The organism is Streptomyces sp. NPDC044003 (assembly GCF_056435185.1).
In genome coordinates, this window is the sequence record NZ_JBWKFA010000002.1 from 115,344 (window position 1) to 169,443 (window position 54,100).

Consider the following 54,100-nt stretch of genomic DNA (forward strand, 5'->3'; position numbering starts at 1 on the left):
ACGATCACGGTTCAGGTCGGTCCCTCGACCAAGTAATCGGTAAAACCGCAGGTCAGATCATGATCGGCCGTCGCCCTCTAGCGGGCGGCGGCCGATCGTGTTTAGGTGCGTCTGACGCATTTCTTATTGACATCTGATCCACGGGGGAGTGGTTCCGCATGCCCAACGGAGGGTTCTGCAAGCTGCCGGGAGGCAGTGTGGTCGTCGCCATAGGGCTCCCGAGCCCGGCCGGCGACGGTGCCACCGTCCGCTTCCTGGTCCACGCCGCCAACCGCGCCCGCGCCCTGACCCGGCTGCGGAACCTGGGGCTCCGGGCGGTCTACCTCCGCGGCAACGCGGAGCCGCCGACCCCGGACGAGATCACCGCGGTCCTGCACCATCCGGAGGGCCTGCTCTGGAGATCCCACGTCCACGAGCTGTGGCACCCCGTACGGTCCCTGCCGAAGGAGCCGGCGGCGTAGGGCCTGTCCGGCGGATCATGGCCGGGTCCGACCCTGATCCGCCGGACAGGCCCTGGGCGCTACGCCACCACCGGCTTGCCCGTCAGCTCCACGCCCGCCGTCCGGAGCTCCTCCAGGGCCCGGTCCGTGGTCTCCTTGGCCACCCCGGCCGTCAGGTCGAGCAGGACATGGGTCCGGAAGCCCTCCCGGGCCGCGTCCAGGGCCGTGGCCCGGACGCAGTGGTCGGTGGCGATGCCGACCACGTCGACCTCGGTGACGTGCCGCGAGCGCAGCCACTCCGCGAGCGTCATGCCGTTCTCGTCGAACCCCTCGAAGCCGCTGTACGCCGCGGAGTACGCGCCCTTGTCGAAGACGGCGTCGATCGCCCCGCTGGCGACGGCGGGCGCGAAGTTCGGGTGGAAGCCGACGCCCTCCGTCCCGGCCACGCAGTGCACCGGCCAGGAGGACACGTAGTCCGGCTGCTCGCCGGCCGGGGCGAAGTGCTCGCCCGGGTCGACGTGGTGGTCGCGGGTGGCGACGACGTGCCGGTAGGAGGTGCCCGCCGTCTGGCCGACCAGGTCGGTGATGGCGGCGGCGACGTCCGCGCCGCCGGTCACCGCGAGGCTGCCGCCCTCGCAGAAGTCGTTCTGAACGTCCACAACGATCAATGCGCGGTGCATGGCGGGTGTCCTTAGCGCGTCGGAAGGGAGGCTTCGAGCCTAGAGACTTCCCCCTCCGTTCGGGAGGGGGCGGTCCCGAGGACTGCTACGTGTACGGCTACGCGTACTCCGTCGGCAGGACCGGCTCGCCCCGCGACAGCTGGATCGCCGACATCGGCAGCCCCGCGCGGGCCGCGATGTGCCGCGCCCTGGCGGCCTCCAGCGGCTCCCGGGCCACCACGTCGCCGCCCTTGACCAGCTCGACGAGCAGCTGGTGGCCGGCGAGCTCCGGCGGGACCGGGCCGGTGCCCACGACCTCCGCCTCGGCGACCCCGGCCGCGTCGGGCCGACGGGCCGCCCACTTGCGGCCGCCGACCGAGGCCTTGCCGCCGAGCGACTTCTTGGCGACCGGCACCAGGGGCGCCTTCGGGTCGGCCGAGGCGGCCCGGGCGACCAGCTTGTAGACCATGGAGCAGGTCGGGTGGCCGCTGCCGGTGACCAGCTGCGTGCCCACCCCGTACGCGTCGACCGGAGCCGCCGCGAGCGAGGCGATGGCGTACTCGTCGAGGTCCGAGGTCACCACGATCTTCGTGTCCCGGGCGCCCAGCTCGTCGAGCTGCGCCCGCACCCGGTGCGCGACGAGCAGCAGGTCGCCGGAGTCGATCCGGACGGCCCCGAGCTCGGGCCCGGCGACCTCGACGGCGGTACGGACGGCCTCGGCCACGTCGTACGTGTCGACGAGCAGGGTCGTGCCGCGCCCGAGGGTCTCCACCTGGGCCCGGAAGGCGTCCCGCTCGCTGTCGTGGAGCAGGGTGAAGGCGTGGGCGGAGGTGCCGACGGTCGGGATGCCGTAGCGGAAGCCGGCCGCGAGGTCCGAGGTGGCCTCGAAGCCGCCGACGTAGGCGGCGCGGGAGGCGGCGACGGCGGCGAGCTCGTGGGTGCGGCGGGCGCCCATCTCGATGAGGCGCCGCCCGCCGGCCGCGGCCGACATGCGGGAGGCGGCGGCGGCGATGGCCGAGTCGTGGTTGAGGATCGAGAGGATCACGGTCTCCAGGAGCACGCACTCCGCGAAGGAGCCCTCGACGCGCAGCACGGGGGAGCCGGGGAAGTACACCTCGCCCTCGGGGTAGCCCCAGATGTCGCCGGAGAAGCGGTAGCGGGCCAGCCACTCCAGGGTCGGCTCGTCGACGATGGCGCGTTCCCGCAGGAAGCCCAGGACGGCGGGGTCGAAGCGGAAGTTCTCGACGGCGTCCAGGACCCGGCCGATGCCCGCGAGGACGCCGTAGCGCCGCCCCTCGGGCAGTCGCCGGGTGAAGACCTCGAAGACGGAGCGCCGGTCGGCGGTGCCGGCCCGCAGGGCCGCCTGGAGCATGGTCAGCTCGTACTGATCGGTGAAGAGCGCGGTCGACGGCACGTCCACCGGCAGCCCAAGGTCCGCAGCGTTCATGCCAGCGATGCTAGCGCAGAAATCGTCAGAGTGACGAATAGTGGCTCCGCACAGTGGGTCCTTCCGGGTGCCCCGTTTGCGCGACGGGCCCCCAGGGGTGACAACATGGTGTGAGTGAGCGTCGCGCCTATTGAGATCGAACGTACGGAATCGGCCGAGGAGGTCTCCGCGGTCGTCGAACCCGACGTGCCCTGGGTGACCCTTGTGCACAACGATCCGGTCAACCTGATGAGCTATGTGGAGTACGTCTTCCAGTCGTACTTCGGATACTCCAAGGACAAGGCGCACAAGCTGATGCTCGACGTGCACAACAAGGGCCGCGCGGTGGTCTCCAGCGGCACCCGCGAGGAGATGGAACGGGACGTGCAGGCGATGCACGGCTACGGCCTGTGGGCGACCCTCTCCCAGGACCGCTTCTGATGGCCGGCCACTTCGAAGCCCTCTCCGGCGGCGGCGCGGCCGTCGCGCTCGACGACGTCGAGATCTCCATCCTGCGCTCCCTCGCCGTCCAGCTCATGGAGCTGATCGGGCCGGGCGACGAGCCCGCCGCGGACGCGGACCCGCTGGCCGCGCTCTTCGCCGAGGGGCCGAGCGAGCCCCCGTCCGACCCCGCCCTCCGGCGCCTCTTCCCCGACGCGTACGGGGACGACAGCGAGGAGCTGCGGGCGGCCGCCTCCGACTTCCGCCGCTACACCGAGAACGACCTGCGGGCCCGCAAGCGCGAGGACGCCCTCGTGGTCGTCCGCGCCCTGGACTCCCTGTCCGCCGAGGCGGCGGGGGAGGGCGGCGCGGTCCTGAAGCTCACTCCGGAGGACTCCCGGGCCTGGCTCGGCGCGCTCAACGACCTCCGGCTCACCATCGGGACCCGGCTGGAGATCACGGACGACGAGGAGAGCGAGCAGCTGTACCGGCTGCCGGACTCCGATCCGCGCAAGCCGATGGTGATGGCATACCTCTGGCTGGGGGCGCTCCAGGAGTCCCTCGTCGCGACCCTGATGGCCTGACCGGCCGGCCGTTCACGCCCTGTTCGCTCAGCGGACGCTCAAATCCGGATAACGAATGCGTTATCAGAGCGTCCGCTCTGTCATCTTGCACGCCCTTTGTCCGTATTTTTTTGTGGCGTGCGCCACATAAAACTCCGCTGATCACCCCCCACCCCGTGATAAATCTTCACGACCACTCGGGCAACGCCACCCCTGTTCCCGAGGGCGCTTGGGCCGGCTGACCGCCGGTAGCACTCCATCCACATCCGGGGGGATCAGGATCTGATCCGCAGCAGACGCACTCGCAGTCGCGCGGATCAGCATGGAGAAAGGCGCACCACCATGACCTCAGTGCAGGTCGACAAGCAGCACGACGGCAATGAGGCCGCGGACTCCGCCTCCGGCGAGGGTTACCACCGGGCACTCGGCGCCCGGCAGATCCAGATGATCGCGATCGGCGGTGCCATCGGCACCGGGCTCTTCCTCGGCGCGGGCAAGGGCATCTCCATCGCGGGACCGAGCCTGATCCTCGCGTACGCGGTCGCGGGCCTCGTCATCTTCTTCATCATGCGGGCGCTCGGCGAGCTCCTCATGTACCGCCCCGTGTCGGGCTCCTTCTCGGAGTACGCCCGCGAGTTCATCGGCCCGTTCGCGGGCTTCGCGACCGGCTGGACGTACTGGCTCTTCTGGGTCGTCACCGGCATCACCGAGGTCACCGCCGCGGCGACCTATATGACGTACTGGTGGGACATCCCCCAGTGGCTGTCCGCCCTCGTCTTCACCGTGATCCTCTACGCCGCCAACCTGATCTCCGTGAAGCTCTTCGGTGAGCTGGAGTTCTGGTTCTCCATGGTCAAGGTCACCGCGATCGTCGGCATGATCCTGATCTGCGCCGGCATCCTCACCCTCGGCTTCTCCGACGCCGGCGCCACCGCCTCCGTCACCCACCTGTGGGACCTCGGCGGCTTCTTCGCCGGCGACGACGGCATCTTCTCCACCCTGATGACCCTCCAGATGGTCATGTTCGCCTTCCTCGCGGTGGAGCTCGTCGGCGTGACGGCGGGCGAGTCGAAGGACCCGAAGACGGTCCTGCCGAAGGCGATCAACACCGTGCCGTGGCGCATCGCCGTCTTCTACGTCGGCGCGCTGATCATGATCCTGTCGGTCGTCCCGTGGACCGCCTTCAAGCCGGGCGTCAGCCCCTTCGTCGAGGCGTTCGAGCGGATGGGCCTCGGCATCGGCGCCGCCATCGTCAACTTCGTCGTCCTGACGGCGGCCCTGTCCTCCTGCAACTCCGGCATGTACTCCACCGGCCGCATGCTGCGCGACCTCGCGCTCAACGGCCAGGGCCCGAAGGTCTTCACCAAGCTCACCAAGTCCGGCACGCCGCTGGTCGGCACCACGGTCTCGGCCGCGCTGATGATGGTCGGCGTCTGGATCAACTACCAGTGGCCCGGCGAGGCGTTCAACTACGTCGTCTCCTTCGCCACCATCTCCGGCATGTGGGCCTGGATCGTCATCCTCTTCTGCCAGATCCGCTACCGCCTCAAGGCGGACCGCGGCGAGCTGCCGCAGTCGTCCTTCAAGGCCCCGGGCGGCATCTGGTTCAGCGTCTTCTCGCTCGCCTTCATCGGCATGGTGATCGTGACGATGGGCATGGACAAGGACAACCGCGTCGCGCTCTACGGCGCTCCGGTCTGGGGCCTGGTCCTCGCGGTCTCCTACCTGGTCCTCAAGGCCCGCAACCCGCAGGGCGCGGCCTTCGCCAAGCGCTCCTGATCTGCCAGGTCTCACCATTCGGGCCGTTCCGTACCATCCATCGGTACGGAACGGCCCGTCTGCTTATCCTGTCGGCATGCTGACCATCACCCGGGCCCTGTACGACCAGATCGTGGCGCACTCCCGCGCGGACCACCCCGACGAGGCCTGCGGGGTCGTCGCCGGCCCGGTCGGCGAGGGCCGCCCGGAGCGCTTCATCCCGATGCTGAACGCCGCGCGCTCGCCCACCTTCTACGAGTTCGACTCCTCGGACCTGCTGAAGCTCTACCGCGAGATGGACGACCGGGACGAGGAGCCCGTGATCATCTACCACTCGCACACCGCGACCGAGGCCCACCCGTCCCGCACGGACATCTCGTACGCCAACGAGCCGCAGGCGCACTACGTCCTCGTCTCCACCGCCGACACCGACGGCGCCGGCCCCTTCCAGTTCCGCTCCTTCTCGATCGTCGAGGGCGTCGTGACGGAGGAAGAGGTCAAGGTCGTCGAGGCGTACGCGTAGGCCTCACCGGGGGCGACCGTTCCGTTCTCGCGGGACGGTCGCCCGCGACCAGGCGGTCTGCCCGCCGAAGTCCGCCAGTCGGTCAGGAACCATCCGGCATATGAGATCACATTCCGGAACCCGGACCGGGAATCGATACGATGAGCCCATGGTTTCCCACGACGTGAGCGAAGAGACTCCGAGCACCACCATGCTCGTGGCACGCCTGCACGTCGACCTGTGCCGCCTCGCCAGCGCGATCTGTACCTCACGCTGTACCGCACGCGCTGCGCGCTGAGCACCCGGCCGAGCGCCCTCACCGCACGACCCCCTCCGCGCGGGGCCACAGAAGCGCGCCCATCACGCCACTTCCGACAGGAGCCCACGCCATGGCCATCGAGGTCCGCATCCCGACCATCCTCCGCACCTACACCGACGGCGAGAAGGCCGTCGAGGGCAGCGGCGCGACCCTCGCCGAGCTCTTCGCCGACCTGGAGACCCGCCACAACGGGATCGAGGCCCGCATCGTGGACGGCGGCAAGCTCCGCCGCTTCGTCAACGTCTACCTCAACGACGAGGACGTCCGCTTCCTCGACGGCATCGACACCAAGCTCACCGACGGCGACAGCGTCACGATCCTGCCGGCCGTCGCCGGCGGCATGGTCTGATCCACATGCGCTACGACTCCTCGCTGGCCGCCGTCGGCAACACGCCGCTGGTCCGCCTCCCCCGGCTCTCGCCCTCGGACGACGTCCGCATCTGGGCGAAGCTGGAGGACCGCAACCCCACCGGCTCGGTCAAGGACCGCCCTGCGCTCCACATGATCGAGCAGGCGGAGAAGGACGGCCGCCTCACCCCCGGCTGCACCATCCTGGAGCCGACCAGCGGCAACACCGGCATCTCCCTCGCCATGGCCGCCAAGCTCAAGGGCTACCGCATCGTCTGCGTCATGCCCGAGAACACCAGCGAGGAGCGCCGCCAGCTGCTCGCCATGTGGGGCGCCGAGATCATCTCGTCCCCCGCGGCCGGCGGCTCGAACACGGCGGTACGCGTCGCCAAGGAGCTCTCCGCCGAGAACCCCTCCTGGGTGATGCTCTACCAGTACGGCAACCCCGACAACGCCGGTGCGCACTACGCCACCACAGGCCCGGAGATCCTCGCCGACCTCCCCTCCATCACCCACTTCGTGGCCGGCCTCGGCACCACCGGGACCCTGATGGGCGTCGGCCGCTACCTGCGCGAGCACAAGCCCGACGTCAAGATCGTCGCCGCCGAGCCGCGCTACGACGACCTCGTCTACGGCCTGCGCAACCTCGACGAGGGCTTCGTCCCCGAGCTGTACGACGCCTCCGTCCTCACCACCCGCTTCTCCGTCGGCTCCGCCGACGCGGTCACCCGCACCCGCGAACTCCTCCAGCAGGAGGGCATCTTCGCGGGCGTCTCCACCGGCGCCGCGCTCCACGCGGCCATCGGCGTCGGCAACAAGGCCCTCAAGGCGGGCGAGACCGCCGACATCGCCTTCGTCGTGGCCGACGGCGGCTGGAAGTACCTCTCGACGGGCCTCTACACGGCCAAGACGACGGAAGAGGCGATCGCGGCGGTCCAGGGCCAGCTCTGGGCGTAGTAGGTGTGGGCAATCGTCCCGCTGGGGCGATGGGGGTCCCCCCCCGCTCGAGCGAAGCCGAGAGCTTGGGGGAGGGTGGGCACACCGGACGGCGCGTTCAGCCGCGCCCAGGCTCCAGCGCCCGAACCCGCACCGGAAGAGGCCGCACCGAGCTAGCGCGCAAGATGGCGGACCTGGTCCCACACGACCGGGTCCGCCGTCCCCACTCTCCGGCGGAAGTCCCCCACCGGAACCTCCCGCAGCTCGTCCGTCTCCAGGAAGCTCGGCCGCCCCTGCGCGTCACCCACCGCCCCCGGCGGCAGCGCGATCACGCCCGGCCGCTCGTCGTGGTACTTGCTGGTGATCTTGGCGACGAGCGCGCTGTCCCCTCGTACCACGAGCACCAGACAGGGCCGGTCCTTCGACCCGGGCCCGTCCTCGAAGGGCACGTCCGCCCACCAGATCTCGGCCGCTCTCGGCGCCCGGCCGGGTCGAGCCGGAGCCCGCCGGGGCCCGGCGGGGCCGCGCGGCGGCCGAGTCCGCCCCGCAGGCCTCCGCCTCGACCGATTCCCCCCTCCCCCAGACTTCGTCCGGGGGGACCCCCAGGCGACCGCCACCACCAGCGCGATCACCACGACCGCGACCAGCGCGGGCCACCACGACGTGTCCATACCTCAAGAAGGTACCGGTGCGCGCCCCACCCCGCCGCCGCGCCCCGCCATCCATCCGAACCGGTGACAGAGCCCGTGAGTTCGCCCACAACGGGCCACCACGAAGGAGCGTCGGGCCCGGGTGCGCCTTACGCTCGACTGACCGCACAGCCTCCCCTCCCTCAGCGCGTTTCCCGCACCCGTCCACGGAGGTTCACGCTCCATGAAGCTCACCGTCGTCGGCTGCTCGGGGTCGTTCCCGTCCGCGGACTCGGCCTGTTCGAGCTACCTCGTCGAGGCCGACGGCTTCCGGCTGCTCCTCGACATGGGCAACGGCGCCCTGGGCGAGCTGCAGCGACACATCGGTCTGTACGACCTCGACGCGATCTTCCTCAGCCATCTGCACGCGGACCACTGCATCGACATGTGCGGGTACTTCGTCGCCCGTTACTACCGGCACGAGGGCGGACGCTGCGACGCGATCCCCGTGTACGCCCCCGAGGGCGCCGAGCAGCGCCTGACCACGGCCTACGCGGACACGCCCTCGCCGTCCTCGATGAGCGAGGTCTTCGACTTCCGCACGCTGAAGTCCGGCGACAGCTTCGAGATCGGCCCGTTCTCCGTCCGTACGGAGAAGGTGTGCCACCCGGTCGAGGCGTACGGCATCCGCGTCGAGCACGGCGGCCGTTCGCTCACGTACTCCGGGGACACCGGGGTCTGCGACGCGCTGCACGACCTCGCCGGCGGCACCGACCTCTTCCTCTGCGAGGCCTCCTTCACCCACGGCAAGGAGGACGTCCCGGACCTCCACCTCAACGGCCGGGAGGCCGGCGCGCACGCGAGCCGGGCGGAGGTGGGCCGCCTGGTGCTCACCCACATCCCGCCGTGGACGGACGGCGAGCGGAACCTGGCGGACGCGCGCGAGGTGTACAAGGGCCCGTCGGAGCTGGCGCGGCCGGGAGCGGTGTACGAGATCTGAGTTCCCGTACGCGGAACGTCCCGTACGCAGAACGTCTGTACGCAGAACAGGGAAGGCCCCGGAACCTGAAGCCAGGTTCCGGGGCCTTCCCCTTCGTACGGGCGGGGCTCACGCCTTGGTGAGGTCCTCGATCTCCTCCTCGGGCTCGCGGCCCGGGGTGGGGAGGTTGAACTTGGTGATCGCGAAGCGGAAGACCACGTAGTAGATCGCCGCGAAGACCAGACCGATCGGGATGATCAGCCACGGCTTGGTCGAGAGGTTCCAGTTGAGCAGGTAGTCGATGCCGCCCGCGGAGAAGGTGAAGCCCGCGTGGACGCCGAAAGCCCAGGTGACGGCCATGGAGACGGCGGTCAGGACCGCGTGGATCGCGTACAGGACCGGCGCGATGAACATGAAGGTGAACTCGATCGGCTCGGTGATACCCGTGACGAAGGAGGTCAGCGCGAGGGAGACCATCATGCCCATGACGGCCTTGCGGCGCTCGGGGCGGGCGGCGTGGGCGATGGCGATCGCGGCGGCCGGGAGGCCGAACATCATGATCGGGAAGAAGCCCGACATGAAGATTCCGGCGCTCGGGTCACCGGCGAAGAAGCGGTTGAGGTCACCGTGGACGACCTCGCCGGCGGCGTTGGTGAAGTCACCGATCTGGAACCAGGAGACGGTGTTCACGAACTGGTGCATGCCGACCGGGATCAGCGCGCGGTTGATGAGACCGAAGAGACCGGCGCCACCGGCACCCAGGCCGGTCATCCACTCGCCGAAGCTGGAGATGCCCTCACCGATCGGCTCCCAGACCAGGCCGAAGACGACGCCGACGGCGGTGCCGACGAAGGCCATGATGATCGGGACGAGACGGCGGCCGTTGAAGAAGCCGAGCCAGTCGACGAGCTTGGTGCGGTGGAACCGCTGCCACAGGACGGCCGAGAGCAGACCCATCAGGATGCCGCCGAGGACGCCCGGGTTGTTGTACGTCGCGGCGACGTCGACACCCTTGTTGGCGGTCGTGTTGACGACTGCCTCGGTGATGGGGAAGGCCTTCAGCACGTTGCTGTAGACCAGGAAGCCGACGAGCGCGGCCAGGGCGGTGGAGCCGTCCGCCTTCTTGGCGAAGCCGATGGCGACGCCGATGCAGAAGAGCAGGGGCAGGTTGTCGAAGACCGCGCCACCGGCGGTGGCGAAGACCGACGCGACCTTGTCCCAGCCGAGACCGTCCTTGCCGAAGACGTCAGGCTGGCCGAGACGGAGCAAGATACCCGCGGCCGGCAGCACGGCGATCGGCAGCTGCAGGCTGCGACCGACCTTCTGCAGGCCCTGGAACAGGCCGGATCCGCGCTTCTTCGCGGGAGCGGCGGCCTGGGCGGTGGCCGTACTCATCAACTTCCTCCAGTAAGGCAAGGCGCCGCCATGACAGTGAACACGGGGGGAGGCGACGTCTCGTGGAACGCGGTGGTCTGGACCGCGTGGTCTACACCAATGAGTGGTGTAGACCAGTTGTAGCACGTGAGACTTAGATAAGGAACCTGCGAATTTTGTGTACTCAGCCATAGCCGGAGATGCACGACAAAAGACCCCCGGACGGTCAGGTCCAGGGGCCTTTGACGGGCCTTACGAGGGGGTCGAAAGCCCCGAAAGCGGGCGGGCTTCAGCGCGTGATCGCGGGGCTACTTGACGTTGTCGCGCTCGATCTCCTCCTCGATCTCGTCCGGCTCGCGGCCGGGCGTCTGGAGGTTGAACTTGGTGATCGCGAACCGGAAGATCGCGTAGTACACGACCGCGAACCCGAGCCCGATCGGAATGATCAGCCACGGTTTCGTCGCGAGGTTCCAGTTGATCACGTAGTCGATCAGGCCGGCCGAGAAGCTGAATCCGTCCTTCACGCCGAGCGCCCAGGTCAGCGCCATCGAGACGCCGGTCAGGAGTGCGTGGATCACATAGAGCGGCGGCGCGACGAAGAGGAACGAGTACTCGATCGGCTCGGTGATGCCCGTGACGAACGAGGTCAGGGCGACCGAGAGCATCATGCCGCCGACCGCCTTGCGGCGGTTCGGCTTCGCGGTGTGGGTGATCGCGAGCGCCGCGGCCGGCAGCGCGAACATCATGATCGGGAAGAAGCCCGTCAGGAACTGACCGGCGTTCGGGTCGCCCGCGAGGAACATCGGGATGTCGCCGTGGACCACCGTGCCGTCCGGCTTGGTGTACGTGCCGAACTGGAACCAGATGGGCACGTTCAGGAACTGGTGCAGGCCGATGACGAGCAGCGCGCGGTTCGCGAGGCCGAAGATGCCCGAACCCCAGGCGCCCAGCCCGACCAGCCAGTCGCTGAAGTTCTCCAGGCCGTCGCCGATCGGCGGCCAGACCCACAGGCAGATCGAGGCGAACGCGATCGCCACGAACGTCATGATGATCGGCACGAGCCGGCGGCCGTTGAAGAAGCCGAGCCAGTCGACCAGCTTCGTCCGGTGATAGCGCTGCCAGAACCAGGCCGCCATCAGGCCCATGATGATGCCGCCGAAGACGCCGGGGTTCTGGTACGTGTAACCGCTGAAGGCCTCCTCGGGCGAGAGGCAGCCGCCGCTGACGTCCACCGTGCCCGTCGGGCAGTCCTTCGGGAACTGGCGCAGCACGTTGTAGTAGACGAGGAAGCCGACCACGGCCGCCAGCGCGGTCGAGCCGTCCGCCTTCTTCGCCATGCCGATCGCGACGCCGATGCAGAAAAGCAGGGGAAGACCGAGACTGCCGTCGAGCAGCGCACCACCCGCGCCCGCCATCACCTTCGCGACGTTGTCCCAGCCCAGACCTTCGGCACCGAAGACGTCCGGCTGCCCGAGCCGGTTGATGATGCCGGCGGCCGGGAGGACGGCGATGGGGAGCTGGAGACTGCGGCCCATCTTCTGGAGGCCCTGGAAGAGGCCGCCCCAGGACAGGGACTTCTTGGGTTTCGGCGCGGCCGCAGAGCTGTCGGCACTCATCGGCGTCCTCCCTCCCCGGAACAACCCGGGTCCGCATCTCGTTGCACACTGGTGTAGACCAGTTGCGATAGGCTCCCGGGAGCCCGCTGAGGACAGGCCGCCGGTGATCGTCATCATTCGGTAGAACGGCCGCACTTGCTCGCGAAGTTGGGCCAACCGTGGGTTACCGTGACAACGCGGACCGTCGGTACGCAGAACGGACAGGGAGAAACACATGGCCAGCAAGGCTGAGAAGATCGTCGCCGGGCTCGGCGGCATCGACAACATCGAAGAGGTCGAAGGCTGCATCACCCGCCTGCGCACCGAGGTCGTGGACCCCGCTCTCGTCGACGAGGCCGCCCTGAAGGCCGCCGGCGCCCACGGCGTCGTGAAGATGGGCACCGCCATCCAGGTCGTCATCGGTACCGACGCAGACCCGATCGCCGCGGAGATCGAAGACCTGATGTGAGTCACTGACCCACATCGACGAGGGCCCGTTCCGGCAGGGGAACGGGCCCTCCGTCATGTCCGGCTAGGCTCGTCCCATGTCTCGCATCGACGGCCGTACCCCCGAACAGCTCCGCCCCGTCACCATCGAACGCGGCTGGAGCAAGCACGCCGAGGGCTCCGTCCTCATCTCCTTCGGCGACACCAAGGTCTTCTGCACCGCCTCCGTCACCGAAGGCGTCCCGCGCTGGCGCAAGGGCAGCGGCGAGGGCTGGGTCACCGGTGAGTACTCCATGCTCCCCCGCGCCACCAACACCCGCGGCGACCGCGAATCCGTCCGCGGCAAGATCGGCGGCCGCACCCACGAGATCTCCCGCCTGATCGGCCGCTCCCTGCGCGCCGTCATCGACTACAAGGCCCTCGGCGAGAACACCGTCGTCCTCGACTGCGACGTCCTCCAGGCCGACGGCGGCACCCGCACCGCCGCCATCACCGGCGCGTACGTCGCCCTCGCCGACGCCGTGGCCTGGGCCCAGGGCAAGAAGCTGGTCAAGGCCGGCCGCAAGCCCCTCACCGGCACCATCGCGGCGGTGTCGGTGGGCATCGTCGACGGCGTCCCCCTCCTCGACCTCTGCTACGAGGAGGACGTCCGCGCCGACACCGACATGAACGTCGTCTGCACCGGCGACGGCCGCTTCGTCGAGGTCCAGGGCACCGCCGAGGCCGAGCCCTTCGACCGCAAGGAGCTCAACGCCCTCCTCGACCTGGCCTCCGGCGGCTGCGCCGAACTCGCCGAGATCCAGCGCAAGGCCCTCGAAGGAACCCTCTGACGGTCGACTGCGTCCTGACGGGCGGGCCTGCGGATAAGCTCCGTGGGCCCGCCCGTCCGCATGTCCGTCCATACCTGGGGGAGAACCCGCCTTGAAGCGCCGCATAGCACTCACCGTGGCCACGGCCGCCGCGCTCACCACCGTCCTGAGCGGCTGCGGAGCCATCGACACGGCCATGGACTGCGTCAAGACCGCCGACGCGATCGCCACCTCCGTGCAGAACCTCCAGCAGGCGGTCTCCAACGCGTCCAACGACGTCACGCAGATCGAGGAGTCCCTGAACTCGATCTCCACCGAACTCGGCAACCTCAAGAACACCACGGACAACGCCGACCTCTCGAAGGCCGTCGACGACCTCACCAAGGGCGTGGACTCCGTCCGCACCGCGGTCAAGAACGGCGACACCACCCCGGACATCACGCCGATCACCGACGCGGCCGGCGAGGTGGCCAAGGTCTGCACCCCGGGATAATCGGGGGCATGACCCGACAGCGCCTGATCCTCGCCACCCGCAACGCGGGCAAGATCACCGAACTCCACGCGATCCTCGCCGACGCGGGCCTCGACCTCGAACTCGTCGGCGCGGACGCGTACCCGGAGATCCCCGACGTCAAGGAAACGGGCGTGACCTTCGCGGAGAACGCCCTCCTCAAGGCCCACGCCCTCGCCCGGGCCACCGGCCTCCCGGCCGTCGCCGACGACTCGGGCCTCTGCGTCGACGTCCTGAACGGCGCCCCCGGCATCTTCTCCGCCCGCTGGGCGGGAGCCCACGGCGACGACAAGGCCAACCTGAACCTCCTGCTGGCCCAGCTGTCGGACATCGACGACACCCACCGAGGCGCCCACTTCGCCTGCGCGGCGGCCCTGGCCCTCCCGGACGGCACGGAGCGGGTGGTCGAAGGCCGCATGGAGGGCACCCTCCGCCACGCCCCCGTCGGCACGAACGGCTTCGGCTACGACCCGATCCTCCAGCCGGAGGGCCACGAGGTCACCTGCGCGGAACTGACCCCGGCGCAGAAGAACGCGATCAGCCACCGGGGCAAGGCGTTCCGGGCCCTGGTACCGGTGGTGAAGGAGCTGCTGGGCTGACCGCGAAGCGGAGGGGCCCGTCACCTTGAGAATCGGAAGGTGACGGGCCCCTGCGGTGGTACGCCCGGTCGGATTCGAACCGACATACACGACCACCTAAAGATCGTCGCTCACCGGGTGGCGTACGGGCGCACGCTGTGCACGGCCTTACTTTACCCGGCGCCCGCCACGGCACCAGGTGTCAGTGACTGCATGACAGTTGGGGCACAGCAGCCGCAGGTTCTCGCGCCGGTCGTCGCTCCAGTCTCCGTTGATGTGATCGACCTCCAGTGTGATCGATTTCCCGAACCACTCGGGCCCGATGCCGCACTTGCCGCACTCCTCGGGCACACCCACCTCACGGAGCGCCCGCCGGAGCAGGTGGGTCCTAGTCCTGCGTTTCCCGTCGTGCCGGACCAGGAGCTCCACGGCGGGCTTGGTCGCCCCGGGCTTGTCCCGTTGGTGTGCCTGCCCCAGGAAGTGGGAGGTGGTCAGGCCGGCCTCCGCTGTCCATTGCAGGAACAGCGCACGCATCTGTCCGCTGTCCGGCCTGCCCAGAAGGCGCAGGGCGCCGGCGATGGAGAGCGACCCCTCGACCGCGCTCCGCAGGTCTTCCAGCGCCGGGCGCGGTGGCGGTCCGCTGCGCCGCCGCCGGTGAGGAAAGTGCGAGATGTCGATGCCGTAGTGGGCGAAGCGCTTCAGGAGGTAACGGCGGAGCTTGTCGTACGGCTGTACGCGGAAGAAGTCCATGACCTCGTCGATGTCCGCGCACTGGGCCGCCGCCTCGGCAAGGCGCTCGCGTGTGTAGCGGATGCCCTCCCTCACCGGGCGCGTCCCCTTCCTCGTCCCCGGTAGTTGTCCGTCGCGGAGTGACAGTTGGGGCAGAGGAACCGCAGGTTCTCGATGCGGTTGTTCCGCCAGTCACCGTCAATGTGGTCGATCTCCAGCGGGAGCGGGCAGCCGAGCCACATGGCTTCGTTGCCGCACATCGCACATTGCCTCCGCATTCCCGACTCCAACATCGCCCAGGAAAGGCGGTCGCTCGGAATGCGCCGGGCCTGCGGGCCGGTCTGCTCGACGAGCAAGCCCTCAGGTGTCCGGGGGCGTCGGACCTCGCCTCGCCGTGACGGTGCGCGGAAGTGCGAGGTGTCGATGCCGTACGCCTTGATTCGGCGGCTGATGTGCGTGTGCTGCCCGCCCACGATCTCCACCCCCAGCCTGCGCAGCACCTCGCACGTGTTCGTGGAAGCCGCCACCGCCTCCTCCAGAACCTCCCGCGTCCACCGCACCCCCTCCCGCTCGAAGTGTGACGTGTCCACCCCCAGCTTCCGCATGCGGTCGAGAAGGTACCGCCGGGAACCGCTCCTCGGGTCCACCCCCAACCTCTCCAGCGCCTCCGTCAGCGTCCGCGCCCCTCGCGTCGCCGACTCCAGCCGTTCCTTCGTGTACGCGCTCGTCCCCATAGAGCTCCCTCCCCAGTACGGATCTCGTACGGACTAACGAGCCGAATATCGGACGGTCACGTCATAACGCGTACGAATATCGCGTTGGGGGCGGGGTGGGCTCGTCAGTCGGCCCTCAGGACCTCGATCTCGCGCGCCACGAGCTGTTCGATCACCGGGTCGTCCTGGGGCGCGTCCGTGATCAGGCCCGTGATGTCCTCCCAGGGCAGGACCCGGAACCGTGAGGCCGTGCCGATCTTCTCCGAGGAGGCGAGGACGTACGTGTCCGCGGCCCGCGCCGCCAGGGCGCGCTTCATCGCGGCTTCCTCCGCGTCGCCGGTCGTCAGGCCCGCCTCGGGATGCACCCCCGTGACGCCGAGCAGGCACAGGTCGGCGGAGACGTTCTGCGCGGCCTCGACCGCGGCCGCGCCGCAGGCGACCGCCGAGTGCTTGAAGATGCGTCCGCCGAGCAGGAAGACCTCCGCCCGGGGGTGGTCGAGCAGGGCCGCCGCGATCGTCGGGCTGTGCGTGATCACCGTGCAGTCCAGGTCCTGCGGGAGGGCCTGGGCCACGGCCAGCGCGGTGGTGCCGCCGTCGAGGATCACGGCGCCGCCGGGCCGTACGAGTCCGGCGGCCACCGCGGCGACCTTTCGTTTGCCGTCCGGGGCCACGGTCTGCCGGGCCCGGTAGTCGACGACGGCCGGCGACACGGGCAGCGCTCCGCCGTAGACCCGCTGGCACAGTCCCTCGGCCGCGAGGTCGCGCAGGTCGCGCCGCACGCTGTCCTCGGAGATCCCCAACGCCGCGGCGACGTCCTTGGCGACGATCTTGCCCTCGCGGGCGAGCAGATCCAGCAGATGGTCACGCCGTTCGGCAGCCAGCATCCGTACTCTCTCCTGTTCTTGCACGTTTCTGCATGTATCGTAGCGCGCCATGAACGACGACAAGCCGATGCTCATCCTCATCGCCGGGCCCTACCGCTCCGGTACCGGCGGCGCCCCGCAGGCCATGGCCGCCAACCTCGCCCGTCTCGAAGAGGCCGCGTGGCCCGTCTTCGCGGCCGGTCACCTGCCCGTGATCGGTGAGTGGATCGCCCTGCCGGTCCTGCACTCGGCCGGCGCCGGCCCCACCGACCCCCTCGCCGACCAGGTCCTCTACCCGGCCGCCGACCGTCTCCTCGCCCACTGCGACGCCGTGCTGCGCCTGCCCGGCGAGTCCGCCGGAGCCGACCAGGACGTCGCCACCGCCCGCCGTCGCGGCCTGCCGGTCTACAGCGACGTGGCCCAGATCCCGTCCCGTGTCCCGCGGGAGGCCGCGTGACCTCCCGCCCCGGCGTCGACACCCCCGACCATCGTGGCCGCACCGGCCTCGACCGGGCCGGACGCGGCCTCGACCGCAATCCCGACGTCGTCGTCCGTGACGTCGAGCTCACCTCCCAGGGCTGGCACGTCCTGCGCCGCACGACCTTCGACTACCGCCGCCGCGACGGGCGCCGGGTGACCCAGCAGCGCGAGACGTACGACCGCGGCAACGGCGCGGTCGTCCTGCCGTACGACACCGAGCGCGGCCGCGTTCTGCTCACCCGCCAGTTCCGCTACCCCGCCTACGTCAACGACCACCCCGACGGCATGCTCGTCGAAGCCGCCGCGGGGCTGCTCGACGCGGACGACCCGCCGGCCGCCGTCCGCCGCGAGAGCGCCGAGGAGCTCGGCGTCACCCTCGGCCCCCTCACCCACGTCCTCGACGCCTACATGAGCCCCGGCTCCGTCACCGAGCGCCTCCACTTCTTCGCCGCCCCCTACACCCCGGCCGACCGGACCGGGCCCGGTGGCGGCCTCGAGGAGGACGGTGAGGACATCGAGGTCCTCGAACTGCCCTTCGCCGAGGCCCTCGCCATGACCCGGGACGGGCGCATCGTCGACGGCAAGACCGTTCTGCTCCTGCAGTGGGCGGCCCTGGACGGCCCCTTCGCCCCCACGGCCGGCTGACGCGCGCCTCGCACACGCCGAAGGCCCACCCCCGTGGGGGTGGGCCTTCGGGAGGGCGGCGGACTCAGACGCCCAGGTCCTTGATGATCTTGGCGACGTGGCCCGTGGCCTTCACGTTGTAGAAGGCGTGCTCGATCCGGCCCTCCTCGTCGACCACGACGGTCGAGCGGATCACGCCCGTCACGACCTTGCCGTACAGCTTCTTCTCGCCGAAGGCGCCGTACGCCGCCAGGGTCTCCTTCGACGGGTCGCCGACCAGCGTGACCTTCAGGTTCTCCTTCTCGCGGAACTTCGCGAGCTTCTCCGGCTTGTCGGGGGAGACGCCGATGACGTCGTAGCCGGCGGCGGCCAGGACGTCGAGGTTGTCGGTGAAGTCGCACGCCTGCTTGGTGCAGCCCGGGGTGAGCGCCGCCGGGTAGAAGTAGACGATGACCTTGCGACCCTTGTGGTCCGCGAGGGAGACCTCGTTGCCGTCCGCGTCGGGAAGGGTGAAGGCGGGGGCGGTGTCGCCGGGCTGCAGTCGCTCGCTCATGGCTGGCTCTCCTCGGAATGTTCGCGTACGCATTTCAGAGCCTAATGGGGTCTCATGGGGGTCTGGGGCGACCTGATCGCGGCGGAGCTGACAGACTGGCCGTCAACGACTGATTACGACTACGGAGGCAGCGCGGTGTCGGAGGCCAGGACCCCTGCGCAGATCGAGGCGGACATCGTCCGCCGGCGCGAGCAGCTCGCCGTCACTCTCGACGAGATCGGCATTCGGATGCACCCGAAGACGATCATCGGGGACGCCAAGGCGAAGGTCGCCTCGACGGTCGACCAGACGGCCGGACGCGCCTTCGTCGCCGTCAACCGGGTCGTCTCGGACGTGAAGGCCCGCTTCGTCCACGAGGACGGCGCGCCCCGCCTGGAGCGGGTCGTTCCGGCGGCCGTCGTGGCCCTGGCCGTCGTCGGGCTCCTCGTCTCCTCCTCGCGGAGGAACAAGGCGTGACCCTCCCCGGCGGCGGGCTACACGCCCGGGCAGGTAGGTTCACTTCGTGAGCGAGAACACGCACGACAAGCTGCCCATCCGGATGCTCCACGACCGGGTCCTGGTCCGCACCGACTCCCCGGAGGGGGAGCGGCGTTCCGGCGGCGGCATCCTGATCCCCGCGACGGCCGCCGTGGGCCGCCGTCTCGCCTGGGCCGAGGTGGTCGCGGTCGGCCAGAACGTCCGTACCGTCGAGATCGGCGACCGGGTGCTGTACGACCCCGAGGACCGTGCCGAGGTCGAGGTGCGGGGTGTCGCGTACGTCCTGATGCGTGAGCGCGATCTGCACGCGGTGGCCGCGGACCGGTTCCTGGGGGCCACGGACTCGACCGGGCTCTACCTGTAGCGAAGAAGCTGTAGCGAAGAAGCGTACGAAGGCCCTGGTGACCGGAGTCACCAGGGCCTCTGCCTGTTCTTTGCTAGCCTGGAGACACCCCGACGAGACGCGCCGTACCGGGTCCACCCGACTGGGTCCATCCCTACTGGGTTCATGACAAGACGACGCACCCCTGTTGATCCGTCTCGCGGAGGTGTCTCGTCATGGCCTGGGTGCTGCTGATCGTCGCCGGTCTGCTCGAAGTCGGCTGGTCCATCGGCATGAAGTACACCGACGGCTTCACCCGGCTCTGGCCGAGCGTGTTCACCGGCGCGGGGATCGTCGCCTCCATGATGCTGCTGTCGCAGGCGGCCAAGACGCTGCCGATCGGTACGGCGTACGGCGTGTGGGTCGGCATCGGCGCGGCCGGTGCGGCGGTGCTCGGCATGGTGGTGCTGGGTGAGCCGGCGACCGCCGCCCGGATCTTCTTCGTCTGTCTGCTGCTCGTCGCCGTGGTGGGGCTCAAGGCGACCAGCGGTCACTGAGCGGCGGGTCTGCGGGAGGGGCCGGGGCTCCGTGAGGCCGCTCCCGGTCCCGCCTCGCCCGCCTCACCCGCCTCGCCCGTCTCGTACCAGCCCTCCGGCCCGTCCGGCACGGGCGGCACCGGCGGCGCCTCCGCCCCCGGCATCAGCCGGAGCTCGAAGTCCCGGGCCGGTGCTCCGGCCAGGGCTTCGCGGGTGAACCGGCCCCAGATCTCGGCCGGCACCCCGCCGCCGTTGACGCGCGGCTGGCCGAGCGCGCCGTACAGCGGTTCCTGCGATCCCGACTCGGGGTCCTGGCCCATGACCGCGACGACCGTCGCGAGCTCCGGGGTGTAGCCGGCGAACCAGGCGGCCTTGTCGTCCTCCGCCGTGCCCGTCTTGCCCGCCGCCGGGCGTCCGGCGGCCTGTGCGGCCGTGCCCGTCCCGGTCTCGACGACGCTCCGCAGGATCGACGTGGTGGTGTCGGCGGCCTCGCGGCTCACTGCCTGCCGGCGGGCGACGGCCGGGAGCTCCACCTCCTGGCCGTTCCTGCTGATCTCCTCGACGAGGGAGTACGTGCCGTTCCGGCCGTGCGCGGCGAGCGTCGCGTACGCCGAGGCCATGTCGAGGACGCTGGCGGTGGCGGGGCCGAGGGCGATGGAGGGGGAGGCGGTGAGGTCGGGGGTGGTGCCGGGCACGCCGAGGGCGATCGCGGTGCGCCGGACGTGCGCGGGGCCGACGTCGACGGCCATCTGGGCGTAGACGGCGTTCACGGACAGGTCGGTGGCGGCGCCGACGGCGATGTCGCCGTAGCTGGCGTCGTCCTCGTTGGCGGGGTCGTACGGGCTGCCGTTCCACCCTTCCACCGGGCGGCGGTTGGTGCCGTCGTAGACGGTGTACGGGGTGATGGGCCGGCCCTGCTGGGTCTGGGCGCCGTTCTGGACGGCGGCCGTGAAGACGAAGGGCTTGAAGGTGGAGCCGACCTGGTAGTCGCGGCGGGTGGCGTTGTTGACGTACTGCTGGGTGTAGTCGACGCCGCCGTACATGGCGAGGACCTTGCCGTTCGCCGGGTCGACGGCCGCGGCCCCGACCCGTACGTACCGGTCGGTGGGGGCGTTCGCCGGGTCCAGCCGGGAGACGACCCGCTCCTCGACGGCGTCGACGAGGGCCTCCTGCTTGGCGGGCTCCAGGGTGGTGGTGATGCGGAAGCCGCCGCCGGCGAGGGTCTTCTCGTCGACGATCCCGTGGTCCGTGAGGTACTCCTCGACGGCCTGGACGAGGTAGCCGCGCTGGCCGGAGAGGGCGATCGCGGCGCGGGCGGTCTGCGGGACGGGGAAGCGGGCGGCGGCGCGGGCCGCGGGGGAGAGCCAGCCCTCGCTGACCATGCCGTCGAGGACGTAGTGCCAGCGCGCGACGGCCTTGGTCCGGTTCTCGGGGTGGGTGGTGACGTCGTAGGCGCTGGGGGCCTTGAGCAGGGAGGCGAGGTACGCGCCTTCGGCGGTGTCGAGCCGCTCGACGTCCTTGCCGTAGTAGGCGCGGGCGGCGGCCTGGACGCCGTACGCGTTCCGGCCGAAGTAGCTGGTGTTCAGGTAGCCCTGGAGGATCTCCTCCTTGCTCTTCTCGCGGCCGAGTTTGATCGCGATGAAGAACTCCTTGGCCTTGCGGCTGAGGGTCTGTTCCTGGCCCAGGTAGTAGTTCTTGACGTACTGCTGGGTGATGGTGGAGCCGGACTGGCGGCCCTTGCCGGTGACGGTGTTCCAGGCGGCGCGGACCATGGCCTTGGGGTCGACGGCGCGCGAGGTGTGGAAGTCGCGCTCCTCGGCGGCGAGGACGGCCCGGCGGACGGCGAGCGGGACCTGGTCGAGGCGGACGTTCTCGCGGTTGACCTCGCCGTCGCGGGCGAGGGGGGTGCCGTCCCGGTAGAGGTAGACGTTGGACTGGGCGACGGCGGCGGCGTTGGCGGGCGGGATCTCCACCAGGAGGTAGCCGGCGACGAAGGCGCCGGCGAGCAGCAGCGTGCCGAGCAGGAGGAGCCCGAGGAGGGTCCGCAGGACGCGCCGGAGGCGTCGGGGGCGGCGGCGTCCCGCGGGGCCGGGGAGGGTGGGGTCCCGCGGTTCCCAGCCGCTCGGGTAGGGGTCGTCGTCGCTCGTACCGCTCGTGTCGGAGGAAGGGGACATGGCATCACATACTGCACGGATTGCGGCGAAACTCCCCGGAAATCTCCCAAGCGACCCGAAGGTGGCGCGAAAACCGCTCGCGGCGCGCCGGACGAAGCCACTAGGGTCGTGCGCTTCGCCGTTTCGCCGTTTCGCCGCTTCCCGTCCTCCGTCCGCCACGCCGAAGCCACCAGGGTGGTGCGCCTCGCCGTTTCCCGTCTCCGCCCTCCACGCCGAAAGGGACCTTCATGCTGCGGCTGTACGCGACGGTGGCCGCGGGCGGCTTCCGTCGCTTCGCCACCTACCGCGTGGCCACGGCCGCGGGTGTCTTCACCAACAGCGTCTTCGGCTTCGTCCTCTCCGCCACCTACATCGCCCTCTGGGACGAACGGCCGCGGCTCGGCGGCTACTCCATGGACGACGCCCTCGCCTACGTGTGGATCGGCCAGGCGCTGATCACCGTCTGCGGCCTGATGGGCGGCGGCTTCGAGGACGAGCTGATCGAGCGGATCAGAACCGGTGACATCGCCGTCGACCTCTACCGCCCCGCCGACCTCCAGGCCTGGTGGTTCTCGGCCAACGCCGGCCGCTCCGCCTTCCAGCTGCTCGGCCGGGGCGTCGCCCCGATGGCCCTCGGGGCGCTCGTCTTCGACTTCACCCTGCCGCCGGGGCCGGGCGCGTGGCTCGCGTTCCTGCTCGCGGTGGCGCTGGGCTCGGTCGTCGGCTTCGCGATCTGGTACCTGGTGGCGATGAGCGCGTTCTGGCTGCTCGACGGCCAGGGGGTGGTGCAGGTGGCCTGGCTGGGCGGCCTGTTCTTCTCGGGGATGCTGCTGCCGCTGAACGTCTTCCCGGGCGCGCTCGGCGAGCTCGCGCGGATGCTGCCGTGGGCGTCGCTGCTCCAGGTGCCGGCCGATGTGTACCTGGGGAGGTACGAGGGCTGGGAACTGGCGGGGGCGTACGCCTTCCAGGGCTGCTGGGCACTGGTCCTGCTGGGCGCGGGGAGGGCGGCGCAGGCGGCGGCGACGAGGAAGGTGGTGGTGCAGGGTGGCTAGGTCCTCCACGGCCGACTCGTGGCGCACGTACCGGATGGTGGCGGGCATGTGGATCCGCTCCACGATGACGTACCGCTCGTCCTTCGCGCTGACCCTCTTCACCAGCTTCTGCGTCACCTTCTTCGACTTCGTCGTCATCCTGCTGATGTTCGGTCAGGTGCGGGGTCTTGGCGGGTTCTCGTTCGCGGAGGTCGCCCTGTTGTACGGGACGGCGGGCACGTCGTTCGGGATCGCGGACCTGACGATGGGCTCGCTCCAGCGGATGGGGAAGCGGGTCAGGGACGGTTCGCTCGACACGTTCCTGATGCGCCCGGCGCCGCTGCTCGCGCAGGTCGCGGCGGACAAGTTCGCGCTGCGGCGGTTCGGCAGGGTCGCGCAGGGCCTGATGGTCCTGGTCTGGAGCCTTCTCCTGCTGGATCTGGAGTGGACGCCGCTGAAGGTGGTGCTGCTGCCGGTGACGGTGGTGTGCGGGGCGGTGATCTTCGGCGCGGTGATGGTGGTGGGCGCGTCGGCCCTGTTCTGGATCCAGGATGCGGCGGAGGTGACGAACTCCTTCACGTACGGCGGGAACACGCTCCTCCAGTACCCGCCGACGATCTTCGCGCAGGAGCTGGTGCGGGGTGTCGTGTACGTCGTACCGCTGGCGTTCGTGAGCTGGCTGCCCGCGCTGTACGTGCTGGGGCGGCCGGCTCCGGCGGGGGTGCCGGACTGGGCGGCGTTCGTGTCGCCGCTGGTGGCGGCGGTGAGCTGCGGGGTCGCGGGGCTGGCGTGGCGCGCGGGAATCCGCTCGTACCGCTCGACGGGAAGCTGAACGCGTACCGAGCGACAGAAGGCCGATCGACAAGAAGCTGATCGACAGGAAGCCGGAGGGGCATGCCTTTCATCGAACTGGAATCGCTGGAGAAGGTCTTCACGGTCCGCCGGAAGGCGGGCCTGATCCGCCGCGAGAAGCGGGAGGTCCGGGCGGTCGACGGCATCAGCTTCGGCGTGGAGCGCGGGGAGATGGTCGGCTACATCGGCCCGAACGGCGCCGGGAAGTCGACGACGATCAAGATGCTGACCGGCATCCTGACCCCGAGCGGCGGCCGGCTGCGGGTGGCGGGCATCGACCCGGCGCGGGAGCGCACGCGTCTGGCGCAGCGGATAGGGGTGGTGTTCGGCCAGCGGACCACCCTCTGGTGGGACCTGCCGCTGAAGGACTCGTACCGGCTGATGCACCGCATGTACCGGATCCCCGACGCCCGGTACGAGGAGAACCTGGCCCGCTGCGTGGACCTCCTGGACCTGGGGGACCTCCTCGACGTGCCCGTACGCCAGCTGTCCCTGGGGCAGCGGATGCGCGGCGACATCGCGGCGGCGCTGCTGCACGACCCGGAGGTGCTGTACCTGGACGAGCCGACGATCGGCCTGGACGTGGTGTCGAAGGCGAGGGTGCGTGAGTTCCTCCGCGACCTGAACGCGACCCGGGGCACGACGGTCCTCCTGACCACCCACGACCTCACGGACATCGAACAGCTCTGCTCACGGGTGATGGTCATCGACCACGGACGCCTGATGTACGACGGGGAGCTGGCCGGCCTGCACGCGGTGGGCGAGAGCGAGCGGCTGCTGATGGTGGACCTGGAGCGGGAGCTGGCGCCGATCACGGACGTGCCGGGGGCTCGTTTCGTACGGTCGGAGGGGCCGCGCCAGTGGCTGGCGTTCCCCGCGACGGAGTCGGCGGCCCCGCTGGTGGCGGCGGTGGCGGCGAAGTATCCCCTCCTCGACCTCTCGGTGCGGGAGCCGGACATCGAGGCGGTGATCGCGAAGATGTACGGGGGAACTCGGGACGAGCGCCGGGAGTCCCTGAGGTAGGAGGTCGAGTCGATGGTGAGTTTCTCGTACACGGCTGCGGACGAGGAGAAGAGCAGAGGCGTCCGCCGCATGAAGACCCTGGCGACATCCCTGTTGCTCGGCGTGGCCGTGGTCTACGCCCTGGCGACCTGGGCGCGGAACGAGGGCTGGGGGGCCTGGGCGGGCTACGTCGCGGCGGCGGCGGAGGCGGGCATGGTCGGCGCGCTGGCGGACTGGTTCGCGGTGACGGCGCTCTTCCGGCGCCCGCTGGGCCTCCCGATCCCGCACACGGCGATCATCCCGACGAAGAAGGACCAGCTGGGAGCGTCGCTGGGCACGTTCGTGGGTGAGAACTTCCTGTCGGCGGATGTCGTACGGGGCAGGCTGAAGGCGTTCGGCATCGGCCGCCGCCTGGGGCAGTGGCTGGCGGACCCGGCCCACGCCGACCGGGTCACGGCGGAGGCGTCGACAGCCCTACGAGGCGCCCTGACCGTCCTCCGCGACGCGGATGTCCAGGCGGTGGTGGGGGAGGCGATCACGCGCCGCGCGGAGGCGGCGGAGATCGCTCCGGGCCTGGGCAAGACCCTGGAGAAGGTGGTGGCCGACGGGGCACACCACAGGGCGGTGGACCTGATCTGCACCCGGGCGCACGACTGGCTGGTCACGCACGGGGACTCGGTGATGGACGCGGTGCAGGGAGGAGCGCCGGGCTGGACGCCACGCTTCGTGGACCGGAAGATCGGCGAACGCGTCTACAAGGAACTGCTCCGCTTCATCACGGAGATGCGGGACATGCCGGGGCACCCGGCGCGCGGCGCGATCGACCGCTTCCTCACGGACTTCGCGGCGGACCTCCAGGCCGACACGGACACGCGGGCGCGCGTGGAGCGCCTGAAGTCGGACCTCCTGGCGCGCCCGGAGGTCCAGGACATCATCGCCTCGGCCTGGTCCTCGGTCCGGTCCCTGATCATCGCGGCGGCCGAGGACGACCGCAGCCAGCTCCGCCTCCGCGCCCGCGCCTCCCTGATCTCCCTGGGCACCCGCCTGTCGACGGACACCCGCCTCCAGTCGAAGGTCGAGGGCTGGGCGGAGGACGCGGCGGCGTACGTGGTCACGACGTACCGCCACGAGATCACGTCCCTGATCACCGACACGGTCGCCGGCTGGGACGCCACCCAGACCTCCCGCAAGATCGAGGCCAACATCGGCCGCGACCTCCAGTTCATCCGCATCAACGGCACGGTGGTGGGCGCGCTGGCGGGGCTGCTGATCTACACGGTGAGCCACGCGGTGGGCGGCTGAGGGGCAGACCTTCCGGCGGGCCGGCCGGGGTGGATCACGCCTTTCCGCGTCAGCCGGCTGGATTACGCCTTCCCGCGCGTCACGGCCCAGGAGGCGGCGGCCATGCCCCCGGCGACGGAGAACACGGCGGGCCAGGCCCCGATCTTCTTCGCGAGCGGATGGGACCCGGCGAACGCGGCGACGTACGCGGTGGTCAGCCCCACGGAAGCCTTGACCCCACCCACCTGCTGCCACTCCCGCGCAGCCACACCACCGGCAGCAGCAAGCACGACACCCCCGAGGGGCCGCTTCTTGGTCCACCGAGCAACGGCGTAACCACCGACGAGCCCGGCGGCGGCGATGGCGGGGGAGGGGATGCGGGGCATGGCGGGGCCTTCCTGTCGATGGGGCGTCCTTTTGAGCGTACGAGCCTTCCCCTGGGCGGTGTCAGAGAGCCCCGTCGTTTCTTGCACCCACCGGCCACACATCGACCGCGATCTTGGCAAGGTCCGCCTGCCGTTCCTCGATTCCGCGGGCGCGCCAGCCGTCACCTTCGAAGTCCCAGAGGCGCTCGATTCCGGTCTCCTGTGTGATCAGAAGGGACGAGGAGCTGTAGGCGTCGACCTTCTCCGGGTACGCCTTGTTGGACGCGACGCGGTTCTTTCGGCCGTGCAGCAGGGTCTGGTTACCCAACCGGTTGACCCATGACGAGTGTTCGTCGAGTCGAAACTCGGACTCCGGGCTTTGCGGGTAGATGTGCTCCACGTGCACAGCTGTTGCGCCGGCCACCACCACGTCGTCGACGTCTGCATTGCGCCGCAGATGCTGCTCAATGACGGTGAGTAGGTAACGTGCCTGCGCGCTTCGCGGGATGGGAGCTTGAGCGAAGTCGGACTGGAAGGTTGCGTCGTCTGGGGTCCAGTTGGTGATCTGCTCGTACGCCGCCTCGGTGGGGAGGCCAGAGCTGATCTGCTTGGCGAGGTCGAACAGCTTCTCTTCCAGCAGGGTCGACTCGCGCCGTCCGACAACCGTCCAGCGGACGTAGTAGCTGATCAGAGCCTGCGTCACTCTGATCATCTGGATGTACGGAACCTTCTCGGAGATGGCGAGAAGCAGTGGGTAGGCAGCGTCGGCGCTGAGGCTTCTCACCTCGTCCAGCAGGCTGTCGAGCGGCTCGGTGCCTGTGCCCGAGGTGATGAGCTCGATGTATCGGCCCGAGGCGTTCTGTAATTCTGCAGCGAAGGTGCGCACCTCATACCGAGGCGTTACCGTGTCGAAGCGGTGCGTGAGATCCTTTCGGATCGTCGTGTACAAACTGTGCGAGCGGACATCGCCGTGTCGCGCAACCCAGAAGTGCCGCAAGAACTTCTCTATGTCCTCCCGTCGCTCGAACCCGTCGAGCAGGGATCGCCAAGCATTGTTTACTCGCTCCTTCTCCTCGTCGTTCCGGCTCTTTTCCATGAGGAAGTTGCGGACGAGGTCGACCGTTGAGAGGTCCTTGCCTCGGGAGTTGATGGTTTCAAAGACCTCGTTGGCATCGCTGGAAGTCGGCGTCTGAACCTCGACGAATACCAAGCCCTTGACGAGGCAATCGGCAAGTTCGTCGAGCCAGTCGAGGCGATCTTCCTCGGAATGGATGGGTTCAAGGGCTTGGGAGATGTGACTCTTGAATGACTTGTAGGAGTCTTCAATGAGCTTGTGTGAAGGTCGGGAGGGCTGCTCCGTTACGGTCATCCTGCCCCTGGCTTCATTCCAGTTCTGGATGTAGTCCTTGAAGAAGTCTCGGTCGAACAGGGAAAGCGTGAGGAAGTATTGCGGGTGCGAGTGTCGACCGTCACGGCGTGCTATGTAGTCGCGCTGGATGTTGTTTGCTATCACTCGCGCCTCGGTTGAAGCCATCGTCCCGAGGGTGTCCCTGATCGCTGCGATCAGGATCGTCGACGTAGTGAGGCGCTGTTGGCCGTCGAGGAGGGAGCGCGTGGTGATCTTGTCGTCGGTGATGGTGACGATGGGGCCGATGAAGTATTCCGAAGAGGCTTGGATTCCCGTGCGGCGCGCCCGCATGAACTTCTGAATGTCAGCCCAGTATGTATCCACCTCGCGCTTCCCCCAGGCGTATTGGCGCTGGCTGTCGTCCGGTACCACGACCGGCGGGTTGTTGGCTCCGATGAGCTGGCCGAGCGTCTGGCGGGCGGCGTTCTTGATGATGGCCATACTTTTCCTCCCAAGTCTGGCCAGAGGCTATCTCGCAGGGTGCTGGCTGGATTGCGAGTGGCGCAAACTACGTCAAGAGGTGTGTAGTTTGTCGTGAATTGTGCCCGAAGTGGCTCGCGCGAGAGGAAGGTGCCCGCCCTGTTGTGGGGTGTCTGATAGCTTCGTTTCTTCTTGCTGTCCAAGCTGTGAGGGTGGGGGATGGAGACGCGGATTCCCAGTACGAGCGCCCATGGCCTGCACGAGATTCTTGTGCGGGTGTGGGAGTCGGGGGCTCAGAACTTTCGGAGCGGGTGGGCCGATTCACTCGGTGCGGAGTGGGGGTCCTCGGAATTCGCCCGCCGGCACGCAGAGGTAACTGGCCTTCTTGCGGAAACCATCCAGCAGGTACATGCACTGCCCGATGCTCAGCGGGATCGCTATTCTCGTTACTTTCCGCAGTGGTGGACGGCCGTGGTTCAACCCGATTTGAACTGGGCGGATTCGGGTCGTCCAGCCCGTGTATTGGTGACGCAGGAGACCCTCGATCATCTGGCGTCGGCGGCTGATCTGTTGCAGAGCGTGCTGGGAGGCACGTGCTCCGCCCCCACGGGAACCAACCTGGAGGGTCTGAGGGAGAGTTGTGACTCCTGGCTCGAACTGCTGGCAGAGACTCCCGACGGAGAACTCGCGCCCGCTTTGCGAGACGAGATCGCCGCGCAGATCAGGCACCTTCTCTGGCTGATCGACAATGCCACCCTCTTTGGTACTGCTCGGATCTCTCGTGAGGCCACGTCAGTCATCGGATCGATCGCGCAAGCGTCCACAGGGCTCACCGGTCAAGACCTTCAGACCGGTGGGAGGTGGCGGCGCGGCTTCGTAGCATTCGTTGCCGCATCAGCCCTCCTCGCTACAGGCGCGACGCAGCTGCAGACGGCCATCGAAGCAGGCTCCGGAGTGGTCAAGGAGATCACTCAGGTCGTCGAGAGCGTCACGGGGTAGCCAGCCTGCCCGTCACCCCTGTCGGCGGCGGCGACCCCGTGTCAGCCCGCCGCGATCGTCGAGTACGTCCATACATCAGCGGGGATCTCGTGGCGCAGTTTCCATGTGATCCCCATCGGCTTGCTGCCCTTGTGCTCGACGTACTCGGCCGGGCCCAGGAACATCCACGGCTGGGGGCCGCCGATGTCGGTCTTCTTGTAGCGGCGGACGAACAGGAGGACGTGCGAGCCGTCTGCCTTGTGGGTCTGGTAGCGGCGGCCCGTTGCTGACGTGTCCGACGTCCGGTTCTGGGACTCCCAGTGGAAGAGCAGATCACTCAGGGTGTAGTCGTGATAGCGAGTCTGCGGAGAGAAGTCCTTCTCGTCCTTCTCAAGGGTGATGAACAGGGCATCGGTCTTGATGGCCTCACACCACTTCACGCCCTCGCGGAAGTGACCCGGGACATCGCGGTCCACGAAAGACTGGCCCAAGGCAGGCAGGATCTCTTCGCGGCTGTAGGAGGCGTGGACGGTCAGAGGGAGACCCGCGAGGGACCCCGTCAGGCTGATCGGGACGTGGTCGAGCCGGCCCCATGCGTGGGCCAGCACCTGACGGAGTTCATTCCGGAGGGCATGCTGGGACCGGAGCGACTCCAAGCCTTCCTCGTAGTTGGTGAAACCACTGAGCGGCCAGAGCGAGAAGTAGAGCATGCGAGCGAAGGCCTGCTCGCGCTCGCGCATGTTGGCGTAGCGAGGGGCATCGTCCTCAAGGATCGCGGAGTATGCGGCGATCCTCTCGGGATCGTCGGTGTGGTGGAAGGCTGAGACGCGCTTCAGGAGCGCCTCCTCGCCCTCCGGCGCCTCCTTCGGCAGCAACCCGGATCGGCGGAGAAGCCCCGTCCAAGAGTTGCCGTTGCCGCGGTAGATCTCCTTCAACTCCCGACCGCTCTCGTGCAGGTATGCCGAGAGTTCCAGCACGCCGTACCGCCTGACCTCCTGTGCCAGCTGTGTGACGTTGACGCTGATCTGGCTACGGATGTTGTCGATGATCAGTTCCTTGGCCTTCGACTCAAGGATGATCTGGCAGCCAGACGGCAGCTGGGGGAAGTCGCGCTCGATGTTGGCGAGGAGGCGGTTGCGCGTCAGGTTGGTCAGCGCACGGAACTGCTCCTCGAAGCGGAACTCCTTGCGGTGCTGGCCGATGAAGTCCAGGACCGTAAGGACCGCCTTGTTCTCCGTGCGGCGTAGCCCGCGCCCCAACTGCTGGAGGAAGACCGTGGCGCTGGAGGTGGGGCGCAGCAGCAGGAGGGTGTCGACGTCCGGGATGTCCAAGCCTTCGTTGAAGAGGTCGACCGAGAAGATCACTTGGAGCTCGCCGGCGCGGAGGGCGGCCAAGGCGGCCTTGCGCTGTTCCCGGGGCGTTTCGCCGGACAAGGCTTGCGCTTTGAGACCAGCGCGCTTGAAGTAGTCCGCCATGAAGGTGGCGTGGGCTACGGAGACGCAGAAACCAAGGGCGCGCATGCCCCCGGGGTTCGACACCTTCTCCCGTACGGCCTGAACGACGAGACGTGCTCGGGCTTCGTTGCCCGTGAACAGGTCACTGAGCGCCGCTGAGTCGTAGGCTCCACGCTTCCATGCCACGGCGCTCATGTCGGTGGTGTCGGAGATTCCGAAGTAGTGGAACGGGCTCAGGAGGTCGTTCTCCAGCGCTTCCCACAGGCGCATCTCCGCAGCGATGCGTCCGTCGAAGAACTCGTCCTGGACGTTGCGACCGTCCATGCGCTCCGGAGTTGCGGTGAGGCCCAGGAACTCCACGGGGCGGAAGTGGTCGATGATCCGCCGATAGGTCGAGGAGACGCCGTGGTGGAACTCATCGATGACGATGACGTCGAAATGGTCGGGGGACAGCTGCTCCAGCCTCTGTCCATTCAGCGACTGCACGCTTGCGAAGACATGTTGCCATCCGGCCGGTTCGAGACCGCTGTGCAACTCCTCGCCGAAGTTGGCGTCGACGAGCACGTCCTGGTACGTGCGCAGTGACTGGCGCAGAATCTCCTGCCGGTGGGCGACGAACAGCAGGCGCAGATTGCGGCCGTGCTGTTGCCGGAGGCGCTTGTAGTCCAGTGCGGCCATCACGGTCTTGCCCGTGCCTGTCGCGGCGACGAGAAGGTTCCGATGCCGGTCGTGGACGTCGCGCTCCACTTGGAGGCGCTCCAGCATGTCCCGCTGGTGGGCGTACGGGCGTACTTCGAGACCGGAGAGCGTGATCGGCTGGTCTGGTGCCGTGCTCGTGCCGTGGCCAGCTACCCGGAGCGCTTCGCTGAGTCGGGCGCCGTCGCGATCGGGGTCATACGCCTCAAATGCGGGGTCACTCCAGTAGGTGTCGAAGGTTGCCTCGAACTTGCGGACTGCATCCGGTGTGGCAACGGACGACAGCCGAACGTTCCACTCCAGTCCGTCGAGAAGCGCTGCCTTCGACAGGTTGGAGCTGCCGACGTACGCCGTGTCGTATCCGCTGTCTCGGCGAAAGAGCCATGCCTTGGCGTGGAGGCGGGTCGAGCGGAGCTCGTAGTTGACCTTCACCTCGGCGTTGAAGCGCCGAACGAGACGGTCGAGGGCCTGCCGCTCGGTCGCCCCGATGTAGGTCGTCGTGATGACCCGGATCGGGACGCCCCGCGCATGAGCTGCTTCAAGCGACTGCTCGATGACACGCAGACCGTGCCACTTCACGAAGGCACAGAGGAGGTCTACGCGGTCAGCCGTAGCCAGTTCTGCTCGCAGTTCGAATCCGAGGCTGGGGTCCTCCGGCGCGTTGGTGAGAAGGGCTGCCTCTGCCAGCGGGGTGGCCGGGCGGATGCGATAGACGCCCTGGGCTTCCTGCTCCGCGACTGCAAGGAGCTGGCGGGGACCATCAGCAACGAGCTCGACCCATTCACGGGCACCGTCGATGGTGTTCATGGATTCGAGGATGTGATTGGCCGCATGCACGTGCTCTGCCGCAGGTAGCCGTTCCAGGATGCGGCGCACTGTGTCGGACACGTGCTTCGCAAGGACGCGAGGAGAGGACTCGGGGCCGACGGCGTCGTCGATCGCATGGACACCACGACCTGCAAGCTCCTTGAGCTTCCCTTCGAGCCGCAGGGTTATCAACTGCTCGTAGAGACCCGTAACCGGCCCGTTGGAGTCCGACAGCTCGCTCATCGACATCCCCTCCCTGATCAACCGCACCATTGGTATCAGGCGTCACCGACAAACATCCGGTGATGCCTGATACCGATGGCTGGCGAGCCGGTCACTCCGCCCCGTGGCACTCCCCATAAGTCCGCCCCGACCCGCACCAGCACTCCGCACCCCGCCCCGGCGGCCAGGCCGTCGCTCGGGCGCGGGCCGCCAGGGTCGTGGCGTACTGGGGGAGGAGGTCCGCGTTCGAGGGGTGGGTGGATTCTGAGGCGGCGAACGCTTCGTAGGAGGGGACCGTGGCGCGGACGATGCCGAGGTTCGGGGTGCCGGCCTGGGAGAGTTCGCGGAGGGACGCTTCGATGTCCGTCAGGTGGGCCCGGTACGTGGGGTACTCCGCCTCCAGTTCCGGATAGGCCGCCAGGAGTTCGTCCAGTTCCGGTTCCGGCCAGTGGAGGACCGCGACCGGGAACGGGCGGGAGAGGGCCGTGCGGTACGTGCCCAGTTCCGAGCGGAGGCGGGTGATCTCCGCCTGGAGCTCCGCCGGGTCCGAGGAGCCGAGCGACCACAGGCGCTTCGGGTCGTGCAGTTCGTCCAGCTCGACCGTGCCCGTGTGCAGGCGGTCCGCCCGTACGTCCCAGTCGTCGTGCTCCAGCGCCAGCATGCGGCGGATGCGGTGGCGGGTGGTCAGCAGCGACTGGGTGGCGTGGGGGAGCTCCTCTTCCGGAATCGCCAGGAGGGTCGCCGCCTCCGTCAGGGTCGACTCCGCCGCCTCCAACTCGTCGTGCGCCTCCAGTGTCTCCGCCGCGATCTGCCAGGGCGCCGCGTCCGACGGCTTCGTCCGCCGGATGCCGTCGATGATCGCCCGCGCCTCGGCCTCGTGGCCGTACTCCCACAGGTTCGCCGCCTTCAGCGCCCTGATCAGGTGCGGATTCGCCGGCTCCCCGGAGAGGAGCTCGTCGTACAGGGCCGTCGCGCCCGGGCGGTCCCCCGCCAGTTCCCGGTGGGCCGCGGCCTGGAGGTACAGCGGCTCCCGGTCTCCCGGGTACTGCGCTGCCGTGCGCAGCAGACGCTCGGCTTCGGTCGTGTGGGCGGCAGGCGTGTCGGGGCGCATGCTCTCCACCGTACTGCTGTACGGGCCTGGAGAGTTGGCGCCTCAGCGCTTATCGTGCCCCGCGTGCGGGCCAGGGTGCGGGAGCGGGTGCCGGTCGTCGTCCAGACGGGAGGACGATCCCGTACGGGCGCACGCGCGCTGTGGCTGAGCGCCGAGACCGCCGTCACCTGCGGGGTTCTCATCCTGCTTCTTGTCGTCCATCAGCTCTGGTGGACCAATCGGGAGGCCCGCGCCGAGGCCCGTGACCAGGTGCGGGTTCTTGAGCGGGAGTGGGACATCTCTCCCCCCGGTGAGTCTGATCCACCCGATCGATCCGATCCATCCGATCAGCCCGGTGGGGCCGGCGTGTCCGATTCGTTCGGCGAGTCGGAGTCTCCGGCCTCTTCCGCGCCCGCCGTCGCCGGCGGCTCCCGCCCCGCCCCTGCCCCCGCCCCCTCCTCCGCCTTCGCCGTCCTCCGTATCCCCCGGCTCGGGCTCACCGTCCCCGTCGCCGAAGGCGTCTCCAAGCGGTCCGTCCTCGACAAGGGGTACGCCGGGCACTACCCCGGCACCGCCGGGCCCGGGCGCGTCGGGAACTTCGCGCTCGCCGGGCACCGGAACACGCACGGCGAGCCCTTTCGGTACATCAATCGGCTCGGGCGAGGAGACGAGATCTCCGTGCGTACGCGTGCGCGTACCTACGTCTATCGCGTTGATCTTGTGCTCTCCTCCACCTCTCCCCGCGATGTCGGGGTCATCCGCGCCGTTCCCCGGTCTCTCGTCAAGCCCTCCTACGGGTACGACGCCCCCGGTGCCTATCTCACCCTCACCACCTGCACCCCCGAGTTCAGCAGCACCTACCGGCTCGTCGTCTGGGCCAAGCTCGTCTCGACACGCGGCTAGGGGGCGCCCGTTCCACCTGTCCCGGGCGTCCCGGGTGTCCCGGGCGGGCGCCGGGACAGCGGAATCCCGGATTTCCCCGGCAAGGATTCGAATCGGCCCGGCAGGGTTCTGATCACTGCCGGGTGGACGTGGATCCCTTCGTCGAAATCACTAGGAGTGACGACATGCGTCGTATCCGTACGCTCACGCTGACCTCGGGCGCCCTCGCTCTGGCCGGTCTCGCCGCCACCTCCGTCGCGCTCGCGCCGGCCGCCTCGGCCTCGGCCCAGGGCTGCGTCGTCAGCAGCATCACCACCGGCGGGTGGGAGCAGCAGGGCACCATCGCCACCAAGGCCTCGAGTGGCTGCCTCGACCTCAACCTGACCTACTCGTACAACACCAACAGCCGTACGTACGACTACTACGGGGGCCGCTACAAGAAGTCCAACGGGACCTGGGTCACCGGTTCCCGGGGCTACGTCCAGGCGTGGGACGGGTACCACAGCATCAACGACTCGACCATGGCGCTGGTCACCGACCTCTCCGCCGGTACACAGTTCACCGTCGCCAGCTACATGGACGGTGGCGACAACGTGCAGATCACCCACTGATCTGTCGGTCCTCCGACCTACCGTGGGGCCGCTTTCGGGGCGGCCCCACCGTCCCTGGAACAAGCGTGAAGGTGTGGGGTGTTGTGGTGCTGAAGATGCGGGTCCTCGCCGCGGTCCTCGGCGCTGTCGTCGTGTCGACCGTTCTCACGGCTTGCGGGGCTTCCGCGCCCGGTTCCTCCGCGCCGTCCCTCTCCCTGCCGTCGGGCGATCCGCGGCCTCCCGGTGTCCGGAAGGGAGTGCCGCAGGACATCACGGCCATGATCCTGCCCGCGACCGGTGCCGACACCCGGCTGACCCGGGGGCTCGACGGCTTCGCGCAGATGCTCGGGCATGCGCGGCTCCGCGAGTGTGTCCAGCGGCAGGGGGTGAGCTTCCCGGACGTTCCCCCGCCGGCGTACATCGGCTGGTCCGACCTCCCCGACCTCGAATTCATCGGGCGTCACGGCCTCACCCTGAACGTCCCGGTGCCGCAGGCGGAATCACCGGTTCCGGTCGGCCGGAAAGACCCGGAGGCGCAGCGGCGCTGTGAGCAGGACGCCCGCGCCGTCGTCAAGGAGTTCAAGGACCTCTACGGACCGCTCCAGTCGCAGTGGTGGCCCGAGGTCTCCGCCGTCCGTGACGACCCGCGGTCCCGCGAGGCCCTGCGGGGGCTCCCCGACTGTCTCGACCGGTACGGCATCCACGTCGACGGCCAGGAGGGCTTCTTCGCCCTGGTCGACCGTACGGTCCAGAGCGTCGAGGACCCGGCCGAGGCCGCCCGCGCCGACCGGGAGCTCGGGGCGGCGTACTCCGCGTGCATGGCTCCCGTGGAGGTCGTGCGCGAGCTGCTGCGCATCAGTCGCCGAACGGTCTTCCAGGCATCTCACCGCGATGAGATCGCCGCTCTGCGGCGGACGCTGCCCTCCCGCATCCGTGAGTTCGAGCGGCGCTACGGGGTCACGTTCGCCCAGCCCGTTCCATGAGCCTCTCCATTTCCGGGGGTGTTTCCAGGAGACGATCCGCCTGCCCGTTCCGTGAGCGCTCCACGCGCACGCGTACTTCGGGATCTCACCCGCGTCTCCTCCCCAGTACGAGCGTGAGCACCCCTCCCGTGGCCGCCAGGCCCGCCGACACCAGGAGTGCCGTGTCCGGGCCCGTCGTCAGCAGGGCCAGCGTCAGGGCCACCCCCGCCGAGGAGCCGATGTAGCGGGCGGTGTTGTTGGCGCCCGAGCCCATCGCCGCCCGCTCCGGCGGCACCGAGTCCACCGCGAGCCGGGGCAGCGCCGCGTTCAGGAGGCCGCTGCCCGCGCCCGCCACCAGGAGACCGGGAACGATGCGCGGCCAGGGGCCCTCCAGGCCGCCGAGAAGGGTGAGGATCCCCGCCGCCGACAGGGCGAAGCCCACGGCCAGTTGGTGCGCGGCGGAGAGCCGGCCCGCGAGTCGGCGCGCCTGGAGCGCCGCCACGAACGCCGTGCCCGACCAGAGGAGGAACAGCCACGCCGAGCCCAGCGGCGACATCCCGGCCCCGCCCTGCAGCAGTGCGGGCACCACGCTGAACAGGCCGATCACCGCCAGGCCCGTGAACAGCGCCCCGAGCGTCGACGCCAGGAACGCCGGCCTCCGCAGCAGCGCCAGGTCCACCATGGGCGTACGGCTCCGGTGCTCGACCGCCACGAACAGGGCCGTCAGCGCGGCGGACGCAAGCAGCAGGAGCCCCACCGGGGCCCGCAGCCAGCCGTCCCGGCCCAGCGTCAGGGCCGTGAGCAGCGCCGCCAGGGCCAGGCCGAGGGCGAGCGCGCCGGGGATGTCCGGGCGCCCGCTGTCCGACGGGGCCTTCGTCTCCTTCGGCAGCGTCCCCGCCCCCACCGCCGCGATCGCCAGCGCCGCCGCGCCGAGCGTCCCGTACGCCAGGCGCCAGTCGGCCAGGCTCAGCGCGCCCGCGAGGAGGGGGCCGAGGGCGATGCCGCCGCTGACGGACGCGCCCCAGATCCCGGTGGCCCTGATCCGGTCCCGGCCCGCCGGGTACGCGTGGGCGAGCAGGCCCAGGCTGCCCGCCAGGACGGCCGCGCTCGCCGCGCCCTGCGCGATCCGGGCCGCGGTGAAGGTGAGCGTCGAGCCGGCGAAGGCGCCGAGCGCGGTGGTGAGGCCGAGGGCGAGGGTGCCGAGGAGGAAGACCCGGCGCCGTCCGTGCGCGTCGGCGAGGCTGCCGGCCACCAGAAGGAGGACGGCGAGGCCGAGCGGGGTGCCGTTGAGCAGCCAGGCCTGTGCCGAGGCCGGGGTCCCGAAGGCGGCGGCCATGTCCGGCAGGGTCAGCATCGGGGCCGTGTAGTTCATCAGGGCGACCGCGGTGGCGGCGGCCGTCACGGCGAGCGTCGCCCGGGGGCGGCCGGCGCGGGTGGGGGACGCGCGCCGGGTCGTGGTGGCGAGCTGGGACATGGCAGGGACCTCCACCCTTCGGTTCGGTGAATGAACTCACCGTAGCAGGGTTGGTTCGTTCAATGAACCTTGCATCGGTACGATGGATCCCATGGCTCTCGGTAAGGACTACGCCCAGCAGCAGTGCTCCATCGCCCGCGCCCTGGAGGTCATCGGCGAACGCTGGACCCTGCTCGTCGTCCGCGACGTCTTCTACGGCGTCCGCCGCTACAACGACTTCCTCGTCCACCTCGGCATCCCCCGCGCCGTCCTCGCCGCCCGCCTCCAGGCCCTCGTCGAGGCCGGCGTCCTCGACCGGCGCCGCTACCAGGAGTCGCCCCCGCGCGACGAGTACGTGCTCACCGAACGCGGCCTCGAACTCTGGCCCGTCCTGCGCGCGCTCGGCGCCTGGGGCCGCGGCGAGGTCCCCGGAGCCGTACCGCTGCGCCACTTCCACCACGCCGACTGCGGCACCGAACTCGGCCCGTACGGCGACTGCCCCTCCTGCCGCATCCCCGTGCCGCTCGCCGACGTCGAGATGCGGCCCGGCGCCGGGCTCGACCCGGACCCCGCCGACCCCGTCAGCCGCGCCCTCCTCCGGCCCCGCCGCCTCCTTGTCCCCCTGGAGCACGCGAGTTCCTGAAGGACTGCGGGAACTTCCGCGCCTTCCCGTGCGTCCTCACCCTGAGACATGCAGATGAGGGAGTCGGAGAGAGTGAGAGGAGGTGGCGGGATGACCATCAGGGCCCTGGTCCTGCGCCTCGTCGCGCCCCTGTTCTTCCTGCTCGCCCTCGCCGACCTGCTCCTCTCCGACGGTGCGAGCCTCTCCGCCGCCGTCGCCCTCGCCGCGACCGGCGTCGTCTGCGCCCTCTTCGGAGCCCGTACGGCCCCGGCCGTGCAGCCCACCGCCGTCCGCACCGCCATACGCGACCGCGAGCGGCGCACCGCCTTCCTGCCCCAGCGCGACCCCGACGCCGCAGGACGCCGCAGACCCCGCGCTCCCGGCCGTCTCCTCCCGACGGCCGCGTAGGGAGCCCGTACCGCCGTACCCGTACAGCCCGTACCTGTACGGCCCGTACTCGTACAGTCAGTACCTGCACAGCCGGTACTCGTACAGTCAGTACCCGTACACCCGCACCCGTGCAGCGAGCACCTCTCGCGGATCCGTCATGCCGAATTCCCGCATCCCCGGCACGACGAGACCCCACGGAGGGCTCCCTTGAACGTCTTCGCTTCCCTGGTCGAGCGGCTCGCCGACCTGCTCCAGCCGCTCTTCGCCACCACCGCCACCGCCGCCGCGATCATCCTCTTCACCCTGCTCGTACGGCTCGCGATCCACCCGCTCTCCCGGGCCGCCGCCCGCGGCCAGAAGGCCCGCACCCGGCTCGCCCCGCAGCTCGCCGCGCTCCGCAAGAAGCACGCCAAGAACCCCGAGCGGCTCCAGAAGGCGATCATGGAGCTGCACGCCGAGGAGAAGGTCTCGCCGCTCGCCGGCTGTCTGCCGAGCCTGCTCCAGGCGCCCGCGTTCTTCCTGATGTTCCACCTCTTCTCCAGCGGGCGGATGACCGGGCACAGCCTCTTCGCCGCCCCGCTCGGCGACCACTACGCCGACGCCCTCGCCCACGGCGGCGTCCTCGGCCCGGCCGGCCTGGTCTACCTCGTGCTCTTCGCGATCGTCGCCGCCGTCGCCACGTACAACTACGTGCGGGCGAAGCGCCAGCAGGCCCTCGCCCCGGCCGTCGACTCCGGCCAGCCGGGCGCCGCGCTCGCCGCCGGGATGGCCCGCTACCTGCCGCTGCTCTCCTTCGCGACCCTGATCTCCGTCGCCGTCGTCCCGCTGGCCGCCGCGCTCTACATCGTGACCAGCACCACCTGGACCGCCGTCGAGCGGGCCTTCCTCTACCGGGACATGCCTCAGGCAGCCCTGGTTACTCCCGCGTAAGGGTCCAGTGTGTGAACGGGGTCTTGCAGACCGACCTCTTCTCTTGGAGGATCGACCAATCCTCCGATGGCCGCACTCCATCGGCCGGGGCACCCTCAGGGCCCTTCCCGGGCCCACCTCGACCACAGGGAGAAGACCATGAAGCTGCTGCGTGTCGGCCCGGCGGGAGCCGAGCGTCCCGCCCTGCTCGACCAGGACGGAACGCTCCGCGACCTGTCCGCCCTCGTCGACGACATCGACGGCAGTCTGCTCGCCGACGCCTCCGCCCTCGACCGCATCCGTGGCGCGGCGGCCGCCGGGGTGCTGCCCGCGCTCGACGCCACCGGACTGCGCGTCGGCCCGCCGGTCGCCCGGATCGGCAAGGTCGTGTGCATCGGGCTGAACTACCACGGGCACGCCACCGAGACCGGTCAGGCCACCCCCGCCGAGCCCGTCGTCTTCCTCAAGGCCGCCGACACCGTCGTCGGCCCGGACGACACCGTGCTCGTACCCCGCGGCTCGGTGAAGACCGACTGGGAGGTGGAGCTCGCGATCGTCATCGGCCGCACCGCCCGCTACCTGGAGACCGACGAGCAGGCCCTCGCGCACGTCGCCGGGTACGCCGTCGCCCACGACGTCTCCGAGCGCGAGTTCCAGATCGAGCGCGGCGGCACCTGGGACAAGGGCAAGAACTGCGAGACCTTCAACCCGCTCGGCCCCTGGCTCGTCACCGCCGACGAGGTGCCCGACCCGCAGGACCTCGGCCTGAAGCTGTGGGTCAACGGCGAGCTCAAGCAGGACGGCCATACCTCGGACCAGATCTTCCCGGTCGCGGAAGTCGTCCGGTACGTCAGCCGGTTCATGACCCTCTACCCCGGCGACATCATCAACACCGGTACGCCCGCGGGCGTCGCCATGGGGCAGCCGGAGCCCAAGCCGTACCTGCGCCCCGGTGACGTGGTCGAGCTGGAGGTCGAGGGCCTCGGCCGGCAGCGGCAGGAGCTCAAAGGCGCCTGACGGAAGAGGCGCGAGGTCACCGGTGCCTGACGGCAGGGGTCGGTGACCTGTGCCTGACCGCATGGGTACGAAGGGGGCGGCGTTCCGCGTGGAGCGTCGCCCGGCGGCCCAGGCCCCGGAAAGCCGGGCTGAGCGGTTGTTACAGGGAGACCACGCGGCCCTCGCGGGCGGAGGTCCGAGCCGCCTCCAGGACGTCGAGGGCGTCGGCCGCCTCGAGCGCGGTGACCGGGTTCGCGCCGGTGCCGCGCACCGCGGCGGCGACGGCCGCGTAGTACGCCGGGTAGTCGCCGGGCAGCGACTCCACCGGTGTGCCGCCGCCCGTCAGCGGCGACTCCCCGGATCCGATCCGGCCCCAGAGCCCCTCGGGCTCGGCGCCCCAGACAGTGCCGCTCCCGGGCCGCAGGCCCGCGCGGAGGTCGGCCTCCTGGGGGTCGAGCCCGTACTTCACGAAGCCCGCGCGCTGCCCGAGCACCCGGAAACGGGGGCCCAGCTGGGCGGTGGTGGCGCTCACGTACAGATGGGAGCGGACCCCGTTCGCGTGGGTGAGCGCGAGGAACGTGTCGTCGTCGGCCTCGGCACCCGGCCGGCGCACGTCCGACTCGGCGTACACCGAGACGACCGGGCCGAAGAGCACGAGGGCCTGGTCGACGACGTGGCTGCCCAGGTCGTACAGGAGCCCGCCGATCTCCTCGGGCGCGCCGGACTCGCGCCAGCCGCCCTTGAGCTGCGGCCGCCACCGCTCGAAGCGGGACTCGAAGCGCTGGACTTCGCCGAGCGTGCCCTCGTCGAGGAGCCGGCGCAGGGTGCGGAAGTCGCTGTCCCAGCGGCGGTTCTGGAAGACCGAGAGCAGCAGGCCGCGCTCCTCGGCGAGGGCGGCGAGCGCGCGGGCCTCGGCGGCGGTCCCGGCGAGCGGCTTGTCGACGACGACCGGGAGGCCGGCCTCCAGAGCGGCCGCGGCGACGGCGACGTGCGTCTTGTTGGGGGAGGCGACGACGATCAGGTCCAGCTCCTCCGCGCCCCGCTCCCACAGCTCCTCGGGGCGGGCGGCGACCCGGACGCCGGGGTGGGCGGCGCGGGCCTCGGCGGCCCGCTCGGGGTTGCCGGTGGTGACGGCGGCGAGGACGAGGTCCTCGGAGGCGGCGATCAGCGGGGCGTGGAAGACGGAGCCCGCGAGGCCGTAGCCGACGAGTCCGACGCGGAGCGGGGTGCGGGGGTCGGTGCTGCCAGTCATGGATTCCACTTAAGCAACGCTGTTGCCAAAGTGCAAGCGACCGCCACAATGGGGGAGTGAGGAAAGACCTGGTGGGAGTGAACGTGCCGGCCCTGCGCAGCCACAACGCGGCGCTCGTGCTCGATCTGCTGCGCACGGCGGGGGAGACCGGGATCAGCCGCCTGGAGGTGGCCGAGCGGACCGGGCTCACCCCACAGGCCGTCAGCAAGATCACCGCGCGGCTCCGCACCGAGGGCCTCGCCGCGGAGGCCGGCCACCGCGCCTCGACCGGAGGCAAGCCCCGTACGGTCCTGCGCCTGGTGCCCTCCGCCGCGTACGCCGTCGGGGTCCACCTCGACCGCGACGAGCTCACGGCCCTCCTGACCGACCTCGCAGGCACGGCCCTGGCGGTGCGCCGCCGCCCCGTGGACCTGGGCGCGGGGGCGGGGCCGGTCCTGGACGCGGTGACGGAGGAGGTACGGGCGCTCCTTGACGGGTTCCCGCCGGGCGGGAGCGCACGGGAAGCGGCTCCGGCGCCCGGAGAGGTCCCGGCCCCCGGGACCCTCCTCGGCGTCGGGGTCGCCATGCCCGGCCCCCTCGACCACCGGGCCGGGGTGCCGGGCCGCGTCACCGGCTTCCCCGAGTGGGCCGGGCATCCCGTACGGGACCAGCTGGCAGCGCGCCTCGGGCTGCCCGTCGTCCTCGACAAGGACACCAACGCCGCCGCCCTCGGCCTCGCCCTGCGCCCCGCCGCCCCCGGCTCCTTCGCCTACGTCCACCTCGGTACGGGGCTCGGCGCCGGCCTCGTCCTCGGCGGCGCGCCCCTGCGCGGGGACAGGACCGGGGCGGGCGAGCTCGGCCACCAGACCGTCCAGCTCGACGGACCGCCGTGCGGCTGCGGCGGGCGCGGCTGCCTGGAGGTGCTGTGCCTGGCGGCCGTCGCGCGCGGCGAACTCGCCGAGGCCGCGCGGATCCTGGGCACGGGCGCGGCCAACCTCGTCCGGCTCCTCGACATCGACCAGGTCCTCCTGGGCGGCCGGGTGGTGCTCGCCGCGCCCGACGTCTTCGCAGAGGGGGTACGGGAGGTCCTGGGCGGCCTCGGCCTCCCGGTCCCGGTGGACCTCGCGACGGGGCGGGACGCGGTGGCGGAGGGCGCGGCGTGGCTGACCCTGGCCCCGGTCTTCGGGAAGTGACCGGCGCCCCGGTCTTCGGGAAGTGACCGGCGCCCCGGCCTTCCGGGAGGACCGGCACCCCGGCCCTCCCGAAGTGAGCGGCGCCCCGGTCTTCGGGAAGTGAGCGGCGCCCCGGTCTTCGGGAAGTGACCGGCGCCCCGGCCTTCCGGAAGGACCGGCACCCCGGCCCTCCCGAAGTGAGCGGCGCCCCGGTCTTCGGGAAGTGAGTCGACGCACCGGTCAGCGGGAAGCCGCCGAAGGCTTTCCGATCATCGGAAAGTAGGCCGATAGGGCGGATTCGTCGGTCCCAACGGGCGTCCCCCCGGTGTCGCTGCCCCACCCGCCCCCTCCCGCATGGCAGCGTCGCCGCCGTCCCCGTGCCCGCGAGCAGGAAGGCCCCGTCCCATGGCCCCCGCCCCCCTGCGCCTCTGCGGTGTCCGCACCGCGACCGTGGCCGCCGCAGCGGCGGCGGCGACGGTGACCATCGCCGCCCCGGCCCCCGCCGCCCCCGCCCCCGATCCGTCCGCCCCCTCCTGCGGCACCCCCGCCGACGGCAGCTTCCCGCTGGACACCCGGATCCACGGCGGACCGGCCGACTATCCGGCGGGCGGCCCCTTCCAGGCCTGGAAGCTCGACCTCACCAACACGACCGACGCCCCCTGCTCCGACGTCCACCCGGTGCTCGTCCTCACCGACCGGGACCGGGCCCTGCGCCCGGAGCAGATCCGGTTCGAGTTCTACGACGCCGGGTCGGCCCGCTGGCGCCCGGTGGCCTTCGAGGCGACCGACGAGGCCGAGAACGTGGGCGCGTTCACGGGCTTCGGCGGCTTCGCGGTGCCCGCGGGCCGGACCCTCACCGTGCCCGTACGCCTGACGTTCGAGGCGGAGACGGCACCCGACGAAGTCGTGGTCAACGCGGCCGTCGTGCAGCGCCAGGGCGAGGACGGCGACTGGGTCGGCGAGTCCGGCGACTACCGCCTGACGGTGGGCCCCGCCGCGCCGCGCCCTCCTGACGCGACCGCCCCGGCCGACCCCTCGGCACCGCCCCGCAGTACGCCCCGCCCGCCGGCCCCGACCGCCCCCGCCATCGGGGGCGCCGAGGACCCCGCCGACACCGAAGGGGACGCCGAACAGGACCCCGAACTCGCCAGTACGGGACGGGAGTCCGAGCTGTACGCACGGGTCCTCGCCCCGCTCGCCGCCGGCCTCGTCCTGCTCGGCGCCGTCCTCCTCGGGGTCGCCCGGCGCCGCCGGCACCGCTGAGTCATGCTCCGTACACCTTCCCGTTCATCCCCGTCTGCGACCATCCCCGGATGAACTACCAGACCAGCCCCGGCGCCCCCGTCCGCTCCGGCATCCCCGAGCACGGCCGCGTCCCCAAGTACTACGCCGTCAAGGCGAAGATCGCCCTGATGGTCGACGAGTTGGGGGAGGGCGGGCTGCTGCCCACCGAGCGCGATCTCGCCGTCCGGTACGAGGTGTCCCGCGAGACCGTCCGGCAGGCGCTGCGCGAACTCCTCCTGGAGGGGCGGCTGCGCCGCCAGGGCCGGGGAACGGTCGTCGCGGGCCCCAAGCTGGAGCAGCCCCTCTCGCTCGCCAGCTACACGGAGGGCGTGCGCCGCCAGGGCCGCCGCCCCGGCCGCAGCCTGATCTCGCTCGACCGTTTCCCCTGCCCGGAGGCGCTCGCCCCCGAGGTCGGCGCCGAACGCGGCGAGCCCGTCTGGCACATGGAGCGCGTGCTCCTCGCGGACGACGAGCGGGTCGGTCTCGAGAGCACGTACGTCTCCGAGGCCCGCGCCCCGCACCTGGACACCGAGTTCGACCCGGACTCCTCCTTCTACGCCTACCTCCACGACCGGCTCGGCATCTCCTTCGGCGACGCCGACGAGCGCATCGAGACCGTCCTCGCCACCCCGCGCGAGGCCCTGCTCGTCGGTACGCCGCCGGCGCTGCCGATGCTGCTGCTCCACCGTGTCTCCCGGGACACCTCGGGGCGGCCCCTGGAGCGGGTCCGCACGCTCTACCGGGGGGACCGGTTCAGCTTCACCACCCATCTGGGGCGGCAGAACTGATCACACATGAGATAACGGAGCGGTAACGGGTCTGGTCCAAGCTTGTCGGTCCGTTCACCGTCCCGTCGTCCGCCGGATCCGTCCGGTCCACCCACCGCCGCGACCGTCGTCGTCATGAAGGTGATCGTCGTAGGAGCCGGCGTGGTGGGAACCATGCACGCCTGGCAGGCAATAGAGCGCGGCCACGAGGTCGTACACATCGAGCGCGAGGCCGAGGCGCGCGGAGCGTCCCTCCGCAACTTCGGCCAGATCTGGGTGAGCGGACGGGCGGGCGGGGAGGAGCTCGACACCGCCCTGCGCGCCCGCGAACTCTGGGAGGGCATCGGCGCCCGCGTCCCCGGCCTCGGCTTCCGGGCCATCGGCTCCCTCACCCCCGTACGGAACGAGCTCGAACTCGCCGTCGCCGAGGCCGCCGTGGCCCGCCCCGACGCCGCCTCCCGCGGCTACAAGCTGCTGACGGCCGCCGAGGCCCGTGCGGTCAACCCGGCCCTCCGGGGAGCGTTTGAAAAGGGAGGGGCCGAGGCCGCCCTGTGGTGCGAGCGGGACGCGGCCGTCGAACCGCGCCTCGCCCAGCTCGCCCTCCGCGAGGCCCTCCTCGCCACCGGCCGCTACACGTTCCTCCCGAACCGCGAGGTCCGGGACGTCGTCGGCGAGAACTCCGTCCGCGACGACCGCGGCGAGACCCACACCGGCGACGCCGTCGTCCTGTGCACCGGCGCCTGGCTCTCCGGCCTCGTCCGCGAGGTCGCCGGCGAGATACCCGTCCGCCGCGTCCGGCTCCAGATGATGCAGACCGCGCCCCTCGGCGAGCCGCTCACCACCTCCGTCGCCGACGCCGACTCCTTCCGCTACTACCCGGCGTACGCGTCCCCCGCCCTCGACGCCCTCAACGAGAACCAGGCACAGGACCCGACCGCCGCCGCCCACAAGATGCAGCTGCTCATGGTGCAGCGGCTCGACGGCGGACTGACCATCGGCGACACCCACGAGTACGAGCACCCCTTCGCCTTCGACACCCTCGAAGACCCCTACGAGCACCTCACCCGCGTCGTCGAGTCCTTCCTCGGCCGCCCGCTGCCGAAGATCCGGCGCCGCTGGGCCGGGGTGTACGCGCAGTGCGTCGACACCAGCCGGGTCGTGCACCGCCAGCGGGTCCGCGACGGCGTCTGGCTGGTGACCGGACCCGGCGGCCGCGGCATGACCTGCTCGCCCGCCATCGCCGAGACGACCGCGAACGAACTGGGCTGGTGAAGCAGATGACCGACATGAACCTCGTCGTACTCGACATGGCCGGCACCACCGTCGCCGACGGCGGCCTCGTCGAGCAGGCCTTCACGGCCGCCGCCGAACGCCTCGGCGAAGACCCGGCCACGATGATCGACTACGTCCGCGCCACCATGGGCGAGTCCAAGATCTCCGTCTTCCGCCACCTCTTCGGCGGCGACGAGACCCGCGCCCAGGAGGCCAACCTCGCCTTCGAGGCGGCGTACGGAGAGCTGGTCGCCGACGGCCTGATCGCCCCCGTCCCCGGGGCCGCCGAGGCGATCGCCCGACTGAAGGACCAGGGCCGGACCGTCGTCCTCACCACCGGCTTCGCCCGCGTCACCCAGGACGCCATCCTCGACGCCCTCGGCTGGCGGGACCTCGTCGAACTGACCCTCTGCCCGGCCGACGCGGGCGGCCGGGGCCGCCCCTACCCGGACATGGTCCTCGCCGCCCTCCTCCGTACCGGAGCCGTCGACGACGTCCGCCGGATCGCGGTCGCCGGCGACACCTCGTACGACATGCTCAGCGGCGTCCGCTCCGGCGCCGGGATCGTCGCGGGCGTCCTCACGGGCGCGCACGACGAGACCGCGCTCAAGGAGCACGGCGCCACGCACGTCCTCTCCTCGGTCGCGGAACTCCCGTCCCTGATAGGGGCGTACGAGGCATGACCAGCGGCATCCGCTTCGACGGCGTCACCGTCACGTACGGGAGCAACACCGTCCTCGACTCCCTCGACCTGACCGTCGAGCCCGGCGAGGTCATGGCCCTCCTCGGGCCCTCCGGCTCCGGCAAGACGACCGCCCTGCGGGCCGTCGCCGGATTCGTCCGGCCGGCCTCCGGGCGGGTGCTCATCGGCGACCGCGACGTCACCGCGCTCCCGCCGTACAAGCGGGGCATCGGCATGGTCGTCCAGCAGTACGCCCTCTTCCCCCACCTCAGGGTGGACGCCAACGTCGCGTTCGGCCTCAAGGCCCAGAAGGTGCCGAAGAGCGAGATTCCGGGGCGGGTCGCCGAGGCCCTGGAGATGACTGGCATGGCCGCCTACGCCCAGCGCTACCCCCGGGAGCTCTCCGGCGGGCAGCAGCAGCGCGTCGCCATCGCCCGCGCGCTCGCCATCCGCCCGAACGTGCTCCTCCTCGACGAACCCCTCTCGGCGCTCGACGCCCAGCTGCGCTCCGGGATGCTCGCCGAACTGGCCCGGCTCCACCGCGAACTCCCCGACGTGTCGATCCTGTACGTCACCCACGACCAGGTCGAGGCGCTGACCCTGGCCGACCGGATCGCCGTCATGGACAGGGCGCGGCTCCAGGACTGCGGCACGCCGCAGGAGCTGTACCGGCGTCCCCGTACGGAGTTCACGGCATCGTTCGTCGGCAACGCGAACCTGCTGCCGGTGACGGTGGAGGAGAAGGGGGCCACCTTCGAGGGCGTCACCCTCGACGTCCCCGTCTCCGAGGCCGCGCCCGGCTCCACCGCCACCCTCTGCGTCCGCCCCCATCTCGTCGGGCTCGGCCCCGGGCCCAACGCCCTCAGCGGCCGGATCACCGAGGTCCAGTGGCGCGGGTCCACCCACCGGCTGTACGTGGAAGTCGGCGGGCATCGCGTCAAGGCGGACGTACGGGAGCTGCGGGAGACACCTCCGCTGGGGGCCGAGGTCACTGTGCACTTCGCGCCCGAGGACGCGGTGCTGCTGGCAGCTGGGGTGACCGATGGCTAGTCCTGGCACAGGTCTCTTGGAAAGGCGGCCCGCACCGGGGGTTGTGCCCACCCTCCCCCAGACTCCGTCCGGGAGGGACCCCCACGCCCCGGCGGAACGTATGCCCACAACGGTCCTGTGGTCCCTACCCCCCGTCCTCGTCCTCGCCCTCGTCTTTCTCTACCCCCTCGCCCTCGTCGTCCAGGAGTCCCTCGCCCCCGGTGCGTACGCCGAGGTCTTCGCCTCCGCCTCCTTCCGTGAGGCGCTCGTCACCACCGTGTGGCTGGCCGTCGCCGCCACCGTCGGGTGTCTCGTCCTCGGCTTCGTCCTCGCGCTGGTGATCGCGTTCGTGCCCTTCCCCGGCGGGAAGGCGGTGTCGAAGTTCATCGACGTCTTCCTCTCCTTCCCGTCCTTCCTGATCACGCTCGCCCTGCTGTTCCTCTACGGCACGGTCGGCATGGCCAACGGGATCTGGACCGACGTCACCGGCGACCCGGCAGGACCCTTCCGGTTCCTCACCACCCCGTGGGGCGTCCTCCTCGCCGAGATCACGTACTTCACCCCGTTCGTGATGCGCCCGCTCCTCGCCGCGTTCTCGCAGATGGAGACCGCCCAGCTGGAGGTGGCGTCCTCGCTCGGCGCCCGGCCGCTGCGGATCGTCCGGCAGGTGATCCTGCCCGAGGCGCTGCCCGCGCTCGCCGCCGGCGGCAGCCTCGTCCTCGTCATGTGCCTCAACGAGTTCGGGATCGTCCTCTTCACCGGGGCCAAGGGCGTCACGACCCTCCCGATGCTCGTCTACAGCAAGGCGATCCTCGAATCCGACTACGCCGCCGCCTGCGTCGTCGCCGTCGTCAACGTCGCGCTCTCGGTCGGCCTCTACGTCCTCTACCGGGGGGTGAGCCGCCGTGCTGGTGCATAGCCGTACCGGAAAGTGGACGGCCTGGGCCCTGTTCGCGGTCCTCTTCGTCCCGCTCTTCGCACTGCCCCTCCTCGTCATCCTCGCCGCCTCGTTCTCCACGCACTGGTCCGGCGCCTTCCCCTCCGGACCCACCACCGCCCACTACACGGCGGCCGCCCGGGGCGAGTCCCTCCAGGCGCTCACCACCAGCCTGGTCACGGCCGTCACCGCGAGCGTGATCGCGCTGACCGTCGGCACCTGGGCCGCGCTCGCCGCGGCCGCCCTCGGCAGGAAGGGCAAGCGGCTCCTCGACGCCCTGTTCATGCTGCCGGTCGCCGTCCCGTCCGTGGTCGTCGGCCTCGCGGTCCTCGTCGCCTTCTCGCAGCCGCCGCTGCTCCTCAACGGCACCCGCTGGATCGTGATCCTCGCGCACACCGTCCTCGTCACGGCGTTCGCCCACCAGTCGGTCTCGGCCGCCATCCGGCGCCTGGACCCGATGTACGAGCAGGCGGCGGCCAGCCTCGGCGCCCGCCCCTCGTACGTCCTGCTCCGGGTGAAGCTCCCGCTCCTGCTGCCGTCCCTGAACGCGGCCGCCGGGCTCTGCTTCGCCCTGTCCATGGGAGAGCTCAGCGCCACGATGATGCTCTACCCGCCGGACTGGACCCCGCTGCCGGTGCTCATCTTCACCGCCACCGACCGGGGCTCCCTGTTCACCGGCTCGGCGCTCGCCGTGGTCCTGATGGCCGCGACCCTGCTGGCGCTCCTCGCCGTCTCCCGTATCCGTACCAAAGCCTCGTACCGCTAGTACTGCTAGGAGAGAACAACGTGATGCGTACGTACGCCAAGCCGGTCGCCGCCGTCACCGGCGCCCTCGTCCTCGCCGCCACGCTCACCGCCTGCGACGGCTCCTCCGCCGCCTCCGACGAGAAGGTCGTCACCGTCTACAGCGCCGACGGTCTCAAGGGCGAGGCGGGCGACGGCTGGTACGACAAGGTCTTCGCCGACTTCGAGAAGCAGACCGGCATCAAGGTCAAGTACGTCGAGGGCGGCTCCGGCGAGATGGTGCAGCGCGCCCTCCGCGAGAAGTCCAACACCCAGGCCGACGTCCTCGTCACCCTGCCGCCCTTCATCCAGCAGGCCGGCTCCAAGGGCCTGCTCCAGTCGTACGAGCCGAAGGGTGCCGACCAGGTCAACGGCGGCGACAAGTCCGGCGACGGCACCTGGACCTCCGTCGTCAACAACTACTTCGGCTTCGTCCACAACAAGAAGGAGCTCCCCGCGGCCCCGAAGACCTGGGAGGAGCTGCTCGACGCCAAGTACAAGGACAAGCTGCAGTACTCCACCCCCGGCGTCGCGGGCGACGGCACCGCCGTCCTCATCAAGGCGATGCACGACTTCGGCGGCAAGGAGCCGGCGATGGAGTACCTGAAGAAGCTCCAGGCCAACAACGTCGGCCCGTCCTCCTCCACCTCCAAGCTCGCCCCCAAGGTGGACAAGGGCGAACTCCTCGTCGCCAACGGCGATGTCCAGATGAACTTCGCCCAGGCCAAGTCCATGCCGAACCTCGGCATCTGGTTCCCCGCGAAGGACGGCGGCAGGCCCACGACCTTCGCCCTGCCGTACGCCGCAGGTCTGGTGAACAAGGCCCCGCACACCGAGAACGGCAAGAAGCTCCTCGACTTCATGCTGAGCGAGGGCGCCCAGCGCGAGGTCAGCGCGATCGGCGGCGGCTTCCCGGCCCGCAAGGACGTCAAGGCCACCGACGCCAACGCCATCGAACTGGCCAAGCTGATGGAGGGCGTCGAGGTCTTCGAGCCGGACTGGGCCGACATCGACAAGAACCTCGCGGCGTACGTCGACGCGTGGAAGTCCGCGACCGGAAGCTAAGAGTTCACCTCGCGCCTCTGGAAAGCCTCCGAACATCGCGGAAAGATAACGGGTACGGACCAACGCCCCTGAGTAATCAGGGGCGTTGGTGCGTCCCGTCAACTTCCACGGAGGACTCCGACATGCCGATCCACGGCATCTCCCGCCGCACCGTGCTCGCCGCCGCCGGTGCCACCGCGGCCGTCGCCGCCACCGGACTCGCCACCGCCCCCGCCGCCCAGGCCGCCGTCACCGCCCCGACGCTCCCGAACGGCACCAGCCAGGACAAGGTGCTCTTCGTCGGCATGGACGGTCTGCGGTACGACCGGATCGACGCCGCCAAGGCCCCCACCCTCAAGTCCCTGATGGCGAACGGCACCTACGGCCGCTCCCTGCTCTACGCCAACCCGATGGCCGGGACCCTGTCCGGCCCCGGCTGGTCGACGATCTCCACCGGTGTCTGGCCCGACAAGCACGGCGTGAAGGACAACACCTTCACCGGCAAGAACTACGGCCGGTACCCCGGCTTCCTCGCCCGCCTGAACCAGGTCCGCCCCGAGCTCTCGCTCTTCGCCGCCGTCGACTGGCCCGAGCTCGACACCCACGGCACCGTCACCCCCGGCGCCGACGCCAAGCTCGTCTACAACAACGACTACGCGGTCAACGACCTCACGATCACCGACATCACCGAGGACGTCCTCCGCAACCAGAACCCCGACGTCCTCTTCGTCTACTTCGGCGAGACCGACGAGATCGGCCACAACTACGGCGCCGCAAGCCAGAAGTACCTCGACGCCATCGACGTCCAGGACGGCTACCTCGGCCGCCTGCTCGCCGCGATCCAGGCCCGGCCGACCTACGCCACCGAGCGCTGGACCGTCGTCGTCGCCACCGACCACGGCCACACCGACGCCGGCGGCCACGGCGGCTCCACCATCGAGGAGCGGCGCACCTTCGTCCTCGCCCAGGGCCCCGGCATCGCCGCGGGAGCCCGCCCCATCGACACCCGGCTCGTCGACGTCGCCGCCACCGTCTTCCACCAGCTCGGCATCGTCCCCGACCCGTCCTGGGGCCTCGACGGCAAGCCGATACAGGAGCGGTCCACCGACCCCTTCGACACCCTCTACCCGTCCCTGTCAGGCCGCGTCGACGAGACCGGCATCCCCGCCGGGATCCTCGGCTTCACCCACACCGCGCCGAGCGGCTGGTCCGTCATCAACAACGCGATGGGCACCGGCGGCATGACCGAGTGGCGCGGCTGGTCCTTCGCCACGGACGAGTTCTGGTCCCGCGCGCAGCGCGACCAGTCCCGCGAGCTCAACGTCCGCGCCCGGGGCGTGTTCGCCGTCGCCGACTCCGACGAGTGGGCCGACAAGTCCTTCTCCGGTACGTACGACTCGACCCTGGTCACGCCCGCGTACGCCGTCTCCGGCGCGAGCACCGTCACGCTCGACTTCACCACCTTCTACCGCCAGGAGGGCAGCCAGACCGCCCAGGTCCAGGCGGTCTTCAACGGCGGCACCCCGACGCTCGTCAGGAGCTACACCGCCGACGTCGTCTCCCAGCCCCAGTCGCTCACGGTCGCGGTCCCCGCCGGCGCCTCCAGCGTGAGCTTCCGCTTCCGCTACACCGGCTCCAACAACTGGTACTGGACGATCGACGGGGTCAAGATCAGCGCATCCTGACTACCCTGGGGGCGTCGCCACAGCGCTGTCGCGGCGCCCCCAGCACACCGCACGTTTTGTACGGCAGGAGTCCCGCACCCATGGCAGAGCGCAAGCCGATCGAATCCTGGCTGACCGACATGGACGGCGTCCTCATCCACGAGGGCGTGCCGATCCCCGGCGCCGACGCGTTCATCAAGAAGCTGCGGGAGACCGGGAAGCCCTTCCTGGTCCTCACCAACAACTCGATCTACACCGCCCGCGACCTGCACGCCCGCCTCGCCCGCATGGGCCTCGAAGTCCCCGTCGAGAACATCTGGACCTCGGCGCTCGCCACCGCCAAGTTCCTCGACGACCAGCGCCCGGGCGGCACCGCGTACGTGATCGGCGAGGCGGGCCTCACCACCGCGCTCCACGACATCGGCTACGTCCTCACCGACCACGACCCGGACTACGTGGTGCTCGGCGAGACCCGTACGTACTCCTTCGAGGCGATGACCAAGGCCGTCCGCCTCATCAACGCCGGCGCCCGCTTCATCTGCACCAACCCCGACGAGACCGGCCCCTCCCTGGAGGGCCCGCTCCCGGCCACCGGCTCCGTCGCCGCCCTCATCACGAAGGCCACCGGCAAGGAGCCGTACTTCGCGGGCAAGCCGAACCCGCTCATGATGCGGACCGGCCTCAACGCGATCGGCGCCCACTCCGAGTCCAGCGCGATGATCGGCGACCGGATGGACACCGACATCCTGGCCGGTCTGGAGGCGGGCATGCAGACCTTCCTGGTGCTGACCGGTCTGACGACGCAGGCGGAGATCGACCGCTTCCCGTTCCGGCCGTCGAAGATCGTCCAGTCCATCGCGGACATCGTCGACCGCGTGTAAGGGGCGCTCCGGGACGTCCCCTGCCGTCCCCTGCGGATGCGAGAAGCGCGGATCCGGGTGACCCTGCCAGTATCAGGAGGTCACGATGCGTTCAGCTCCCATTGCTCTCCGTGCCGCTGGGGCGGCCGTGGTGCTCGTACTGGCACAGGCGGCCGGCGGCGCGTACGCCCACGACGGGGTGACGGCCACCGTCACCCCTTCCACCGCCTCGCCCGGCGCCGACGTCGACGTCCGCGTCCAGGGCTGCAAGGGAACGACGGGCGCCGCCAAGTCCCCGGCGTTCGTCGCCGACGCGGAGCTGACCGGCCGGGACGGCGGGGGCAACCCCCTGTTCGGCGACACCACCGTCCGGTCCGACCTCCGGGACGGTACGTACAAGGTCAGCGTGACCTGCGACGGCCACGACCACCGGGCCGTCGGCACCGTGCAGATCCGGCACCACCAGGAGCCCACCCACCGGCCCACGCACCACGCCACCCCGGTGGCCCCGGTCCGCGCCGGCGGGGGAGGCACCGCCGCCTTCGCCGCACCGGCGGCCCCCGGCGTCGCCCAGACCACCTCCGAGAGCGGCCTCGGCACCCCGTACACCCTGCTCGGCCTCGGCATGGCCGCGATCGCCGCCGTGGCGGTCGCCTTCCGCAGCTCCCGCCGCCGCACCGGTCCGGGTACCGGCGAGGAGTGACCGTGCCGTCCGGAACCCGCCCGGCGGGCACCGGGCGACTCGTCACCGGCGTGGCCTGGGCGGTCCTGCTGTCCGGGCTCTGGCTCTGGGGCCGTGAGGCCACCGACGGCCCCGGCGGCAGCTCCGCGCCGACCACCGGCGACATCGCCGCGGTCGGCCGCCCGCTCGGCGACCCGCTGCCCCCGGCCCGCGACCCGCTGCCGCCCCTCGAACCCCGGCGGATCGACATCCCCTCCCTGGGCATCAGCGCGCCCGTCGTGGCGCGCGGCCTGGACGGCACGGGCGCCATCGATCCGCCGCCCTTCGAGATGCCGCACACCGTGGGCTGGTTCGGTTCCGGCACCCGGCCGGGCGCGGCCGGCGCGGCCCTCCTCGTCGGCCACGTCGACACCGAGACCCGCCGGGCCGTCTTCTACGGCCTGAGCGCGGCCCGCCCCGGCGCGAAGGTCCGCATCACCCGGACGGACGGATCGGTCGCCGAGTTCACCGTCGACGACG

The 54,100-nt window shown here is 70.4% G+C and carries 60 protein-coding genes, 1 tRNA gene and 1 riboswitch (2 of these 62 only partly in view); of the genes, 44 read left to right on the plus strand and 17 right to left on the minus strand.

The features are described from left to right. Both AC07AW_RS07155 and AC07AW_RS07160 read left to right on the plus strand, forming a co-directional pair. Positions 1–36: the final stretch of an immune inhibitor A domain-containing protein gene (locus tag AC07AW_RS07155; RefSeq protein WP_478814479.1), read on the plus strand. The gene continues 2,373 nt to the left of window position 1, outside the view; only the last 36 of its 2,409 coding nucleotides appear in the window; the start codon falls outside the window, past its left edge; it ends in the stop codon at positions 34–36. Positions 37–158: 122 nt separating this feature from the next. Beyond that, positions 159–461, plus strand: a complete 303-nt coding sequence (locus tag AC07AW_RS07160; RefSeq protein ID WP_478814480.1) for a hypothetical protein — start codon at positions 159–161, stop codon at positions 459–461. Between the two features lie 59 nt (positions 462–520). Here AC07AW_RS07160 and AC07AW_RS07165 read toward each other — a convergent pair whose 3' ends face one another. Together AC07AW_RS07165 and AC07AW_RS07170 are read right to left on the minus strand one after the other, a co-directional pair. Beyond that, positions 521–1,120 carry a nicotinamidase gene (locus tag AC07AW_RS07165; RefSeq protein WP_478814481.1) on the minus strand — a complete coding sequence of 200 codons (600 nt, stop codon included), beginning with the start codon at positions 1,118–1,120 and terminating at the stop codon, positions 521–523. Positions 1,121–1,217: 97 nt separating this feature from the next. Then, positions 1,218–2,546 carry a nicotinate phosphoribosyltransferase gene (locus tag AC07AW_RS07170; RefSeq protein ID WP_478814482.1) on the minus strand — a complete coding sequence of 443 codons (1,329 nt, stop codon included), beginning with the start codon at positions 2,544–2,546 and terminating at the stop codon, positions 1,218–1,220. 114 nt (positions 2,547–2,660) lie between these two features. Between AC07AW_RS07170 and clpS the strand changes: the two genes are divergently transcribed. The 7 genes from clpS to AC07AW_RS07205 all read left to right on the plus strand — a co-directional run bounded on the left by clpS (position 2,661) and on the right by AC07AW_RS07205 (position 7,413). Further along, positions 2,661–2,966: an ATP-dependent Clp protease adapter ClpS gene (gene clpS, locus AC07AW_RS07175; protein ID WP_041129438.1), complete on the plus strand. Its 306-nt coding sequence runs from the start codon at positions 2,661–2,663 to the stop codon at positions 2,964–2,966. Then, positions 2,966–3,550 carry a DUF2017 domain-containing protein gene (locus AC07AW_RS07180; RefSeq protein WP_478814483.1) on the plus strand — a complete coding sequence of 195 codons (585 nt, stop codon included), beginning with the start codon at positions 2,966–2,968 and terminating at the stop codon, positions 3,548–3,550. Before clpS ends, AC07AW_RS07180 begins: the two co-directional genes overlap by 1 nt. Positions 3,551–3,871: 321 nt before the next feature. Further along, the gene (locus AC07AW_RS07185) at positions 3,872–5,308 is read left to right on the plus strand and encodes an amino acid permease (RefSeq protein WP_478814484.1); all 1,437 of its coding nucleotides are present in this window, start codon (positions 3,872–3,874) and stop codon (positions 5,306–5,308) included. A 76-nt stretch (positions 5,309–5,384) separates the two neighbouring features. Next, positions 5,385–5,810, plus strand: a complete 426-nt coding sequence (locus tag AC07AW_RS07190) for a M67 family metallopeptidase (RefSeq protein ID WP_478814485.1) — start codon at positions 5,385–5,387, stop codon at positions 5,808–5,810. Between the two features lie 148 nt (positions 5,811–5,958). Continuing rightward, entirely contained in the window at positions 5,959–6,087 is a 129-nt protein-coding gene (locus AC07AW_RS07195; protein WP_478814486.1) for a putative leader peptide, read from the plus strand. A gap of 91 nt (positions 6,088–6,178) precedes the next feature. Next, positions 6,179–6,457, plus strand: coding sequence for a MoaD/ThiS family protein (locus AC07AW_RS07200; protein WP_031011677.1), 279 nt, complete (start codon positions 6,179–6,181; stop codon positions 6,455–6,457). 5 nt (positions 6,458–6,462) lie between these two features. Continuing rightward, complete coding sequence (locus AC07AW_RS07205; RefSeq protein WP_369144470.1) at positions 6,463–7,413, plus strand: PLP-dependent cysteine synthase family protein; 951 nt, start codon at positions 6,463–6,465, stop codon at positions 7,411–7,413. 152 nt (positions 7,414–7,565) lie between these two features. Here the strand turns inward: AC07AW_RS07205 and AC07AW_RS07210 are convergent, their stop codons facing one another. Continuing rightward, a complete protein-coding gene (locus AC07AW_RS07210) occupies positions 7,566–8,063 on the minus strand; it encodes a type II toxin-antitoxin system PemK/MazF family toxin (protein WP_478814487.1) in 498 nt (165 codons plus the stop codon). A 202-nt stretch (positions 8,064–8,265) separates the two neighbouring features. Between AC07AW_RS07210 and AC07AW_RS07215 the strand changes: the two genes are divergently transcribed. Beyond that, a complete protein-coding gene (locus tag AC07AW_RS07215) occupies positions 8,266–9,021 on the plus strand; it encodes an MBL fold metallo-hydrolase (RefSeq protein WP_478814488.1) in 756 nt (251 codons plus the stop codon). A 108-nt stretch (positions 9,022–9,129) separates the two neighbouring features. Here the strand turns inward: AC07AW_RS07215 and AC07AW_RS07220 are convergent, their stop codons facing one another. Further along, positions 9,130–10,395, minus strand: a complete 1,266-nt coding sequence (locus AC07AW_RS07220; RefSeq protein WP_478814489.1) for a PTS transporter subunit EIIC — start codon at positions 10,393–10,395, stop codon at positions 9,130–9,132. Positions 10,396–10,682: 287 nt separating this feature from the next. Then, positions 10,683–11,990, minus strand: coding sequence for a PTS transporter subunit EIIC (locus tag AC07AW_RS07225; RefSeq protein WP_478814490.1), 1,308 nt, complete (start codon positions 11,988–11,990; stop codon positions 10,683–10,685). A 214-nt stretch (positions 11,991–12,204) separates the two neighbouring features. Between AC07AW_RS07225 and AC07AW_RS07230 the strand changes: the two genes are divergently transcribed. The 4 genes from AC07AW_RS07230 to rdgB all read left to right on the plus strand — a co-directional run bounded on the left by AC07AW_RS07230 (position 12,205) and on the right by rdgB (position 14,335). Further along, positions 12,205–12,438, plus strand: a complete 234-nt coding sequence (locus AC07AW_RS07230) for a PTS sugar transporter subunit IIB (RefSeq protein ID WP_041129428.1) — start codon at positions 12,205–12,207, stop codon at positions 12,436–12,438. 76 nt (positions 12,439–12,514) lie between these two features. Continuing rightward, on the plus strand, positions 12,515–13,246 hold the full coding sequence (gene rph / locus AC07AW_RS07235; protein ID WP_392153590.1) for a ribonuclease PH: 732 nt from the start codon (positions 12,515–12,517) through the stop codon (positions 13,244–13,246). A gap of 91 nt (positions 13,247–13,337) precedes the next feature. Next, positions 13,338–13,718 carry a hypothetical protein gene (locus AC07AW_RS07240; protein WP_392153592.1) on the plus strand — a complete coding sequence of 127 codons (381 nt, stop codon included), beginning with the start codon at positions 13,338–13,340 and terminating at the stop codon, positions 13,716–13,718. Positions 13,719–13,726: 8 nt separating this feature from the next. Beyond that, positions 13,727–14,335 carry an RdgB/HAM1 family non-canonical purine NTP pyrophosphatase gene (rdgB, locus tag AC07AW_RS07245; protein WP_478814491.1) on the plus strand — a complete coding sequence of 203 codons (609 nt, stop codon included), beginning with the start codon at positions 13,727–13,729 and terminating at the stop codon, positions 14,333–14,335. A gap of 56 nt (positions 14,336–14,391) precedes the next feature. Here rdgB and AC07AW_RS07250 read toward each other — a convergent pair. The 4 genes from AC07AW_RS07250 to AC07AW_RS07265 all read right to left on the minus strand — a co-directional run bounded on the left by AC07AW_RS07250 (position 14,392) and on the right by AC07AW_RS07265 (position 16,640). After that, positions 14,392–14,467, minus strand: a tRNA-Leu gene (locus AC07AW_RS07250). Between the two features lie 15 nt (positions 14,468–14,482). Then, positions 14,483–15,139, minus strand: a complete 657-nt coding sequence (locus AC07AW_RS07255) for an HNH endonuclease signature motif containing protein (protein WP_478814492.1) — start codon at positions 15,137–15,139, stop codon at positions 14,483–14,485. Next, on the minus strand, positions 15,136–15,777 hold the full coding sequence (locus AC07AW_RS07260; protein ID WP_478814493.1) for an HNH endonuclease signature motif containing protein: 642 nt from the start codon (positions 15,775–15,777) through the stop codon (positions 15,136–15,138). The genes AC07AW_RS07255 and AC07AW_RS07260 overlap by 4 nt, the downstream gene beginning before the upstream one ends. A 104-nt stretch (positions 15,778–15,881) precedes the next feature. Then, a complete protein-coding gene (locus AC07AW_RS07265; protein WP_478814494.1) occupies positions 15,882–16,640 on the minus strand; it encodes a DeoR/GlpR family DNA-binding transcription regulator in 759 nt (252 codons plus the stop codon). 49 nt (positions 16,641–16,689) lie between these two features. Here AC07AW_RS07265 and AC07AW_RS07270 point away from each other — a divergent pair, with 49 nt between their 5' ends. Next, positions 16,690–17,076: a DUF4406 domain-containing protein gene (locus AC07AW_RS07270; protein WP_478814495.1), complete on the plus strand. Its 387-nt coding sequence runs from the start codon at positions 16,690–16,692 to the stop codon at positions 17,074–17,076. Then, a complete protein-coding gene (locus AC07AW_RS07275) occupies positions 17,073–17,744 on the plus strand; it encodes an NUDIX domain-containing protein (RefSeq protein ID WP_478814496.1) in 672 nt (223 codons plus the stop codon). Before AC07AW_RS07270 ends, AC07AW_RS07275 begins: the two co-directional genes overlap by 4 nt. A 64-nt stretch (positions 17,745–17,808) precedes the next feature. Here AC07AW_RS07275 and bcp read toward each other — a convergent pair whose 3' ends face one another. Beyond that, positions 17,809–18,276 carry a thioredoxin-dependent thiol peroxidase gene (bcp, locus tag AC07AW_RS07280; protein WP_478814497.1) on the minus strand — a complete coding sequence of 156 codons (468 nt, stop codon included), beginning with the start codon at positions 18,274–18,276 and terminating at the stop codon, positions 17,809–17,811. Positions 18,277–18,411: 135 nt separating this feature from the next. Here bcp and AC07AW_RS07285 point away from each other — a divergent pair, with 135 nt between their 5' ends. The 3 genes from AC07AW_RS07285 (at position 18,412) to AC07AW_RS07295 (ending at position 19,632) form a co-directional block, all read left to right on the plus strand. After that, a complete protein-coding gene (locus tag AC07AW_RS07285; RefSeq protein WP_478815299.1) occupies positions 18,412–18,732 on the plus strand; it encodes a DUF3618 domain-containing protein in 321 nt (106 codons plus the stop codon). Positions 18,733–18,778: 46 nt separating this feature from the next. Next, complete coding sequence (locus AC07AW_RS07290) at positions 18,779–19,117, plus strand: GroES family chaperonin (RefSeq protein WP_478814498.1); 339 nt, start codon at positions 18,779–18,781, stop codon at positions 19,115–19,117. A gap of 71 nt (positions 19,118–19,188) precedes the next feature. Further along, positions 19,189–19,279, plus strand: a riboswitch (guanidine-III (ykkC-III) riboswitch). Positions 19,280–19,311: 32 nt separating this feature from the next. Continuing rightward, positions 19,312–19,632 (plus strand): DMT family transporter, encoded by a 321-nt coding sequence (locus tag AC07AW_RS07295; protein WP_369144463.1) that lies wholly within the window; start codon positions 19,312–19,314, stop codon positions 19,630–19,632. On the opposite strand, the gene AC07AW_RS07300 is transcribed toward AC07AW_RS07295, so the two are convergent. Then, positions 19,626–21,785, minus strand: a complete 2,160-nt coding sequence (locus AC07AW_RS07300) for a transglycosylase domain-containing protein (RefSeq protein ID WP_478814499.1) — start codon at positions 21,783–21,785, stop codon at positions 19,626–19,628. The two genes, AC07AW_RS07295 and AC07AW_RS07300, sit on opposite strands and share 7 nt — an antisense overlap. A 230-nt stretch (positions 21,786–22,015) precedes the next feature. Here AC07AW_RS07300 and AC07AW_RS07305 point away from each other — a divergent pair, with 230 nt between their 5' ends. From AC07AW_RS07305 to AC07AW_RS07320, 4 genes are all read left to right on the plus strand, one after another. Further along, complete coding sequence (locus tag AC07AW_RS07305) at positions 22,016–22,816, plus strand: ABC transporter permease (RefSeq protein WP_478815300.1); 801 nt, start codon at positions 22,016–22,018, stop codon at positions 22,814–22,816. 34 nt (positions 22,817–22,850) lie between these two features. After that, complete coding sequence (locus AC07AW_RS07310; protein ID WP_478815301.1) at positions 22,851–23,627, plus strand: ABC transporter permease; 777 nt, start codon at positions 22,851–22,853, stop codon at positions 23,625–23,627. A gap of 62 nt (positions 23,628–23,689) precedes the next feature. Next, complete coding sequence (locus tag AC07AW_RS07315; RefSeq protein ID WP_478814500.1) at positions 23,690–24,670, plus strand: ABC transporter ATP-binding protein; 981 nt, start codon at positions 23,690–23,692, stop codon at positions 24,668–24,670. 12 nt (positions 24,671–24,682) lie between these two features. Then, positions 24,683–25,951, plus strand: a complete 1,269-nt coding sequence (locus AC07AW_RS07320) for a DUF445 domain-containing protein (protein WP_478814501.1) — start codon at positions 24,683–24,685, stop codon at positions 25,949–25,951. Between the two features lie 62 nt (positions 25,952–26,013). Here the strand turns inward: AC07AW_RS07320 and AC07AW_RS07325 are convergent, their stop codons facing one another. Together AC07AW_RS07325 and AC07AW_RS07330 are read right to left on the minus strand one after the other, a co-directional pair. Next, positions 26,014–26,316 (minus strand): hypothetical protein, encoded by a 303-nt coding sequence (locus AC07AW_RS07325; RefSeq protein ID WP_478814502.1) that lies wholly within the window; start codon positions 26,314–26,316, stop codon positions 26,014–26,016. A gap of 61 nt (positions 26,317–26,377) precedes the next feature. Then, entirely contained in the window at positions 26,378–28,144 is a 1,767-nt protein-coding gene (locus AC07AW_RS07330) for a DUF262 domain-containing protein (RefSeq protein WP_478814503.1), read from the minus strand. 198 nt (positions 28,145–28,342) lie between these two features. Here AC07AW_RS07330 and AC07AW_RS07335 point away from each other — a divergent pair, with 198 nt between their 5' ends. Further along, entirely contained in the window at positions 28,343–29,122 is a 780-nt protein-coding gene (locus AC07AW_RS07335) for a hypothetical protein (RefSeq protein WP_478814504.1), read from the plus strand. A 41-nt stretch (positions 29,123–29,163) separates the two neighbouring features. Here the strand turns inward: AC07AW_RS07335 and AC07AW_RS07340 are convergent, their stop codons facing one another. After that, positions 29,164–32,301, minus strand: coding sequence for a DEAD/DEAH box helicase (locus tag AC07AW_RS07340; protein WP_478814505.1), 3,138 nt, complete (start codon positions 32,299–32,301; stop codon positions 29,164–29,166). Positions 32,302–32,392: 91 nt separating this feature from the next. Beyond that, the gene (locus AC07AW_RS07345) at positions 32,393–33,391 is read right to left on the minus strand and encodes an SEC-C metal-binding domain-containing protein (protein WP_478814506.1); all 999 of its coding nucleotides are present in this window, start codon (positions 33,389–33,391) and stop codon (positions 32,393–32,395) included. A 63-nt stretch (positions 33,392–33,454) separates the two neighbouring features. On the opposite strand from AC07AW_RS07345, the gene AC07AW_RS07350 reads away from it, so the two are divergent. From AC07AW_RS07350 to AC07AW_RS07360, 3 genes are all read left to right on the plus strand, one after another. Beyond that, positions 33,455–34,273: a class E sortase gene (locus AC07AW_RS07350; RefSeq protein ID WP_478814507.1), complete on the plus strand. Its 819-nt coding sequence runs from the start codon at positions 33,455–33,457 to the stop codon at positions 34,271–34,273. Between the two features lie 164 nt (positions 34,274–34,437). Continuing rightward, entirely contained in the window at positions 34,438–34,863 is a 426-nt protein-coding gene (locus tag AC07AW_RS07355) for a hypothetical protein (protein WP_478814508.1), read from the plus strand. Positions 34,864–34,946: 83 nt separating this feature from the next. Beyond that, positions 34,947–35,825, plus strand: coding sequence for a hypothetical protein (locus AC07AW_RS07360; protein WP_478814509.1), 879 nt, complete (start codon positions 34,947–34,949; stop codon positions 35,823–35,825). A gap of 85 nt (positions 35,826–35,910) precedes the next feature. Here AC07AW_RS07360 and AC07AW_RS07365 read toward each other — a convergent pair whose 3' ends face one another. Then, a complete protein-coding gene (locus AC07AW_RS07365) occupies positions 35,911–37,278 on the minus strand; it encodes an MFS transporter (RefSeq protein ID WP_478814510.1) in 1,368 nt (455 codons plus the stop codon). A gap of 91 nt (positions 37,279–37,369) precedes the next feature. Here AC07AW_RS07365 and AC07AW_RS07370 point away from each other — a divergent pair, with 91 nt between their 5' ends. From AC07AW_RS07370 to AC07AW_RS07385, 4 genes are all read left to right on the plus strand, one after another. Next, complete coding sequence (locus tag AC07AW_RS07370) at positions 37,370–37,900, plus strand: winged helix-turn-helix transcriptional regulator (protein ID WP_478814511.1); 531 nt, start codon at positions 37,370–37,372, stop codon at positions 37,898–37,900. Positions 37,901–37,990: 90 nt separating this feature from the next. Then, positions 37,991–38,287 (plus strand): DUF6412 domain-containing protein, encoded by a 297-nt coding sequence (locus AC07AW_RS07375; protein WP_478814512.1) that lies wholly within the window; start codon positions 37,991–37,993, stop codon positions 38,285–38,287. Positions 38,288–38,476: 189 nt separating this feature from the next. Next, positions 38,477–39,199, plus strand: a complete 723-nt coding sequence (locus AC07AW_RS07380) for a YidC/Oxa1 family membrane protein insertase (protein ID WP_478814513.1) — start codon at positions 38,477–38,479, stop codon at positions 39,197–39,199. Between the two features lie 138 nt (positions 39,200–39,337). Next, a complete protein-coding gene (locus AC07AW_RS07385) occupies positions 39,338–40,195 on the plus strand; it encodes a fumarylacetoacetate hydrolase family protein (RefSeq protein ID WP_478814514.1) in 858 nt (285 codons plus the stop codon). A 139-nt stretch (positions 40,196–40,334) separates the two neighbouring features. Here the strand turns inward: AC07AW_RS07385 and AC07AW_RS07390 are convergent, their stop codons facing one another. Then, positions 40,335–41,426, minus strand: coding sequence for a Gfo/Idh/MocA family oxidoreductase (locus tag AC07AW_RS07390; RefSeq protein WP_478814515.1), 1,092 nt, complete (start codon positions 41,424–41,426; stop codon positions 40,335–40,337). Between the two features lie 56 nt (positions 41,427–41,482). Here AC07AW_RS07390 and AC07AW_RS07395 point away from each other — a divergent pair, with 56 nt between their 5' ends. The 13 genes from AC07AW_RS07395 to AC07AW_RS07455 all read left to right on the plus strand — a co-directional run. Then, a complete protein-coding gene (locus AC07AW_RS07395; RefSeq protein ID WP_478814516.1) occupies positions 41,483–42,598 on the plus strand; it encodes an ROK family transcriptional regulator in 1,116 nt (371 codons plus the stop codon). Between the two features lie 384 nt (positions 42,599–42,982). Beyond that, a complete protein-coding gene (locus AC07AW_RS07400; protein WP_478814517.1) occupies positions 42,983–43,840 on the plus strand; it encodes a hypothetical protein in 858 nt (285 codons plus the stop codon). Positions 43,841–43,890: 50 nt separating this feature from the next. Next, the gene (locus AC07AW_RS07405; protein ID WP_478814518.1) at positions 43,891–44,649 is read left to right on the plus strand and encodes a GntR family transcriptional regulator; all 759 of its coding nucleotides are present in this window, start codon (positions 43,891–43,893) and stop codon (positions 44,647–44,649) included. A 114-nt stretch (positions 44,650–44,763) separates the two neighbouring features. Beyond that, on the plus strand, positions 44,764–45,900 hold the full coding sequence (locus AC07AW_RS07410; protein ID WP_478814519.1) for a TIGR03364 family FAD-dependent oxidoreductase: 1,137 nt from the start codon (positions 44,764–44,766) through the stop codon (positions 45,898–45,900). 5 nt (positions 45,901–45,905) lie between these two features. Next, the gene (locus tag AC07AW_RS07415) at positions 45,906–46,583 is read left to right on the plus strand and encodes a phosphonatase-like hydrolase (RefSeq protein ID WP_478815302.1); all 678 of its coding nucleotides are present in this window, start codon (positions 45,906–45,908) and stop codon (positions 46,581–46,583) included. Next, complete coding sequence (locus tag AC07AW_RS07420) at positions 46,580–47,632, plus strand: ABC transporter ATP-binding protein (protein WP_478814520.1); 1,053 nt, start codon at positions 46,580–46,582, stop codon at positions 47,630–47,632. The genes AC07AW_RS07415 and AC07AW_RS07420 overlap by 4 nt, the downstream gene beginning before the upstream one ends. A 100-nt stretch (positions 47,633–47,732) precedes the next feature. Further along, positions 47,733–48,530 carry a 2-aminoethylphosphonate ABC transporter permease subunit gene (locus tag AC07AW_RS07425; RefSeq protein WP_478814521.1) on the plus strand — a complete coding sequence of 266 codons (798 nt, stop codon included), beginning with the start codon at positions 47,733–47,735 and terminating at the stop codon, positions 48,528–48,530. After that, on the plus strand, positions 48,517–49,314 hold the full coding sequence (locus AC07AW_RS07430; RefSeq protein ID WP_478814522.1) for an ABC transporter permease: 798 nt from the start codon (positions 48,517–48,519) through the stop codon (positions 49,312–49,314). The genes AC07AW_RS07425 and AC07AW_RS07430 overlap by 14 nt, the downstream gene beginning before the upstream one ends. 23 nt (positions 49,315–49,337) lie before the next feature. Continuing rightward, on the plus strand, positions 49,338–50,396 hold the full coding sequence (locus AC07AW_RS07435; RefSeq protein WP_478815303.1) for a 2-aminoethylphosphonate ABC transporter substrate-binding protein: 1,059 nt from the start codon (positions 49,338–49,340) through the stop codon (positions 50,394–50,396). A gap of 122 nt (positions 50,397–50,518) precedes the next feature. Next, the gene (locus tag AC07AW_RS07440) at positions 50,519–52,060 is read left to right on the plus strand and encodes an alkaline phosphatase family protein (protein ID WP_478814523.1); all 1,542 of its coding nucleotides are present in this window, start codon (positions 50,519–50,521) and stop codon (positions 52,058–52,060) included. Between the two features lie 80 nt (positions 52,061–52,140). After that, entirely contained in the window at positions 52,141–52,920 is a 780-nt protein-coding gene (locus AC07AW_RS07445; RefSeq protein WP_123452652.1) for an HAD-IIA family hydrolase, read from the plus strand. A gap of 85 nt (positions 52,921–53,005) precedes the next feature. Then, entirely contained in the window at positions 53,006–53,602 is a 597-nt protein-coding gene (locus AC07AW_RS07450; protein ID WP_478814524.1) for a hypothetical protein, read from the plus strand. Then, positions 53,599–54,100, plus strand: partial view of a class F sortase gene (locus tag AC07AW_RS07455; RefSeq protein WP_478814525.1) — the 5' portion only. 167 nt of this gene lie beyond the right edge of the window; 502 of the gene's 669 nt are visible here — the first part of the coding sequence; its start codon is at positions 53,599–53,601; its stop codon lies beyond the right edge, outside the window. Before AC07AW_RS07450 ends, AC07AW_RS07455 begins: the two co-directional genes overlap by 4 nt.

Excerpts from the sequence above, each read along its gene's own strand:
- AC07AW_RS07160 (WP_478814480.1), top strand. The coding sequence starts at position 159 with ATGCCCAACGGAGGGTTCTGCAAGCTGCCGGGAGGCAGTGTGGTCGTC.
- AC07AW_RS07165 (WP_478814481.1), bottom strand. The coding sequence starts at position 1,120 with ATGCACCGCGCATTGATCGTTGTGGACGTTCAGAACGACTTCTGCGAG.
- AC07AW_RS07170 (WP_478814482.1), bottom strand. The coding sequence starts at position 2,546 with ATGAACGCTGCGGACCTTGGGCTGCCGGTGGACGTGCCGTCGACCGCG.
- AC07AW_RS07180 (WP_478814483.1), top strand. The coding sequence starts at position 2,966 with ATGGCCGGCCACTTCGAAGCCCTCTCCGGCGGCGGCGCGGCCGTCGCG.
- AC07AW_RS07185 (WP_478814484.1), top strand. The coding sequence starts at position 3,872 with ATGACCTCAGTGCAGGTCGACAAGCAGCACGACGGCAATGAGGCCGCG.
- AC07AW_RS07190 (WP_478814485.1), top strand. The coding sequence starts at position 5,385 with ATGCTGACCATCACCCGGGCCCTGTACGACCAGATCGTGGCGCACTCC.
- AC07AW_RS07195 (WP_478814486.1), top strand. The coding sequence starts at position 5,959 with ATGGTTTCCCACGACGTGAGCGAAGAGACTCCGAGCACCACCATGCTC.
- AC07AW_RS07200 (WP_031011677.1), top strand. The coding sequence starts at position 6,179 with ATGGCCATCGAGGTCCGCATCCCGACCATCCTCCGCACCTACACCGAC.
- AC07AW_RS07205 (WP_369144470.1), top strand. The coding sequence starts at position 6,463 with ATGCGCTACGACTCCTCGCTGGCCGCCGTCGGCAACACGCCGCTGGTC.
- AC07AW_RS07210 (WP_478814487.1), bottom strand. The coding sequence starts at position 8,063 with ATGGACACGTCGTGGTGGCCCGCGCTGGTCGCGGTCGTGGTGATCGCG.
- AC07AW_RS07215 (WP_478814488.1), top strand. The coding sequence starts at position 8,266 with ATGAAGCTCACCGTCGTCGGCTGCTCGGGGTCGTTCCCGTCCGCGGAC.
- AC07AW_RS07220 (WP_478814489.1), bottom strand. The coding sequence starts at position 10,395 with ATGAGTACGGCCACCGCCCAGGCCGCCGCTCCCGCGAAGAAGCGCGGA.
- AC07AW_RS07225 (WP_478814490.1), bottom strand. The coding sequence starts at position 11,990 with ATGAGTGCCGACAGCTCTGCGGCCGCGCCGAAACCCAAGAAGTCCCTG.
- AC07AW_RS07230 (WP_041129428.1), top strand. The coding sequence starts at position 12,205 with ATGGCCAGCAAGGCTGAGAAGATCGTCGCCGGGCTCGGCGGCATCGAC.
- rph (WP_392153590.1), top strand. The coding sequence starts at position 12,515 with ATGTCTCGCATCGACGGCCGTACCCCCGAACAGCTCCGCCCCGTCACC.
- rdgB (WP_478814491.1), top strand. The coding sequence starts at position 13,727 with ATGACCCGACAGCGCCTGATCCTCGCCACCCGCAACGCGGGCAAGATC.
- AC07AW_RS07260 (WP_478814493.1), bottom strand. The coding sequence starts at position 15,777 with ATGGGGACGAGCGCGTACACGAAGGAACGGCTGGAGTCGGCGACGCGA.
- AC07AW_RS07265 (WP_478814494.1), bottom strand. The coding sequence starts at position 16,640 with ATGCTGGCTGCCGAACGGCGTGACCATCTGCTGGATCTGCTCGCCCGC.
- AC07AW_RS07270 (WP_478814495.1), top strand. The coding sequence starts at position 16,690 with ATGAACGACGACAAGCCGATGCTCATCCTCATCGCCGGGCCCTACCGC.
- bcp (WP_478814497.1), bottom strand. The coding sequence starts at position 18,276 with ATGAGCGAGCGACTGCAGCCCGGCGACACCGCCCCCGCCTTCACCCTT.
- AC07AW_RS07295 (WP_369144463.1), top strand. The coding sequence starts at position 19,312 with ATGGCCTGGGTGCTGCTGATCGTCGCCGGTCTGCTCGAAGTCGGCTGG.
- AC07AW_RS07300 (WP_478814499.1), bottom strand. The coding sequence starts at position 21,785 with ATGTCCCCTTCCTCCGACACGAGCGGTACGAGCGACGACGACCCCTAC.
- AC07AW_RS07310 (WP_478815301.1), top strand. The coding sequence starts at position 22,851 with ATGGTGGCGGGCATGTGGATCCGCTCCACGATGACGTACCGCTCGTCC.
- AC07AW_RS07315 (WP_478814500.1), top strand. The coding sequence starts at position 23,690 with ATGCCTTTCATCGAACTGGAATCGCTGGAGAAGGTCTTCACGGTCCGC.
- AC07AW_RS07320 (WP_478814501.1), top strand. The coding sequence starts at position 24,683 with ATGGTGAGTTTCTCGTACACGGCTGCGGACGAGGAGAAGAGCAGAGGC.
- AC07AW_RS07325 (WP_478814502.1), bottom strand. The coding sequence starts at position 26,316 with ATGCCCCGCATCCCCTCCCCCGCCATCGCCGCCGCCGGGCTCGTCGGT.
- AC07AW_RS07330 (WP_478814503.1), bottom strand. The coding sequence starts at position 28,144 with ATGGCCATCATCAAGAACGCCGCCCGCCAGACGCTCGGCCAGCTCATC.
- AC07AW_RS07335 (WP_478814504.1), top strand. The coding sequence starts at position 28,343 with ATGGAGACGCGGATTCCCAGTACGAGCGCCCATGGCCTGCACGAGATT.
- AC07AW_RS07340 (WP_478814505.1), bottom strand. The coding sequence starts at position 32,301 with ATGAGCGAGCTGTCGGACTCCAACGGGCCGGTTACGGGTCTCTACGAG.
- AC07AW_RS07345 (WP_478814506.1), bottom strand. The coding sequence starts at position 33,391 with ATGCGCCCCGACACGCCTGCCGCCCACACGACCGAAGCCGAGCGTCTG.
- AC07AW_RS07355 (WP_478814508.1), top strand. The coding sequence starts at position 34,438 with ATGCGTCGTATCCGTACGCTCACGCTGACCTCGGGCGCCCTCGCTCTG.
- AC07AW_RS07365 (WP_478814510.1), bottom strand. The coding sequence starts at position 37,278 with ATGTCCCAGCTCGCCACCACGACCCGGCGCGCGTCCCCCACCCGCGCC.
- AC07AW_RS07370 (WP_478814511.1), top strand. The coding sequence starts at position 37,370 with ATGGCTCTCGGTAAGGACTACGCCCAGCAGCAGTGCTCCATCGCCCGC.
- AC07AW_RS07375 (WP_478814512.1), top strand. The coding sequence starts at position 37,991 with ATGACCATCAGGGCCCTGGTCCTGCGCCTCGTCGCGCCCCTGTTCTTC.
- AC07AW_RS07385 (WP_478814514.1), top strand. The coding sequence starts at position 39,338 with ATGAAGCTGCTGCGTGTCGGCCCGGCGGGAGCCGAGCGTCCCGCCCTG.
- AC07AW_RS07390 (WP_478814515.1), bottom strand. The coding sequence starts at position 41,426 with ATGACTGGCAGCACCGACCCCCGCACCCCGCTCCGCGTCGGACTCGTC.
- AC07AW_RS07400 (WP_478814517.1), top strand. The coding sequence starts at position 42,983 with ATGGCCCCCGCCCCCCTGCGCCTCTGCGGTGTCCGCACCGCGACCGTG.
- AC07AW_RS07405 (WP_478814518.1), top strand. The coding sequence starts at position 43,891 with ATGAACTACCAGACCAGCCCCGGCGCCCCCGTCCGCTCCGGCATCCCC.
- AC07AW_RS07410 (WP_478814519.1), top strand. The coding sequence starts at position 44,764 with ATGAAGGTGATCGTCGTAGGAGCCGGCGTGGTGGGAACCATGCACGCC.
- AC07AW_RS07415 (WP_478815302.1), top strand. The coding sequence starts at position 45,906 with ATGACCGACATGAACCTCGTCGTACTCGACATGGCCGGCACCACCGTC.
- AC07AW_RS07420 (WP_478814520.1), top strand. The coding sequence starts at position 46,580 with ATGACCAGCGGCATCCGCTTCGACGGCGTCACCGTCACGTACGGGAGC.
- AC07AW_RS07425 (WP_478814521.1), top strand. The coding sequence starts at position 47,733 with ATGCCCACAACGGTCCTGTGGTCCCTACCCCCCGTCCTCGTCCTCGCC.
- AC07AW_RS07435 (WP_478815303.1), top strand. The coding sequence starts at position 49,338 with ATGCGTACGTACGCCAAGCCGGTCGCCGCCGTCACCGGCGCCCTCGTC.
- AC07AW_RS07440 (WP_478814523.1), top strand. The coding sequence starts at position 50,519 with ATGCCGATCCACGGCATCTCCCGCCGCACCGTGCTCGCCGCCGCCGGT.
- AC07AW_RS07445 (WP_123452652.1), top strand. The coding sequence starts at position 52,141 with ATGGCAGAGCGCAAGCCGATCGAATCCTGGCTGACCGACATGGACGGC.
- AC07AW_RS07450 (WP_478814524.1), top strand. The coding sequence starts at position 53,006 with ATGCGTTCAGCTCCCATTGCTCTCCGTGCCGCTGGGGCGGCCGTGGTG.